General features: G+C 42.1%; 56 protein-coding genes, 1 pseudogene and 1 riboswitch (1 of these 58 running past the window's edge). Of the genes and pseudogenes, 45 read left to right on the forward strand and 12 right to left on the reverse strand.

Annotation, left to right across the window (positions count from 1 at the left end):
- The 12 genes from O3621_RS00005 to O3621_RS00060 all read left to right on the forward strand — a co-directional run.
- Window positions 1-1,583: calcium-binding protein (locus tag O3621_RS00005; protein WP_371513203.1), on the forward strand; the 1,583-nt coding region annotated here is incomplete at its 5' end.
- A gap of 85 nt (window positions 1,584-1,668) precedes the next feature.
- On the forward strand, window positions 1,669-3,804 hold the full coding sequence (locus O3621_RS00010) for a type I secretion system permease/ATPase (RefSeq protein ID WP_314450466.1): 2,136 nt from the start codon (window positions 1,669-1,671) through the stop codon (window positions 3,802-3,804).
- A 1-nt stretch (window position 3,805) separates the two neighbouring features.
- The gene (locus tag O3621_RS00015) at window positions 3,806-4,915 is read left to right on the forward strand and encodes an HlyD family efflux transporter periplasmic adaptor subunit (RefSeq protein ID WP_314450464.1); all 1,110 of its coding nucleotides are present in this window, start codon (window positions 3,806-3,808) and stop codon (window positions 4,913-4,915) included.
- A gap of 343 nt (window positions 4,916-5,258) precedes the next feature.
- On the forward strand, window positions 5,259-5,762 hold the full coding sequence (locus O3621_RS00020) for a tRNA (cytidine(34)-2'-O)-methyltransferase (RefSeq protein WP_125434940.1): 504 nt from the start codon (window positions 5,259-5,261) through the stop codon (window positions 5,760-5,762).
- 116 nt (window positions 5,763-5,878) lie between these two features.
- Window positions 5,879-6,030, forward strand: a riboswitch (FMN riboswitch).
- Between the two features lie 131 nt (window positions 6,031-6,161).
- Complete coding sequence (locus O3621_RS00025) at window positions 6,162-6,719, forward strand: ECF transporter S component (protein ID WP_125434957.1); 558 nt, start codon at window positions 6,162-6,164, stop codon at window positions 6,717-6,719.
- The gene (locus O3621_RS00030) at window positions 6,709-7,359 is read left to right on the forward strand and encodes a phosphatase PAP2 family protein (RefSeq protein WP_125434942.1); all 651 of its coding nucleotides are present in this window, start codon (window positions 6,709-6,711) and stop codon (window positions 7,357-7,359) included. Before O3621_RS00025 ends, O3621_RS00030 begins: the two co-directional genes overlap by 11 nt.
- 95 nt (window positions 7,360-7,454) lie before the next feature.
- Window positions 7,455-7,763, forward strand: coding sequence for an MGMT family protein (locus tag O3621_RS00035; RefSeq protein ID WP_125434944.1), 309 nt, complete (start codon window positions 7,455-7,457; stop codon window positions 7,761-7,763).
- A 59-nt stretch (window positions 7,764-7,822) separates the two neighbouring features.
- Complete coding sequence (locus O3621_RS00040) at window positions 7,823-8,770, forward strand: TIGR01212 family radical SAM protein (protein WP_125434946.1); 948 nt, start codon at window positions 7,823-7,825, stop codon at window positions 8,768-8,770.
- Window positions 8,764-9,315, forward strand: coding sequence for a class I SAM-dependent methyltransferase (locus O3621_RS00045; protein WP_371513206.1), 552 nt, complete (start codon window positions 8,764-8,766; stop codon window positions 9,313-9,315). The genes O3621_RS00040 and O3621_RS00045 overlap by 7 nt, the downstream gene beginning before the upstream one ends.
- A gap of 239 nt (window positions 9,316-9,554) precedes the next feature.
- A complete protein-coding gene (locus O3621_RS00050) occupies window positions 9,555-10,151 on the forward strand; it encodes a TetR/AcrR family transcriptional regulator (protein WP_371513208.1) in 597 nt (198 codons plus the stop codon).
- Window positions 10,151-11,104: an ABC transporter ATP-binding protein gene (locus O3621_RS00055; RefSeq protein ID WP_371513210.1), complete on the forward strand. Its 954-nt coding sequence runs from the start codon at window positions 10,151-10,153 to the stop codon at window positions 11,102-11,104. The genes O3621_RS00050 and O3621_RS00055 overlap by 1 nt, the downstream gene beginning before the upstream one ends.
- The gene (locus O3621_RS00060) at window positions 11,091-11,867 is read left to right on the forward strand and encodes an ABC transporter permease (RefSeq protein WP_371513212.1); all 777 of its coding nucleotides are present in this window, start codon (window positions 11,091-11,093) and stop codon (window positions 11,865-11,867) included. Before O3621_RS00055 ends, O3621_RS00060 begins: the two co-directional genes overlap by 14 nt.
- 481 nt (window positions 11,868-12,348) lie before the next feature.
- Here the strand turns inward: O3621_RS00060 and O3621_RS00065 are convergent, their stop codons facing one another.
- The 5 genes from O3621_RS00065 to O3621_RS00085 form a co-directional block, all read right to left on the reverse strand.
- Window positions 12,349-13,407: a DMT family transporter gene (locus O3621_RS00065; protein ID WP_002931363.1), complete on the reverse strand. Its 1,059-nt coding sequence runs from the start codon at window positions 13,405-13,407 to the stop codon at window positions 12,349-12,351.
- 449 nt (window positions 13,408-13,856) lie between these two features.
- Window positions 13,857-14,621 (reverse strand): class I SAM-dependent methyltransferase, encoded by a 765-nt coding sequence (locus O3621_RS00070; protein WP_371513214.1) that lies wholly within the window; start codon window positions 14,619-14,621, stop codon window positions 13,857-13,859.
- 119 nt (window positions 14,622-14,740) lie between these two features.
- Complete coding sequence (locus O3621_RS00075; RefSeq protein ID WP_314449921.1) at window positions 14,741-15,115, reverse strand: hypothetical protein; 375 nt, start codon at window positions 15,113-15,115, stop codon at window positions 14,741-14,743.
- A 111-nt stretch (window positions 15,116-15,226) separates the two neighbouring features.
- Window positions 15,227-16,789, reverse strand: coding sequence for a beta-carotene 15,15'-monooxygenase (locus O3621_RS00080; RefSeq protein WP_314449923.1), 1,563 nt, complete (start codon window positions 16,787-16,789; stop codon window positions 15,227-15,229).
- Complete coding sequence (locus O3621_RS00085; protein ID WP_011837342.1) at window positions 16,786-17,580, reverse strand: ABC transporter ATP-binding protein; 795 nt, start codon at window positions 17,578-17,580, stop codon at window positions 16,786-16,788. Before O3621_RS00085 ends, O3621_RS00080 begins: the two co-directional genes overlap by 4 nt.
- 74 nt (window positions 17,581-17,654) lie before the next feature.
- Between O3621_RS00085 and O3621_RS00090 the strand changes: the two genes are divergently transcribed.
- From O3621_RS00090 to O3621_RS00125, 8 genes and pseudogenes are all read left to right on the forward strand, one after another.
- Window positions 17,655-18,779, forward strand: a complete 1,125-nt coding sequence (locus O3621_RS00090) for an AI-2E family transporter (RefSeq protein ID WP_002894636.1) — start codon at window positions 17,655-17,657, stop codon at window positions 18,777-18,779.
- Window positions 18,780-18,929: 150 nt separating this feature from the next.
- Window positions 18,930-20,270: a hemolysin family protein gene (locus tag O3621_RS00095; RefSeq protein WP_011837341.1), complete on the forward strand. Its 1,341-nt coding sequence runs from the start codon at window positions 18,930-18,932 to the stop codon at window positions 20,268-20,270.
- Between the two features lie 164 nt (window positions 20,271-20,434).
- A pseudogene (locus O3621_RS00100) lies at window positions 20,435-21,043 on the forward strand (hypothetical protein).
- Window positions 21,044-21,087: 44 nt separating this feature from the next.
- A complete protein-coding gene (locus O3621_RS00105) occupies window positions 21,088-21,696 on the forward strand; it encodes a hypothetical protein (protein WP_011837338.1) in 609 nt (202 codons plus the stop codon).
- A gap of 120 nt (window positions 21,697-21,816) precedes the next feature.
- Complete coding sequence (locus O3621_RS00110; RefSeq protein WP_011837337.1) at window positions 21,817-22,425, forward strand: hypothetical protein; 609 nt, start codon at window positions 21,817-21,819, stop codon at window positions 22,423-22,425.
- Window positions 22,416-23,930: a hypothetical protein gene (locus tag O3621_RS00115; RefSeq protein WP_011837336.1), complete on the forward strand. Its 1,515-nt coding sequence runs from the start codon at window positions 22,416-22,418 to the stop codon at window positions 23,928-23,930. The genes O3621_RS00110 and O3621_RS00115 overlap by 10 nt, the downstream gene beginning before the upstream one ends.
- Before the next feature lie 8 nt (window positions 23,931-23,938).
- Window positions 23,939-24,232: a hypothetical protein gene (locus O3621_RS00120; RefSeq protein ID WP_011837335.1), complete on the forward strand. Its 294-nt coding sequence runs from the start codon at window positions 23,939-23,941 to the stop codon at window positions 24,230-24,232.
- 8 nt (window positions 24,233-24,240) lie between these two features.
- Window positions 24,241-24,582, forward strand: coding sequence for a hypothetical protein (locus O3621_RS00125; RefSeq protein WP_223311173.1), 342 nt, complete (start codon window positions 24,241-24,243; stop codon window positions 24,580-24,582).
- Window positions 24,583-24,996: 414 nt separating this feature from the next.
- Here O3621_RS00125 and treR read toward each other — a convergent pair whose 3' ends face one another.
- A complete protein-coding gene (treR, locus tag O3621_RS00130) occupies window positions 24,997-25,710 on the reverse strand; it encodes a trehalose operon repressor (RefSeq protein ID WP_172454778.1) in 714 nt (237 codons plus the stop codon).
- Between the two features lie 187 nt (window positions 25,711-25,897).
- Between treR and treP the strand changes: the two genes are divergently transcribed.
- From treP to O3621_RS00170, 8 genes are all read left to right on the forward strand, one after another.
- Window positions 25,898-27,943: a PTS system trehalose-specific EIIBC component gene (gene treP, locus O3621_RS00135; RefSeq protein WP_314449930.1), complete on the forward strand. Its 2,046-nt coding sequence runs from the start codon at window positions 25,898-25,900 to the stop codon at window positions 27,941-27,943.
- A 72-nt stretch (window positions 27,944-28,015) separates the two neighbouring features.
- A complete protein-coding gene (treC, locus tag O3621_RS00140; RefSeq protein WP_314449932.1) occupies window positions 28,016-29,647 on the forward strand; it encodes an alpha,alpha-phosphotrehalase in 1,632 nt (543 codons plus the stop codon).
- Window positions 29,648-29,835: 188 nt separating this feature from the next.
- Window positions 29,836-32,085: an endonuclease/exonuclease/phosphatase family protein gene (locus O3621_RS00145; protein ID WP_314449934.1), complete on the forward strand. Its 2,250-nt coding sequence runs from the start codon at window positions 29,836-29,838 to the stop codon at window positions 32,083-32,085.
- 222 nt (window positions 32,086-32,307) lie between these two features.
- Window positions 32,308-33,117 carry a pyruvate formate-lyase-activating protein gene (gene pflA / locus O3621_RS00150; protein WP_002905907.1) on the forward strand — a complete coding sequence of 270 codons (810 nt, stop codon included), beginning with the start codon at window positions 32,308-32,310 and terminating at the stop codon, window positions 33,115-33,117.
- 139 nt (window positions 33,118-33,256) lie between these two features.
- Complete coding sequence (locus O3621_RS00155) at window positions 33,257-34,192, forward strand: manganese-dependent inorganic pyrophosphatase (RefSeq protein WP_314449937.1); 936 nt, start codon at window positions 33,257-33,259, stop codon at window positions 34,190-34,192.
- A gap of 91 nt (window positions 34,193-34,283) precedes the next feature.
- On the forward strand, window positions 34,284-34,799 hold the full coding sequence (locus tag O3621_RS00160; protein ID WP_314449939.1) for a YiiX/YebB-like N1pC/P60 family cysteine hydrolase: 516 nt from the start codon (window positions 34,284-34,286) through the stop codon (window positions 34,797-34,799).
- Window positions 34,792-35,445, forward strand: coding sequence for a DUF1803 domain-containing protein (locus O3621_RS00165; RefSeq protein ID WP_314449941.1), 654 nt, complete (start codon window positions 34,792-34,794; stop codon window positions 35,443-35,445). The genes O3621_RS00160 and O3621_RS00165 overlap by 8 nt, the downstream gene beginning before the upstream one ends.
- A gap of 100 nt (window positions 35,446-35,545) precedes the next feature.
- Window positions 35,546-35,740, forward strand: coding sequence for a CsbD family protein (locus tag O3621_RS00170; protein ID WP_268684583.1), 195 nt, complete (start codon window positions 35,546-35,548; stop codon window positions 35,738-35,740).
- 27 nt (window positions 35,741-35,767) lie between these two features.
- On the opposite strand, the gene O3621_RS00175 is transcribed toward O3621_RS00170, so the two are convergent.
- The 4 genes from O3621_RS00175 to O3621_RS00190 form a co-directional block, all read right to left on the reverse strand.
- Window positions 35,768-36,772, reverse strand: a complete 1,005-nt coding sequence (locus O3621_RS00175) for an iron ABC transporter permease (protein ID WP_314449946.1) — start codon at window positions 36,770-36,772, stop codon at window positions 35,768-35,770.
- Complete coding sequence (locus tag O3621_RS00180; RefSeq protein ID WP_314450531.1) at window positions 36,762-37,781, reverse strand: iron ABC transporter permease; 1,020 nt, start codon at window positions 37,779-37,781, stop codon at window positions 36,762-36,764. The genes O3621_RS00175 and O3621_RS00180 overlap by 11 nt, the downstream gene beginning before the upstream one ends.
- Window positions 37,782-37,880: 99 nt before the next feature.
- Window positions 37,881-38,816 carry an iron-hydroxamate ABC transporter substrate-binding protein gene (locus tag O3621_RS00185; protein ID WP_314450533.1) on the reverse strand — a complete coding sequence of 312 codons (936 nt, stop codon included), beginning with the start codon at window positions 38,814-38,816 and terminating at the stop codon, window positions 37,881-37,883.
- A 79-nt stretch (window positions 38,817-38,895) separates the two neighbouring features.
- On the reverse strand, window positions 38,896-39,681 hold the full coding sequence (locus tag O3621_RS00190) for an ABC transporter ATP-binding protein (RefSeq protein ID WP_314450535.1): 786 nt from the start codon (window positions 39,679-39,681) through the stop codon (window positions 38,896-38,898).
- A 217-nt stretch (window positions 39,682-39,898) separates the two neighbouring features.
- Here O3621_RS00190 and O3621_RS00195 point away from each other — a divergent pair, with 217 nt between their 5' ends.
- Window positions 39,899-40,657: a CPBP family intramembrane glutamic endopeptidase gene (locus O3621_RS00195; protein WP_371513222.1), complete on the forward strand. Its 759-nt coding sequence runs from the start codon at window positions 39,899-39,901 to the stop codon at window positions 40,655-40,657.
- 45 nt (window positions 40,658-40,702) lie between these two features.
- Here the strand turns inward: O3621_RS00195 and O3621_RS00200 are convergent, their stop codons facing one another.
- Entirely contained in the window at window positions 40,703-42,148 is a 1,446-nt protein-coding gene (locus tag O3621_RS00200; protein ID WP_314449307.1) for a UDP-N-acetylmuramoyl-L-alanyl-D-glutamate--L-lysine ligase, read from the reverse strand.
- Between the two features lie 86 nt (window positions 42,149-42,234).
- Between O3621_RS00200 and O3621_RS00205 the strand changes: the two genes are divergently transcribed.
- The 12 genes from O3621_RS00205 (at window position 42,235) to O3621_RS00260 (ending at window position 53,980) form a co-directional block, all read left to right on the forward strand.
- The gene (locus O3621_RS00205; RefSeq protein WP_371513225.1) at window positions 42,235-43,863 is read left to right on the forward strand and encodes an oligosaccharide flippase family protein; all 1,629 of its coding nucleotides are present in this window, start codon (window positions 42,235-42,237) and stop codon (window positions 43,861-43,863) included.
- A gap of 96 nt (window positions 43,864-43,959) precedes the next feature.
- A complete protein-coding gene (locus O3621_RS00210) occupies window positions 43,960-45,117 on the forward strand; it encodes a cystathionine gamma-synthase (protein ID WP_371513226.1) in 1,158 nt (385 codons plus the stop codon).
- Window positions 45,110-46,285 carry a MalY/PatB family protein gene (locus O3621_RS00215; protein WP_371513228.1) on the forward strand — a complete coding sequence of 392 codons (1,176 nt, stop codon included), beginning with the start codon at window positions 45,110-45,112 and terminating at the stop codon, window positions 46,283-46,285. Before O3621_RS00210 ends, O3621_RS00215 begins: the two co-directional genes overlap by 8 nt.
- 163 nt (window positions 46,286-46,448) lie before the next feature.
- Window positions 46,449-47,078: a uracil phosphoribosyltransferase gene (upp, locus tag O3621_RS00220; protein WP_002894672.1), complete on the forward strand. Its 630-nt coding sequence runs from the start codon at window positions 46,449-46,451 to the stop codon at window positions 47,076-47,078.
- Window positions 47,079-47,158: 80 nt separating this feature from the next.
- Window positions 47,159-47,776 (forward strand): ATP-dependent Clp protease proteolytic subunit, encoded by a 618-nt coding sequence (locus O3621_RS00225; RefSeq protein WP_314449401.1) that lies wholly within the window; start codon window positions 47,159-47,161, stop codon window positions 47,774-47,776.
- Window positions 47,777-47,936: 160 nt separating this feature from the next.
- Window positions 47,937-48,206: a YlbG family protein gene (locus O3621_RS00230; RefSeq protein ID WP_002920616.1), complete on the forward strand. Its 270-nt coding sequence runs from the start codon at window positions 47,937-47,939 to the stop codon at window positions 48,204-48,206.
- A gap of 88 nt (window positions 48,207-48,294) precedes the next feature.
- Complete coding sequence (locus tag O3621_RS00235) at window positions 48,295-49,455, forward strand: ABC transporter substrate-binding protein (RefSeq protein WP_223313399.1); 1,161 nt, start codon at window positions 48,295-48,297, stop codon at window positions 49,453-49,455.
- Between the two features lie 245 nt (window positions 49,456-49,700).
- Complete coding sequence (locus O3621_RS00240) at window positions 49,701-50,570, forward strand: branched-chain amino acid ABC transporter permease (protein WP_002897070.1); 870 nt, start codon at window positions 49,701-49,703, stop codon at window positions 50,568-50,570.
- Window positions 50,571-50,573: 3 nt separating this feature from the next.
- Window positions 50,574-51,527, forward strand: a complete 954-nt coding sequence (locus O3621_RS00245) for a branched-chain amino acid ABC transporter permease (protein ID WP_002913099.1) — start codon at window positions 50,574-50,576, stop codon at window positions 51,525-51,527.
- Window positions 51,527-52,291 carry an ABC transporter ATP-binding protein gene (locus tag O3621_RS00250; RefSeq protein WP_314449320.1) on the forward strand — a complete coding sequence of 255 codons (765 nt, stop codon included), beginning with the start codon at window positions 51,527-51,529 and terminating at the stop codon, window positions 52,289-52,291. The genes O3621_RS00245 and O3621_RS00250 overlap by 1 nt, the downstream gene beginning before the upstream one ends.
- Complete coding sequence (locus tag O3621_RS00255; RefSeq protein WP_314449321.1) at window positions 52,291-53,001, forward strand: ABC transporter ATP-binding protein; 711 nt, start codon at window positions 52,291-52,293, stop codon at window positions 52,999-53,001. The genes O3621_RS00250 and O3621_RS00255 overlap by 1 nt, the downstream gene beginning before the upstream one ends.
- 322 nt (window positions 53,002-53,323) lie before the next feature.
- The gene (locus O3621_RS00260; protein ID WP_125342362.1) at window positions 53,324-53,980 is read left to right on the forward strand and encodes a CBS domain-containing protein; all 657 of its coding nucleotides are present in this window, start codon (window positions 53,324-53,326) and stop codon (window positions 53,978-53,980) included.
- A 34-nt stretch (window positions 53,981-54,014) separates the two neighbouring features.
- On the opposite strand, the gene O3621_RS00265 is transcribed toward O3621_RS00260, so the two are convergent.
- Window positions 54,015-54,902, reverse strand: coding sequence for a YitT family protein (locus O3621_RS00265; RefSeq protein ID WP_314449323.1), 888 nt, complete (start codon window positions 54,900-54,902; stop codon window positions 54,015-54,017).
- A gap of 311 nt (window positions 54,903-55,213) precedes the next feature.
- Between O3621_RS00265 and tmk the strand changes: the two genes are divergently transcribed.
- The 4 genes in view from tmk to rsmI are tightly spaced (at most 24 nt apart) and all read left to right on the forward strand, a layout consistent with a single transcriptional unit that may run on beyond the window.
- A complete protein-coding gene (gene tmk, locus O3621_RS00270; protein WP_314449325.1) occupies window positions 55,214-55,852 on the forward strand; it encodes a dTMP kinase in 639 nt (212 codons plus the stop codon).
- On the forward strand, window positions 55,849-56,739 hold the full coding sequence (locus tag O3621_RS00275; protein ID WP_314449327.1) for a DNA polymerase III subunit delta': 891 nt from the start codon (window positions 55,849-55,851) through the stop codon (window positions 56,737-56,739). The genes tmk and O3621_RS00275 overlap by 4 nt, the downstream gene beginning before the upstream one ends.
- Before the next feature lie 24 nt (window positions 56,740-56,763).
- Window positions 56,764-57,081 (forward strand): DNA replication initiation control protein YabA, encoded by a 318-nt coding sequence (gene yabA / locus O3621_RS00280; RefSeq protein WP_002894690.1) that lies wholly within the window; start codon window positions 56,764-56,766, stop codon window positions 57,079-57,081.
- A gap of 2 nt (window positions 57,082-57,083) precedes the next feature.
- Window positions 57,084-57,671 carry the 5' portion of a 16S rRNA (cytidine(1402)-2'-O)-methyltransferase gene (gene rsmI / locus O3621_RS00285; protein WP_371513233.1) on the forward strand. Its footprint extends 282 nt past the window's final position, so only the first 588 of its 870 coding nucleotides appear in the window; the start codon lies at window positions 57,084-57,086; its stop codon lies beyond the right edge, outside the window.

Here is a 57,671-nt window from a genome sequence, read left to right on the forward strand (position 1 = left end):
CGCTGTCTGGTTATGATGGCAATGACCTTCTGGATGGCGGAAATGGTAATGATAAACTTGAAGGCGGCTCTGGTGATGATACCTATATCTTCGATTTAGGTCATGGTCAGGATACCATTAGCGATTCCGAAGGCCTAAGCACCATTCGCTTTGGTGCTGGAATTGCATTGGCAGACTTGCAGGTAAGTCATCCTGCTAATAGTAGCTGGTCGACCGTATTGACCAATACTAAGACTGGTGATAGCATCACATTTAGTAACTTCCGCTACTCAGCATCTTACCGCAATCTGAAACTGGTCTTTTCGGACGGTACAGAGCTAGGTGTGAGTGATGAAGGCAGTCCGTTCCGTACACTCTATGGTACATCTGAGAGCGAGTATTTGAGTTCTCCGATTAGTAATATGACCATTTATGCTGGTACTGGTAATGATACACTCAATGGGTCATCTGGTTCAGATAAACTCTATGGTGGAGATGGCAATGATGAGTTGAATGGTGGAGATGGCAATGATCTACTAGATGGCGGTTCTGGCAATGATAAGCTCTCTGGAGGAGCTGGTGATGATACCTACATCTTCGATTTAGGTCACGGTCAGGATACCATTAGCGATTACGAAGGTCTAAGCACCATTCGCTTCGGGGAAGGGATTGCATTGGCAGACTTGCAGGTAAGTCATCCTGTTAATAGTAGCTGGTCGACCGTATTGACCAATACTAAGACTGGTGATAGCATTACATTTAGTAACTTCCGCTACTCAGCATCTTACCGCAATTTGAAACTGGTCTTTTCAGACGGTACAGAGCTAGGTGTGAGTGATGAAGGCAGTCCGTTCCGTACACTCTATGGTACATCTGAGAGCGAGTATTTGAGTTCTCCGATTAGCAATATGACAATTTATGCTGGTGCTGGTAATGATACACTCAATGGATCATCGGGTTCAGATAAGCTCTATGGTGGAGATGGCAATGATGAGTTGAATGGCGGCTCTGGCAATGATCTATTAGAGGGCGGTGTGGGCAATGATAAGCTCTATGGAGGTGCTGGTGATGATACCTATATCTTCGATTTAGGTCATGGTAAGGATATCATTAGCGATTCTGAAGGCCTAAGCACCATTCGCTTCGGGGAAGGGATTAGTCCAGAGAATCTGAAGCTTTTTAAAAGCGATAACTGGAATTTATCTCTGACACAGGGTGATGACCAGCTGATTTTGAACAATTATTTTTATAGTAGCTCTTATAGAAACGTTCGTTTGGAATTCTCGGATAAACGTACGGCAACCGTTAACGATCAGTTAATGACTCTGGATGTGAAGGGTGCACCAGTTAGTGAATCAGTTGTTACGCCTGCTGTTCAAGCGCAGACACTAGTAACTCTTGTAAACAATGTTGCTTCAAGCAATCCAGTCACGAATACGAGTCCGTTACCCCAAGCAAGCACAACGGAAATACGATCAGTGACTCAATCTCAACTACTAGTTCAGGAAGTATCTGCTCTGCCAAGTGAAAATACTGTATCGGCTGTTAATTCAGCTGTTAATACAAATACGAATCTCTTTACAGAGCAACTAACGGTACAATAGTACAGCAAGAGAAATTAGGGGCGATTTTGTTCCCTAGTTTCTTGTTTTTAGAAGATAGACAATGAGAGAGGATTAAGAAAAAGAAATGAATTATGAACACCTGTCTACTTATTCGGCAGTGGAATGTTTTTTGATTATGTCACAATTTTTAGGAGTGCAGGCAAGCGAGGAAGATTTAAAACAAATCTCTGCCAATAGTTCCTTTAATGAGTCAATTCCTTTTATGTTGGAAGCAGCAAAACACTACCAACTTAAAGGGAAATATGTTGTCTTACCGATGAAAGATTTGGTCAAAAAAGCAGGAAGTATGGTTCCCTTCATAGCTCAAGACAGGGAGGGGAGTTACTTTATTATTGCAAGATTACAGGAAGAGGAAGTTTTGCTTCTCTATCCAGGAGAGTCCAGTCCTCATTTACTATCGCTAGAAAAATTGAAGGAAAAATGGGATGGCTCTGCTATTCTCCTGACTAAAAAAGGATCCTTAAGAGGAGGAGATTCACTTTTTAGCTTTAAGTGGTTTATTCCAACGGTATTGCGTTTTAAGACAGCCTTTATCCAAGTATTGCTGGGAATTTTTGTTATTCAGATTTTGGGGATTTCAACTCCCATTATGGTTCAGGTCATTATTGACAAGGTTCTGTCTCATCATAGTTTGTCCACTTTGACCGTCATCGCCATTGGGATTGGTCTAGTATATATTTTTGAGCTGATTCTGTCTTTGGCTAAGAACTATTTATTTACCCATACGACCAACCGTATTGATGTACTACTAAATGCACGCTTGTTTAAACATTTATTTGCTCTGCCACTGCGCTATTTTGAGGCCAGAAGAGCAGGAGAGACGGTTGCAAGAGTTCAGGAGCTACATCATATTCGGCAATTTTTGACAGGAACACCTCTATCATCTCTGATTGATGCGTTTTTCATCCTAGTCTATGTAGCGGTTCTATTTTTCTATAGCGTTCCTCTGACATGGCTGGTGTTGGCATCTATTCCCTGTTTCGCACTTCTTTCAGCCATTGTGACCCCCCTCTTTAAAAAAAGTTTGGATGAGCAATTCCAAGCAGGTGCAGAGACCAGTTCCTTTTTGGTGGAGTCTATTCAGGGGGTACAGACAGTCAAGTCCTTTGCTTTGGAATCGAAATTTGAGCAGAAGTGGGGAGACCTTCAGGCGGATTATGTCAAGGCCAACTATCGAACAGCCATGATTGCCTCCAATTCAGGAGCGGTTGGACAATTTATTCAGAAAGCGTTTGATCTTTTGATTCTTGTTTTTGGTGCATTAGCTGTAATTGATGGTAAATTTACCATTGGGCAATTAGTTGCTTTTAGAATGTTATCTAGCCATATCAGTGGTCCTGTACTTCGTTTAGTTCAGCTTTGGCAAGAGTATCAACAAGCATCCTTATCAGTAACTCGTATTGGTGATATTTTTAACTCTCCAACTGAACTACGTCCAAATGGCTTGGCAGAATTGCCAACTTTAGAAGGGAAGATCGTTTTTGATCACGTTCGTTTTCGCTACCGTTCAGATGCTTCGGATGTTATTAAAGATATGAGCTTTACTATTCCGGCTGGTAGCATTGTTGGAGTAGTTGGTCGGAGCGGTTCAGGTAAAAGTACCTTATCCAAGCTCATTCAGCGACTTTATATCCCAGAGGCTGGGAAAATCTCTATTGACGGTTTAGACCTGTCTTTGGTTAATCCAGAGCAGTTGAGACGGCAGATTGGCATTGTTTTGCAGGAAAACTTTATGTTTAACGGTACTGTGCGGGAAAATATATCTATTCATTTGCCTCTAGCAACTATGGATGAGGTTGTAGCTGCCGCTAAGACAGCAGGAGCGCATGACTTTATTCTAGCTCTTCCTCAAGGATATGATACCGTTATTGGCGAGAAAGGACTGGGTTTGTCTGGGGGGCAGAAACAACGTGTTGCCATTGCTCGCGCTATTTTAGGTAATCCTAAAATTTTGATTTTTGATGAAGCGACCTCAGCTCTGGATTATGAGTCAGAACGAATTATCCAAGATAATCTAAAGACTATTTGTCAAGGACGTACGGTGCTTATTATTGCTCATAGGCTTTCTACATTGGCTGAAGCTGAAAAAATATTAGTAGTTGATGAAGGAAATGTGGTGTCTTATGATAGCCATGAACGACTTCTTGAAGAAGATGGGCTATACGCACATCTCTATCGTCAACAGGAAAGGGTGGGATAAGATGGATATGAATAAAAATGCTCCCTTAACCAACTATTTACGAAAATATAGGCAGCAAAAAGATAGGACACTAAAATATGACTTTATGCCATCGTTGTTAGAGATTGTTGAGCGACCTGCGCATATTGCGGGGAAATGGATTATAATTTTAATTAGTCTTCTATTGCTCATAGTCTTGCTTTGGGCTTCTTTATCAAGAATTGATGTGGTTGTTGTTGGAACGGGAGAAATAGTGCCTGAGGAACGGGTGCAGTCAGTTTCTAGTTTAACTAATGGCATAGTTAAGTCTATGAACGTCAAGGAGGGTGACCAAGTTGAAAAGGGAACAACCATATTAGAACTAGATGATGCAGTAACCAAACAAAATGTCGGACAATTAGAAAACAGCCTCACCGAAATCAACTCTTCCATCGCAGTAATTCAAAAATATCAGGCTGATAAGAATGTCTCTATTCAATTATCAGATTATGATTCTTCGGCTCAGAATGCTGTTCAGAGCTTGATATCTGAAAACAATCTTTATCGTCAGCAATTATCACAAGCTGATGCTAACTTAGTAACTGCACAGTATGATACTAGTCTTGCTCAAAAAATGGCAACTTTGACGGAAAATAAACGAAAAACCGAGACGGATCTAGCTCAGCAACATTATATTTTAGAACATCTAGCAATTAAAGCTCCTTCAACAGGTCAAATTGCTAGTCTATCTGTTAGTTATATTGGACAGAATGTTAGTTCAGAAAATCCAATAGTAACAATTCTACCTAGTAAATCAGAGTTGATATTTGAAGCACAAGTATCTGATAAGGATCGTGCAGATATTCAAAAAGATATGGAAGCAGTTGTAAAACTACAAGCTTATCCTTATTCTGATTATGGGACGATCCCTGGCAAAGTGACTTATATAAGTCCGACAGCTTTTCAAGTAAAAGGGAAAGGAATGGTATACATAGTCAGAATCTCAGTTGATAAAGAGAAACTGCATAAAGGAGTGAGCTTGATTTCAGGATTATCTGGCACTATTGAAATTAAAACTAGTAGCAGGAGCGTATTGGACTATTTTCTAGACCCTATTCGGGATGGTTTAAATGGTAGTCTGAAAGAAAAATAGTTATATTTTCAGTATGAATAGAGTCATAGTTCGAACAACTAGCTAATATATTTTTAAAGGGATGTAAATTTGCTTTTACTTCCTTTTTCTTTTTTAACTGAATTATTATATTCCTAAAATGGTATCTTCCTGTGATATTTTTAAAAAAAGTACAACTTTTTGAGCATTTTTTATTGACTTGTAGGCTGAAAGTGTTATACTAAATGAGTACCTTCATTGGTTTACCTCAAACCTGTTGTGATGTAAGTTAATGAAGCCTTAACCACGCTGTTTGCTGAGCTTGACTCCGGGCAGTGTGGCTATTTTTTTATCTAAAGAAAAATACTAGGAAAATATTCTTATTATGAAAAATCATATCGTTCTTTTTGAGCCTCAGATTCCGCAGAATACCGGCAATATCGCCCGTACTTGCGCTGCGTCTAATTCACCGCTTCACATCATCAAGCCCATGGGTTTTCCCATTGATGACCGCAAGATGAAACGGGCGGGGCTGGACTATTGGGATAAGCTAGACATCACCTACTATGACAGTTTAGACGATTTTATGGAGCAGATGGATGGCCGACTTTATCTGATTTCTAAGTTTGCAGAGAAGGTCTATTCTGAGGAAAACTTTTCAGCAGAAGGTTCGCACTATTTTATGTTTGGTCGTGAGGACAAGGGACTGCCAGAGGAATTTATGCGTCGTCATCCAGAAAAGGCTTTGCGTATTCCCATGAACGACCAGCATGTCCGCAGCCTCAACGTTTCAAACACAGTCTGTATGATTGTCTATGAAGCCCTGCGTCAGCAAAATTTTGCTGGCTTAGATTTGGTACATGAGTATGAAGCGGACAAGCTGAAGTAGCGGAATGAATGCATCTAAGCAGTAAATTTTCCTAAGAGATAGAATACTATTGTTGAAACATTATTAATTACATCAATCAAATTGCTTGCTCTGGCAGGCTTTTTTTGTTATGATAATGATGTCTTCAGGGCTGGGTGAGATTCCCGACCGGCGGTAACTTTTGGCTTGGAAAATGTTTTTTCCTCAATGCCAAATCAAGTCCGCGAGCGCAAGCTGATGTGGTGAGATTCCACAACCGACAGTATAGTCTGGATGGGAGAAGACGAGAGGCAGTGAAGCAATCTTGCCGTTTAATCTTTATTTAAGGGCGGAGCCTTATACTAAATAATCATTAGCTGACAAGCTTTTTTCAGTGGCCTTTCCGGCTTCTCTAATTTTTATAAATTGGAGGAACCTGTGATGACAAATACTCGTAAGTTGGCGATTGTAGCAGTTTTATCTGCTCTATCATTTCTACTCATGCTTTATGAGATTCCCTTGATAACCGAGTTTCTAAAGTTGGATTTTTCAATTATTCCGATTTTACTGGCTTTGGTGGTCTTGGATTTCAAAAGCTCTCTGGCAGTGCTCTTGATTCGCTCTGTCTTAAAGCTAGCTTTGAATAATCATGGTATAGACACTCTTATCGGTCTCCCCATGAATATATTGGCAGTAGCTGTATTTGTTTCTGCTTTTGCACTCTTATGGAAAAAAAGGAAAAACTTGTCTGACTATGTGAAGGCTTCTCTGGTAGCAACACTTGGTCTAACTGTCACTATGATCGTTTTAAATGTCATTTATGCAGTTCCTCTCTTTGCGAGATTTGCTGGTTTTGATATTTATAAAACATATGGCCTATCCAAGTATCTGCTGACTATGATTGTCCCTTTTAACCTATTAGAAGGAGTGATTTGGGCTATCGTCTTTTGGCTAATTTACACGCTCTTGCAGCCCGTCCTAAAACGCTATGAAAAATAAACAATCTTATCTAACAAAGGGCTCTTTTGCCCTTTTACTTTTCGTCATACTAGGCTACATGGTCAAGTTTTATCCTGAGCAACTGACCAGCTTTGACACCCCGATTCAGACCTGGCTGCGGGGAGACTTGCCTGCAGCTTTGACGACATTTTTCAAACTAGTGACCAGTGTGATTGATCCGATGGGGATTATCATCTGGGTTTCAGCTCTTGTCCTGTTTTTCCTTTATAAAAAATGGAAGCTGGAAGCTGCCTTGCTAGCGGGAAATCTGGTCTTACATGGGATTTTGATTAAGATGATTAAACTCGTTTACCACAGAAGCCGACCGAGTCTTTCGCATTTGGTCGAAGAGGGCGGTTACTCTTTCCCGAGCGGACATTCCATGGCGACAGCCATTGTTCTTGGGACCTTGATTATTATCGCTCAGCAACGGATTCAAAACCAAAAAATCAAGCGCTTGGTACAAGGCCTGCTTCTGGTCTATATCTTCACTGTTATGGCCTCCAGAGTCTATCTGGGCGTGCACTATCCGACAGATGTTATCGGAGGGGCCTTGATGGGCTTTGCCATTCTCAATATCGAATTTCCCTTTTATGACAAGCTGCGTTTTCAGTGGCGTTTCAAGGGAAAGCAGAAATAAATATAGATACGAAAGGTTGGCTTTGCTGGCCTTTTTGTCTTGACAAAGAAAATCCCTTTCTTTAAGATAGGAACAAACAAGATTAGGAGGTCAGAATGTCCAATTTGAATCAAGAACTCATTGATGCTATTTTGGCATTAGTAGATACCATTCCCTCTGGGCGCGTGGCAACCTATGGCCAGATTGCCCGTTTGATTGGTCGGCCTAAAAACGCTCGCTTGGTGGGAAAGGTTCTCAGTCAATCGGAACTTTATGTCGGCAAGCATCCTTGCCATCGGGTGGTCAATGCTGCAGGGCGTCTCGCACCTGGCTGGGAAGACCAGAGGCACTTGCTCTGGGCTGAAGGAGTGGACTTGAAGGCTAATGGTTGTGTGGATTTGAAAGTCTATTTGTGGGAACGGTGATTTCCTTCTTTCCCTGTGAAAGAGGGAATTTTTGTTTCTCAGGTCTTTTTTGTGGTAGAATGAAAGGTATGAAATCTTACAATGCTTTGAATGATTATTATCGAAAACTTTTTGGAGAAAAGACTTTTAAGGTGCCCATCGATGCGGGCTTTGACTGTCCCAATCGGGATGGGACGGTAGCGCATGGAGGCTGCACTTTCTGTACCGTTTCGGGTTCAGGCGATGCCATTGTGGCGCCGGATGCGCCCATTCGGGAGCAATTCTATAAGGAAATTGACTTCATGCACCGTAAGTGGCCAGATGTTCGCAAGTATCTGGTCTATTTCCAGAACTTCACCAATACGCATGAGAAGCTAGAAGTTATCCGTGAGCGCTATGAGCAAGCTATAAATGAGCCTGGTGTTGTGGGACTTAACATCGGTACTCGGCCGGACTGTTTGCCTGATGAGACCATTGCCTACTTGGCTGACCTGTCTGAGCGCATGCATGTGACTGTAGAGCTGGGGCTTCAGACTACCTATGAGGAGACTTCAGATTTGATTAATCGTGCCCATTCTTATGATCTTTATGTAGAGACGGTCCAGCGAGTCCGTAGACTGGCTCCCAAGGCGGAGATTGTCTCTCACTTGATCAATGGCCTGCCGGGTGAGACCCATGACATGATGTTGGAGAATGTCCGCCGCTGTGTGACGGATAATGACATTCAGGGGATTAAGCTCCACTTGCTTCACTTGATGACTAATACCCGTATGCAGCGGGATTATCATGAGGGGCGGCTGCAGCTGCTCAGTCAGGAGGAGTATGTCTCCATCATCTGCGACCAGCTGGAGATTATCCCCGAGCATATCGTCATCCACCGTATCACGGGCGATGCTCCGCGAGACATGCTGATTGGCCCTATGTGGAGCCTTAATAAATGGGAAGTTCTCAATGCCATTGAAGCAGAAATGCGTCGTCGTGGCAGCAAACAAGGCTGTAAAGCAAAGGAGCAGAAATTCGTATGTTAAGACCTTTACAGATGGCCCATTCCTTTTTGGCAGAAGTGGTGACCAAGGAAGATACTGTTGTGGACGCTACCATGGGCAACGGACATGACACTCTCTTTCTGGCTAAGTTGGCCAAGCAAGTCTATGCTTTTGACATTCAGGAGCAGGCTGTGGAAAAGACCCGCCAGCGCTTGGCAGAAGCTGGCTTGGACAATGCCCAGCTAATCTTGGCTGGCCATGAGACCCTGGACCAATACACGGACCATTTCAAGGCAGCTATTTTTAATCTTGGCTACCTGCCTTCGGCGGACAAGTCTGTCATTACTCGACCTGATACGACGCTGGAAGCTTTGGAAAAGGTCTGCCGAGGCTTAGAAAAAGGCGGCCGTGCAGCTATCATGATTTACTATGGGCATGAAGGTGGCGAAGTTGAAAAAGATGCGGTGCTAGACTTCGTTAGTCAACTGCCCCAGCAGGACTTCACTGTTGCTCTCTACAAGACCATCAATCAGATTAACAATCCGCCTTTCCTGGTCATGATTGAGAAATTGAGAGAAGGAACTTGAGATACAATAAGGATACAGAGAGAAAAGCCAGACAATAGGAGCTTTCAGTACTGTATCCTTATTTTTTAAATTGTGACACTCAAATAAATAGGTCTAAAAGAAGAGAATTATGATGTGTGTAAATTTAAAGTCTTATATTTTCTTACAAAGAAGATATAAGACTTTTGACATTTTTTAGTTTATATGATAAGCTATGACTGTAAAATCAAAAAACGTCACAGAGTTTTTAGGAGGAAGTTATGGCTACTGCTTTTACTACTGAAGAAAAGGAAGTAATTAGAAAGAAATTACATAAAGTTGCAAAGGAATGCCTTCAAAGATATGGGGTTAAGAAAACCACAGTTGACCAAATGGCAGCAATGGCAGATATCTCCAAAGGTTCTTTTTATAATTTTTATTCCTCAAAAGAAATGTTATTTTTTACGGTCTTAGAAGAATATCAAATAGATGTTATGAATCGCCTGACAGAACAATTAGATATGGAAGTCAAGATAGATACAAATCGTCTGGTACAGTTACTTTATGATTTTTATCAAGATTTTCGCTATTCATTTATGTATACCATATTTAAAAATCATGAAATGGAATTACTCGTAAGAAAATTGCCGAAAGAGGTGATAATAAATCATCATCTGATAGACGATAGGATGGTTAAAAAAATTGTATCCCGAATCAACATTAGAGAAAATGTATCTGTAGAAATCGTCTCTGCTTTATTTAGAACGATTGCTATGACTATATTACACATCGAGGAAATCGGTGAAGAACAATTTGATACTACATTGAAGTTAGTCATACAAGGAGTTGTGGAACAAATTACTAAGGAGGATAGGTAATGGTGAAAGAAGCAATTAGAACCGCAAATCTTTCTAAAAGATATGGAACAAAAAATGTTGTCAACAACTTGAATCTATCAATAAAAAGTGGTGAAATAGTAGGTTTTTTAGGACTGAATGGTGCAGGGAAAACAACGACGATGAGAATGATGCTAGGATTGATAAAATCTACATCAGGAGAATGTTATATCCAAGGAAAAAAGTTAGATCTGAATAATTTAGAACTTCGAAACGAAATAGGTTATATTATTGAGACGCCTCATTCTTATCCAGACTTAACTGTGAGAGAAAATTTAGAAATCGTTAGTAAATTAAGAGGGGTTAATAAAGATAATATTGACTGGGTAATTGAGAAATTAAAACTAAAGCAATATGAACATAAACAGGAGAAGCATCTTTCTTTAGGAAATGTTGCGCGTTTAGGAATTGCAAAAGCGATTATTCATAAACCTAAAATCCTAATTCTAGATGAGCCGACAAATGGATTAGATCCTTTTGGAGTTATTGAAGTTAGAGAACTATTAAAGGAATTGGCGAATAATCTAGGCACAACTGTTCTTATTTCCAGTCATAATCTGGAAGAAATATCTAAAATTGCTACTAGGATAGTTATTGTACATGAGGGCAGACTTATAAGAGAAGTTGAAAGCAATGAATTAGAGCAGTACTTAGAAAAGAAGTTACTAGTAAGAGGCTCTAATAATAAGGCCATGAAAGAAGTATTATCTAACCATGGCTATCATGCAAACATTCAATCAGACACAGAAAATAATATCGATTTCTTAGAACTAATTGATACAAAATCTGTGGAATGCCCGGAAGATGTTGCTACATTGCTGGTTCATGCAGGTTATCCACCTAAAACACTGATTGTTGAAAAAGAAGATTTAGAGCATTATTTCTTAAGAATACTGAATGACTATAATGGAGGTGTTTCGAATGAAAAAGCTTAGTTCCTGTATTTTAATTGAATGGAGAAAGCTGATAAAATCAAAACTTTCCATCGTAACTGCTTGTTCTATCTGTTTAGTTCCTTTTATTGTTGGATTGTTTGCAACTATGATGAAATATCCAGAGAATTTCAAAAATCTTGGTTTGATTTCTGCAAAAATGGAAATGATGAGGATAACAGACTGGTCGTCGTACTTAATGACCGTATCACAAGTCATTTCTGTTGGGGGATTGCTCATTTTTGGATTTACAGCATCTTGGATTTTTGGCAGAGAATATTCTGATAAAACGATGATAGACCTATTAGTACTCCCGATAAGAAGGGATACAATCGTATTATCCAAGTTTATCGTTGTCGCTCTATGGAGCTATATTCTATCAATTTTTGCTCTTTTATTAGGATTATTAGCTGGCAATCTGATTGGACTTGAGGGTGGAAGCTTAACGGTGATTCTCAAAGGTATACTTACTTTTGGTTATTGCACCACTCTTACGATCGTACTCTCTACTCCAGTGGCCTTTTTTGCTTGTTTAGGCCGGGGATATTTGTCTCCATTGGCATTTATCATTTTTACTATTATTTTTTCTCAGCTTGGTTCTGCTCTTAACTTTGGGAAGTATATTCCATGGGCGATTCCTGCACTCGCAAGTGGTATTGCAGGAAAAGCATTATTGAATTTTGGGAGCATTGTCAGTTTATTTGGGGTAAGTATTCTAGGTCTTATCACAACAATAGCTTGGTGGAGGTATGCTGATTACGATTAAAATGAAGTGATAAGAATGCTAATAACACAAGGCTAAGTCTTATTCATTTCGATTCAAAACAACCCCTCCTGTTCAGATTGAAAAACAAGAGGGGTTATATTATGACAATCGAAAGTTTTGGGGGAGAGGGGACTATGTGAATATCGTTGGCCTAAATGAAAAGATAGTTTCTAAATATATACGCGATTGGGAAAAAATGACCTTGTCTTTGACAAGTTAAGTGTCAAAGCGTTCTCAGATGGCAGTTTTAGAATAAGATAAAAGCCTATTTTTACGGGAATTAGTCAAGTAATCATAGCATTAACCTAAAAGAAGTTCAGCGAACGTCTTTAGACGTCGCTAGAGAGAAACGGCTTATAGCCGGTGTACAAGCCACTCGTTTTCACGGGTGGTTATGATTTCTCAAAATGAGCAAAAAAGCAGTAAACCATTGCGATTTACTGTTTTAAACATTCTTTGATTCAATTAGACAAACTGGGATTTATAATCCATTCGCATGAGCCAATTTATGTTCCTGGCTATTTATATAATCTTCGTGTTTGTGATTATGCCTCTCCTCATTTCCGAAGTGCTTATGCTCATGTTCATGAGTGATTACATGAGTATGTGTCACGCCGTTATGTGTATGAACAATCGTATGCGTATGCTCATGAAGATGCTGCTGTATCATAGTGTCATATACTACGAATACAGTTCCTAGCAACATCAGAGCCAGCCCTATAAAATATTCTAGAGCCAATTTTTCTCCATTTACTGCAAAGGCTAAAAATGATCCCACAAATGGTGCTATAGCATAAAAAGAACTTGTCTTAGCTGCACCTAAGTCTCTTTGCGCTCTTATATAAAGAAAAATACTTAATCCGTATGCTACAAATCCTAATAGCATAACTTCGGCAATGTATTTCATTTCTGGAATCTTTTCGCCAAGTAGCAATGCAATAGTAAATGAACCTCCGCCAGAAAAAATGCCTTTTAGCAAAACAATCTCATATGTGCTTTTATCTGACATCTTTCTTGTACAGTTATTCTCAAGTCCCCAGCAACAGGTTGCCAGTATCACAAAAAAAGAACCTATAGAAAACTGGAAACTATCACTTCCCTCAAATGACAAAACAATACTAGATAGCGTAATAAATCCAATGGCAATCCACAGCTTTCTTGATACCTTCTCCTTGAAAAACAGTAATGCCATTAACGCAGTCGCCACAATTTCAAAATTACCAAGGAGTGACGCATTAGATGCTGTTCCCATTTTTATACCTATCATTAAAAATATAGGGGCGGCTATATCTAATCCAATCATTCCGATTGTATAAGGTAAATCCTGCTTTGTAAGTCTCTCTGATTTTTTCTCTTTTTTTATGTGAAATAAATACATTATTCCAACGCCAAGACCAGCACCAAGATAAAGAAAAGCGGCAATAAAAGTTGGTGTAACATTATTCAAAAGAACTTTTGAAAATGGCGTGTTAATTGCATAAAATCCAGCTGCTAACAGTGCTAATATAACTGCACTCGTCTTTGTTTTCTGCTTCAACATTTGTCATCCCCTTTGCTCTGTATATTCTAATTCGCTTCCCTAAACATTTTTACTATTATATCATATATTTACTTAATGTTAGAGCCCTAGCTCTTGCTTCTTAACCTGTGTTAGTCCTCTATTTTCTTTTACTAGTGTCTCTAAACAATTTCTAACACTTTTAGCTCTTTCCATTTAATATAGAATTTCGGTTTTGACTTTGACTACATCGCATCAATACTCTTGCCTCTTCAAAATGCCTGTTAGGGTTGCTTTATTCCAGTTATTGCGATTTTCTTGATTCAAAAATTACTGACTCTTTTATTTTGGAAAAATGAGCAAAAAACAGTAAAACTTTTTGATTTACTGTTTTAAACATTCTTTGATTCAATTAGACAAACTGGGATTTTTAGATTTTAAGCCTTAAGGAAAATAAAATGGGCTATTCTCCTTAAGCATATTCTATAATATTATAGTTTAATGCAGAGTGTAGCTATATAGTCATTTCCATAGCGTGATAATCTATGTCTTTTGTCACACGATTCATAAAAATCTATCATAGCGAGACCATTTTTGAGTTGTCCTCTAATCTGAGTTTCTAAGGTATGGCTAAATTCATATCCATATTCTGGATTTATGGATATCTTGCCTTCCTCTTCAAGCTCTTTTGAATTAAAAGGTATTGAAAACTTTAAAAGTAATTCCTCATCAGGTTTGTCCCATACAATGTCAGCATCATACATGTATATCCATGGGTTCATAAATCCGACCATTAACAGTCCACCCTTTTTCAATACTCGAGAGGCTTCTTTATACATGTTTTCTAAATCTTCTATATATGCATTTGAAACCGGATTAAAAATAATATCAAAAGTTTCATTTTCAAATGGAAATGCTTTTGTCATATCGCCTTGAACTGTATTGATTTTTAAGCCTTCTCTTTTAGCAACCAACTCATCTCTTTGTAATTGTGATTTAGAAAAATCCATTATGGTTACATCATAACCCTTTATAGCAAAAACTGGTCCCTGCTGTCCACCACCACAAGCTAAACCTAATATCTTTTTTCCGTTGGCTTTTTCAAACCATTCTTTCGGAACTTTTTTCCCAACAGTTAATGCAACAGAAATTGGATTATTTCTAACTTCTTCTAATTCTTCATGTGTCAATGGCTCAGTATAGTCATTTTTTACATTATTCCATCTATCTTCATTTAATTTTATATAATTGTTCATCTTATAATCTCCTCGTAATTTTATACTATTTCGATTTAAGTTGAATGTGTTGCCATTACATTTTTCTCACCTCTACAAATTCCAATTTGACGCACTGTAGATGATTCTCATTTCACATGCTACATCTGAAATGCTGTTATCCAAAAACATATTCCGGCTATAAGTGAAATCGGAGTCATTACATATTTTTCTTTCTTACTTTTTGAAATCATATTCATAATCGTATTCAAAGACAGGTAAGCGGCAAAGAAGAAACAAATATATTTAGTAACCTTAAAAGACAGCCACAAGGGAAGCAAACCTCCGGCTTGCAAAATAATGATCATGGCAAAAACTTGAATAGCCAAAGAAACGACTGCCGCAAGTCTAAATTTCTTAGGTAAGATTTTATGTTGTCCACCCATTGTAAATTCGCCCAAAGGCAGACCGCAAGCAACAAGAACTGTCATAATTGCTATAACTCCAAATAATACTGCACCTAATATTGAAAACATAAATCACTATTCTCCCTTCGTAAAATATAAAAAGTTTCAGTTACAAAATCAACTTTGTGTCACTTAATGTTCCTATAAAATTATAAGAAATTCTTATCAAGTGTTCAAGTTTTATAGGTCTTTCTCAAGCTGGTCTGTTGATTTCCCTTTTCCTTTGTTCTTCCACCAATCGCTCAGGTCGACTAAGGATTGAGCGGCGGAAGGGATGAGAAGGAGGACATAGATATAGACATACTGGCTCTTGGTTTCCCAGAAGAAGTGGAAGAGGCCGCCCCCCAAGAGAAAGATGAAGGGATAGAGGTCAAAAGGCGTCAGTTTTTCCTCGGCGACGAAAAATTTATGCAGGATAAAGAAACAGGAGAGCAGATAGATGCTGGCTAGCAGCGTTAAGAGCAGGAAATTAACAATCTGATAACCTTTTCTTTCCTCATAAATGCTGCGCAGGACAGCTGGCTTCATATATTGCTGGCGCTCAATCTGAGGCCCAGTCCAAATAGATTGAAAAGTCGGCTCAGTCCAAGTCGACTTGACCTTTTCGTAGAAGAATTTGAGCGCATAAGCAGGATGCTTACTGAAGTGAATCAAAATATCCTTCAAATCCCGAGTGGCCATTTCTGTAGCCAAATTTTCATCGTATTTGTTGCGCTTGAGAATCTTGGTATTGTAGGCATCGTACCAGCCTCCCAAGGTCTGCCGATTAGGATCATCCCGCAGGCCCATAGTGATGTAGGCGATTTTTGGGGTGCCGACACCGATCTTGCCCCCAATCAGCTGCTCATAGTAGGCAGTCAGACCCTTGTTTGAAAGGACAATGCCGGCCACAATCAGGATGATGGCTAAGGGTTTCTTCCAAGACCATTTGTAAAAGATGGACAGGAAGCAGACTCCAATCAGCATGATAGCAAAGATGATGTAGTTGTTGCGCAGGAGGCAGGCCAGACTGATGCTGGCAGCTCCCAGTAAGGCATAGAACAGGTTTCCTTTCTGATCCAGCTTGATAAAAGCATAGAGACTGAGCAGACAGAAGAAGAGGCCAGGAATGGTACCGTAGACAAAGAGGATGAAAAAGAGTTGTGGTAGAAAGAGAAAGGTCAGCAGAATCGTGTATTTCTGAATCATTTCTCTGGCATTGAGCAGGGCAGTAATCTTGTAAATCAAGAAATGACTGAGTAAAGTCCAGCCGACATTCATGCTAAAGGCAAATTGAGTCGTCGGAGAAATAAAAGCATAAAGTCGCTCCAGAGTCATCAGTCCTAGCTGATGGGGATTACGATACATGTAGCTTCCGACGGTTGTCAGCGAGCTGTAATCTCCTCGGTTAAAGGCCAACGCTGCATTGAAAACATGCTTGGCGTCAGCTCGGATGCGGCCATCGTAGGCCGTTATCAGAAAAATCGCTGCTGCTATAAAGATGAGGGACAAAATCCAAAAAAGATGCTTGGTCTGAACCTTTTCCAACAGGGGTCGGATTAAAAAGAGGCTGAGGAGAAAGAGCAGGAGGATAGGGTAGAAATACCAAGGATTACTGACGAATTGGACTCCTTCTGCAATCCTCAAAGGGATGTAAGTGTGGGACAGCAGAATCTGCCCAGACAGGAAAAGCAAGGCAATCGCAGTCATGGTCAGAATCAGGAAGTAGCCCAGATTGAAGATGGTATTAGAAAATTGCTTCATGAGGACCTGTCCTCCACCTTGATGAAATAACGGTCTTCTCCCAGCTCAATCAGCTCGACTGGCTGGGGATAAAATCGATCCATGACCTCTTTTTGAAAAATGTCTTCTTTGGGACCTTGGGCTATGATTTCACCTTCTTTCAGGAGCAGGACATGATCCATAGCTTCAGTAATTTCTTCTACATGGTGGGTGACATAGAGGATGGTTGGAGCCTGATCCATCTGTGTAATCTTACCAATCTGATCCAGCAGGCGCTCGCGGGCAAAGAGATCCAGACCGCTGGTCGCTTCGTCTAAGATAAGCAGTTCTGGCTTTTCCATGAGACTGCGTGCAATTAGCAAGAGCTGTTTTTCTCCTTGAGACAGACTGGCGTAGCTTCTGCCAATCAATTCTTGCCCGCCAATGGAAGCCAGCATTTCCCTAGCTTGATCCAGCTCAGTTTGCCCGTAAGGAGCGTAGAGAATACTGCTTTTATACCTGCCTGTCAGGACGATTTCTTCAGATGTGAGGCGGCTTGGCAGGCGTTCAGCAATGAAGGATCCGACTACTCCAATCCTAGTTCTCAGCTGAGGAATATCGCCGGCACCAAATTCCGTACCCAGAACCGTCACCTTGCCCTGGGTCTTCCAATGCTCAGCCATGAGCAAGCGAAGGAGAGTCGACTTTCCTGAGCCGTTTAGGCCGAGAATAGCCCAATGCTCCCCCTTTTTCACCTGCCAGTTGAGATCTTTTAAGATAGTTCGGCCTTGTTTAGCCAAGCTTACATTGTCCAGTTTGATAATCTTTTCCATTTTTACTCTTTCTTTCGTTAAATCTCCTTTATTATAACAAAATTTATGGTAAAATAACTGATAGGAGGAGTCAAATGTTTCATAAAAGTAAGCTGATGTTTTGGACCAGTGAGGTCCTTTTGCTAACGATTATTTTCTTTATCTGGCGCCAGATGGGGGATATGATAACCCCGATTGTTAGCGTTGTGAATACCATCTTGATTCCCTTTCTTGTGGGAGGATTTCTTTACTATATTACGAATCCACTGGTAAAATTTCTCCAGGATAAGCTCAAAATCAACCGAATGATTGGGATTCTGATTACGCTCAGCCTTTTGTTTGGCTTGATTGCTTTGGGTGTTATTTACCTCTTGCCGATTTTGATTAATCAGCTGAGCAGCTTGATTAATTCCACACAAGGCCTTTATTGGGAAATTCAAAGTTTTGTCAATCAATTATCAAAAAATCCGCTCTTTCGAAATCTGAATATCCAGTCCACCATCCAGCAGCTCAACCTGTCTTATGTGGACATTCTGCAAAATATCCTTAACAGTGTAACCAACAGTCTGGGCAGCGTTTTATCAGCAGTCGTCAATACGCTAATGATTTTGATTATGACGCCGATTTTCTTGGTTTACTTCCTCATGGATGGCCATAAGCTTTTGCCCATGCTGGAGCGGACAGTCCTCAAGCGCGATAAGCTCAATATCTCCAGCTTGCTGACCAATCTTAATGCTACTGTTGCCCGCTATATCAGCGGAATCTCAATCGATGCCCTGATTATCGGTGCTCTGGCCTACATTGGCTATAGCGTGATTGGGCTCAAGTACGCTTTGGTCTTTGCTATTTTCTCCAGTCTGGCTAATCTGATTCCTTATGTAGGACCAAGTATCGGCTTGATTCCCATGGTCATTACGTATGCCTTTACCGATCCTCAGAAGATGGTTGCGGCCTTGATTTACATGCTGATTATCCAGCAGGTTGATGGCAATATCCTCTATCCCCGTATCGTTGGTGGTGTGATGAAGGTCCATCCTATTACCATCATGGTGCTCTTGCTCTTATCCAGCAATATCTATGGCGTGCTGGGGATGATTGTGGCAATCCCGACCTATTCTATCCTCAAAGAAATCGCCAAGTTCTTGGCTAACCTCTATGACAATCACAAGGAAGCCCAGCAGCAAAAGAAGAACGAAGAGTTTGGGATTATTAATAAATAAGGATGAGTTTGGTAATTGATTGATTCCAGAATCTCAAGACCAGAAATAAGACGGAAGGAAGGCCTTCCGTCTTATTTTCATTTCCTGTGCACTAAATTTAAAAATATGATATAATCAGATTTACTTATACATTTCGAGGAGAAAGAATCAATGGAAGACCCTGGCAGTCAGAATATGTTATGGCAAGCCTTACTACTGTTTATATTGACTTTGTTAAATGCCTTTTTCTCAGCAGCTGAGATGGCAATGGTATCGCTCAATCGGGCGCGTGTGGAGCAAAAGGCTGAAGAGGGCGACCTCAAATATATCCGGCTCTTAGCTGTCTTAGAAAGCCCTAATAATTTCTTATCAACCATTCAGGTTGGGATTACAGTTATCAATATCCTGTCTGGGGCAAGCTTTGCGGATAATCTGGGGAAACTTTTCTCTTCTTGGATGGGAAATTCCGAGACTGCACGTGCTATCGGAACTTTCTTGGCTTTGGTTCTATTGACATATATTTCTATTGTTTTGGGTGAGCTTTATCCGAAGCGCATTGCCATGAACCTGAAAGACAATCTAGCTGTGCGGGCTGCACCGGTTATTATTTTTCTTGGCAAGATTGTCAGTCCCTTCGTTTGGTTGCTGTCAGCGTCGACTAATCTGCTGAGTCGGATAACCCCGATGAAGTTTGATGATGCAGACGAAAAGATGACTCGGGATGAGATTGAATATATGCTGACCAATAGTGAGGAGACCTTGGATGCAGATGAAATTGAGATGCTGCAGGGGATTTTCTCTCTGGATGAGCTGATGGCGCGTGAACTGATGGTGCCGCGGACGGATGCCTTTATGGTGGACATTCAGGATGACACCAAGGAAATCATCGAGAGCATTCTCAAACAGAGCTTCTCGCGGATTCCTGTCTATGATGGAGACAAGGACAATGTCATTGGACTGATTCATACCAAGCGGCTGCTCAATGAAGGGTTCATCAATGGTTTTGATAATATCGTTCTGCGCAAGATCCTGCAGGAGCCGCTCTTTGTCCCGGAAACCATGTTTGTCGATGATTTGCTCAAGGAGCTGCGCAATACGCAAAATCAAATGGCGATTCTCTTGGATGAGTATGGTGGTATGGCTGGTCTGGTCACACTTGAAGACCTCTTGGAGGAGATTGTCGGTGAGATCGACGATGAAACTGACAAGGCTGAAATCGAAGTCCATGAAATCGGCGAGAATACCTACATCGTATTAGGAACCATGACCCTCAATGACTTTAATGAATATTTTGAAGTTGAAATTGAAAGCGACGATGTGGATACGATAGCTGGTTATTACTTGACTTGTGTAGGGACTATTCCAGATCCGAAAGAACGCATTAGCTACGAAGTCGAAAGTCAGAATAAGCAACTCATTTTAACCAATGACAAGGTAAAAAATGGCCGTGTTACGAAGGTTAAGGTTGAAATTTCAGAACAAGTGGAAATCGATGAGGAAGCTAATAAATAGTTGACTCCTTGTAAAACAAACAGGCTTTCTTATAAAGAAGGTCTGTTTTTGGTTGCCGTAATAAGGCAGTTTGTTTCATTGAGTTAGAGATGATTCAATAGTAAAATTGCGGAAAAGGTTCTAGTTTTATGGTAAACTACATATAGAAAGACATGGTATTTTGTATGATGAAACGCGTGAAATCTATTCTTTTATCACTGATTTGCCTTTCTGTGCTTGTAATAGGAGGTAAATTTTATATGGATCGAATGAAAGTAGATAATCTCTACCGGCATGGTTTTCAGCTCTATGAAGAACAAATCGCGACCTAACTAAAAGAACATTACAGCGGTATCAGTAAAATCGAATTTTCTCCTATTTTTAAAAGTGGTGGAGGAGGAGAAGGTTTTGTAAATGCTCGTATAGTTCCAGTAGTTTATGATAATTATGGTAATAAAGTATATTTGCGCAATGATGGCGTTTTAAAGATGGGTGTGGCAGATTATGAAATGACAGCTGGAATTGATTTGGATTTTAATGTCAATGATGGTTCAGAAATAATTTATTTACATAATAAGAAGAATGAATCTGTTAGTGTGGAAGGTTACCAACATTTGCCAGATGGATTAAAATTGAATAAGGATGAAATTACTGATGAAAAGATGGATGCTTTTTCTCGTGAAGGGTATCTAAAAGGTGTAGAAAAAAATAGCTTAGGTAGTCCCAAAGCTGAGATTGTCTATAATTTAGAAATTAGACGTGTACAGGGGAGGGAGTTTTATGAATGGAAGTAACCCACCAATTTGGTAAGTTGGACTAGAAAGAAAAGGAGGTTTGTATGACTATACGAGTAAAATCTATTCTTTTATCTCTGTTTTGCGTTTTTGTACTTGTAATAGGAGGTAAATTTTATATAGACAGAATGAAAGTGGACAACCTCTACCGGCATGGTTTTCAGCTTTATGAAGAACAAATCGCGACCTACCTAAAAGAGCATTACAGCGGCATCAGTAAAATCGAATTTTCACCGATTTTTAAAAGTGGAGGAAGGGGGGAAGGTTTTGCCCATGCTCGTATCATTCCAGTAGTTTATGATACACATGGTAATAAAGTATATCTTCGAAATGATGGAACTATTGATACTTTAGTTCCTAATTATGTTTTGACTTCTGGAATTGAATTGGATTTTAATGTCAATGATGGTTCAGAAATTATATATTTGTATAATGAAAAAAATGAATCTATTGAAGTAGGACAATATCAACATCTCCCGGAACACTTAAAATTGAAGACGTATAAGAGTACTGATGCTATAATTACTGCCTATTCACAAAAAGGAACGCTAAAAGGAGTAGAAAAAAATAGTCAAGGAAGTCCCAAGGCTGAGATCGTTTATAATTTGGAAATTAGACGAATTGATGAAAGAGAGTTGGATAAATGGCAATAAAACACTAATTTATTTAGGAAAAGATACATACGAAGAATTTTCCATATGATTAATTGAGTTCTTGTTATTTGTTCTTCTCTTTTTATGGTAAAATTAATATATAAAGAAAAGGAGGTTTGTATGTCTAAACGAACAAAATCTATTCTTTTATCTTTGCTTTGTTTTTTTGTACTAGTAATAGGAGGTAAATTTTATATGGATCGAATGAAAGTGGATAATCTCTACCGGCATGGTTTTCAACTTTATGAGGAACAAATCGCCACCTACCTAAAAGAGCATTACAGCGGTGTCAGTAAAATCGAATTTTCTCCGATTTTTATCAGTGGGGGGGGAGGAGAAAGTTTTGTAAACGCTCGTATAGTCCCAGTTGTTTATGATAGTTATGGAAATAAAGTCTATCTACGAAATGATGGAGTGCTAGATATGGCAGTGCCAGATTATGGAACTCTTGCCGGTCTTGACTTAAGCTTTAACGTCAATGACGGGTCAGAGATTGTCTATCTGCGAAATAATGAACGCGAGTCTGTTAGCTCAGAAGTATATCAACACCTTCCAGAGCAGTTAAAATTACAAAAAGAGGAATTTACGGATGAAGTGATGACTGCTTTTTCTCGTGAGGGACATCTAAAAGGTGTAGAAAAAAATAGCCAAGGCAGTCCCCAAGCTGAGATTATCTATAATTTGGAAATTAGACGAGTGCAGGGAAGAGAGGCTTTCGAATGGCAGTAACACACCAAGACATTCAGTACTTACAGAAAAATACTAAAGATTTTTCAACAGATTCATCTCAAAAAAAAATAGTAAATACGGATACAGGTCAAACATTTCAAATCATTGACCGAATGGAGGGAGTCACTCAGGCTATTGCAGTAGCCCCCTTGGATGCTAATGGAGAGCCCATTGTTTCACAGACTATTGTCACAGTAGCTGGAACCCAGCCAGTTCATGTCAATATTCTCAGTTCAGACCATTGGGCTTCAACTTACAATGCCTTTGGAGGAGGTGCCTACGGAGATGGGATGACAGCTCAATATGAGGATATTGAAGCTTTTTATCAGCGTGTCCAGAAGATTACAGAAGTAGGTGACAAGAAGCTAACCCAGCCGGTCAGAATTTATGCCATGAGTGGTTTTAGTCAGTCAGCGACTCCAGTTGTCAAGATAGCAGCGGAACATAACGTCCCTATGGTTGTCAATTTTACAGACTGGGGAGCTCAAGCTGCTCTTGATAAGGGGAATTTTACTGCCAGTGATTTAGCATATATCAATCGACATGTCACCACCTATGATGCTAATACGAAAGATACGACCATAATGGATAGCAATGGTGGGCGGATTCCATATGCTAATATTATTTCCCGTGAAGGAACGCAAGGACTGCATTCGCCTGCAGAAGATCATAACCCAGCAAAATTCTATATTATTGGCAATAAACTGGATACAGAAAAGTATGCTAAGGAAGGAGAGTTTGTATCAGGGATGACCCCAGAGCAGGTGCGTGCAGCTGCTAAAATCAAAGCTGAGCGAACACCTATCTGGGACAAACACGATGAAGCTTACTTCATTCGCGAATACTATGAAAAGTTTCCGCCCAAGATTGGCAATATGCTAGATTTGGACTGGTATGCCAAAAAGGGAGAGTTTTTTGTTGGTATGACGGAGAAGCAGGTACGCAAAGCCGCTAAAATTAAAGCGGAACAGTCACCATTCTGGGATAAGCATGATGAAGAATACTATGTTAAAGAGTATAAAAAGATATATGGTGAATTTATACCTGAGGCTAGATATAAGCGCTTATTGACTATTAATCGTGCGATTGAGACAATTTCTTTGGCTCAGTCTGGTTTTTCAAGCGCTAGTGGGAGCCAGCTGATTTATCTACGAAAAGATCTTGTGACGGCAGTTGCGGATTTAGCTGAACAGCAAGGAGCAGAGTTTGAAGAGCTAATCAAGCAAAAATTGAGCGAATATAAGCAAAATATTGAAAACATGGTGACATCACTCCGATTGATAGCTTATGGTAGCAGAATCTATTTATCGGATGATGAGTTGGAATCGCTCTTGTCCCAATTTACATTGGAGACTTGTTGGGATAGTGGGGTTGAAGAAGCAACGCTAAGTGAGGCGGCTTCTTACAAACAGAAATTGGATATTTTTGGTTCTAATATACGCCAAGCAGCTGATAGACTCGAAGAAGTGGATCGTCAAGGAAGTATACAGTTTAGTAGCAAGTAGGAGGAACTATGGTAAATCTCAGAAGAATAGAATTAACAGCGAATAATAATCTTGTTGAACTAATGAAGGCTCAAGAACGGGAGATGATCGATGCTCTGATTCAATCGGAGAAATCTAAGGTTACAGCGCAGTCTAGTCTTTTAGCTGCTTGGTTGGCTGAGCAAAAGCTACAGATGTCTGATTTTGCTACTGCTACTCTCAATAACAGTCTAAAGGGTGGATTTTCTGGTAATGCTGCGACAGCTGCGACAAATTATCTAACAAATATTCCACAACCAAATCTGCAAACCCCTATTAAATGAGGTCTGCTATGGAACAGATATTCAGACTAGAAGAGAAATATAAGCAAGAATTAAAGAAAATAGAGCAAGTTGAAGAAGCACTGGATTCTATGAGATTAGACGCTCGGAGAAAGACGGATTTATTAAGTGAACAATTGCTTTACTATTCTAGAAATCATTCAACTGATGAGATATATCGAGCAGTTAGTAAGATGAATGACAATATGGAACAATTTGATTTGTCTTTCAGAAAATTTTTTGATGCACTTAGTGAAGAGAGGGAAGAAATAACCGCTAAATATCGGAAAGACTTAGACCGATTGGAGGATGAATATTATAAAAGAAGGAAAGCTGAGAATTCTCAAGTATAGACTGTAAAAATATCATATATCAATGCAGTATGAAAAAGTGATATTTAATGTCAGCCTTTTAAGTTTCCTTCAAGTTTTTTATAAGTCTGTCTTAAGTTTCTGGGATTATACTAATACCATCAAAATAGAAATGAGGACAGTCCAATGAAATCTAAAGTTAGCCTATATGATAAGCAAGTATTGACATTCTCTCAGGCGCAAAAGTAAGAAAGGAAGTAATAAGAATCAGTAACGTTTAAAAAGCAGCAGAAGCCCTTAACTAATTTTTTCATATAAATCTCCTAAAACAAGTAAAAAGAAATTTTGAGGCTCTTTGTCGCTCCAAAACAAAGCAGCCTTAGACTACTCATAAAAGAAATCACCTCTGCCAGCTGGAAGGCAGAGGTGGTTTTGTGGTCTGGATGGAAATCAAGGTTATTCTTTCTGACGCTTAGCAAAATCCACAAAGCGAAATTTGTCTAGCTTGTGCCGGCTCTCAGTATATTGAAACTGGCGGCCGTCTGCCAGATAGACCTGAGACTTGACAGAGACGACTTGCTGGTCCTTGCCTAGGTCCATGAGAATCTTGTCTTGGTCATTGGCGTGGTCAATGGTAAATTCCTTTTTGGCATAGGCAATGTTAAGTTTTAAGTCATTTTCCAAATAGGCATAAATGGACTGCTCAGCGATTTCCCTTGTCAAGTCAGGGACGATTCCCTTGTCTAAATAGTCAATATCTAAGACAGAGGCGACTTGGTCTACAACGCGCTGACGGACGATTCGCCAAACCAGTCGGTAGGGAGGGAAACCAGTGATGTCGGACAGTTTCTGATCTACGGTAATCTTTTCCAAGCTGACAACATTGGTTTTGGACTGCATATTATTCTGCTTGACTACTTCTTGATAGCTGGTCAGCTTAGACACAGGAAAGTCAAACTGTTCATGCTTGATGACTTTGGAACCCTGTCCGCGGACTTTTTCAATCAATCCTTCTTCTTGCAGCAGCGCCAGAGCCTTGCGAACAGTGTCGCGGCTGACCTGGTAGTCTTCTGTCAGCTGGTGTTCGCTGGGCAAGAAGTCTCCGACTGCATAACGTTCCTCTAAAATATCTTTCTCAATTTGTTTGAATAATTGTTTATATTTCTTCATCATAAACTCCACTTGTTTTCTTTTTTACATACAACCCAGAAAATTTTATCAAAAACGAGGGCTTTTTTCAACAAACAACTTGCATACATCTTTGAAATCGATTACAATAATTTGTAGAGATGTGTTGAAAAACCGACTCGTAAAAAATATAAGGAGAGTGCTGGATTCTCATTCAGCCATTAGTCAAATGGGAAAATTTGAGAAGGAAGCTAAAGATCTGCTAGATGCAATCGGCGGCAAAGAGAATGTCACAGCAGTTAGCCATTGTGCAACGCGGATGCGCTTTGTACTTGGCGACGATAAAAAGGCCAATGTCAAGGCCATTGAGACAATCCCAGTGGTCAAGGGAACTTTTACAAATGCTGGGCAATTCCAAGTCATCATTGGAAATGATGTGCCAATCTTTTACAATGACTTCACTGCTGTATCAGGTATTGAGGGAGTATCAAAAGAAGCAGCCAAGTCTGCTGCTAAGAGCAAGCAAAATCCCCTTCAGCGGGTTATGGCCACTCTGGCAGAAATTTTCACCCCTATCATTCCAGCTTTGATTGTCGGAGGGTTAATCCTTGGCTTCCGCAATGTCCTTGAAGGCGTTCAAATTGAAGCTTTGGGTAGAAAGATTGTTGACGGAGTTGCACAAGTAAAAAATGGGCAGCCCGTTTATAATACAATTGTTGATGTATCTAAATTCTGGAGCAATGTCAACGACTTTCTTTGGCTGCCGGCACAAGCAGTCTTCCACTTTTTGCCGGTGGGAATTACTTGGTCTATCTCCCGTAAGATGGGAACCAGTCAGATTCTTGGGATTGTCTTGGGAATTTGTTTGGTTTCTCCACATTTGTTGAATGCTTATGATGTAGCCAATACCTCTAAAGCTGTGATTGCTAAAGACTTCACTTGGTATTTTGGAATACTTAAGTTTCACAAATATGGTTACCAAGGTCAGGTCATTCCGGCTCTCTTGTCTGGCCTATCTCTCTCTTACTTAGAAATTTTCTGGCGTAAACGGATTCCAGAAGTGATTTCTATGATTTTTGTTCCTTTGCTTTCTCTGCTTCCAGCTCTGATTTTGGCTCACACGGTTTTAGGACCTTTTGGCTGGTGGGTTGGACAAGGCATGTCTAAGTTCGTATTTCTTGGTTTGACAGGTTCATTCAAATGGTTGTTTGGTGCAGTATTTGGTGCTCTTTATGCTCCGTTTGTGATTACAGGTCTTCACCATATGACCAATGCCATTGATACACAGTTAGCCAATGATTATGGTGGAACAGCTCTTTGGCCCATGATTGCTCTGTCTAATATTGCTCAAGGTTCAGCTGTATTTGCCTACTATCTCATGCATCGTCGTGATGAAAGAGAGGCACAAATTTCGCTTCCAGCAACCATTTCTGCTTACCTTGGAGTTACTGAGCCAGCTCTCTTCGGGGTCAATGTCAAGTACGTTTATCCATTTGTGGCGGGGATGATTGGTTCGTCTATTGCCGGAGTCTTGTCCCTTAGCTTTAATGTTACAGCAACTGGTATTGGTGTCGGAGGCTTACCAGCTATCCTTTCTATTCAAGCAAACTATTGGCTTCCTTTCCTTCTAGTTATGCTTGTAGCAATCCTTGTACCAATGTTCCTGACTTTCTTTTTCCACAAGACAAGCTTCTTGACGAAGACAGAGGAAGATCCAGAATTGCAGGCAGAGTTTGCAGCCCAGGAAGAGGCTGAATTTGCCGGGCCATCCAAAACCGAGTCATCTCCAGAGGTGAAAACAGCTGATTCATCAACTCCTGTAACGATTACTAGTCCGCTGGCAGGAGAAGTCAAAGAATTGAGTCAGGCAACAGATCCTGTCTTTGCACAAGGTTTGATGGGGCGTGGAGTTGTCATTGTTCCTAGCCAAGGTGAGTTGGTTTCACCAGTCAATGGTAGAGTAACAGTCTTCTTCCCAACCAAGCATGCCATCGGTATCCTGTCAGATGAAGGTGTTGAAATCCTGATGCATATCGGAATGGATACTGTTAATCTGGAAGGCAAAGGCTTTGAGGGCTATGTGTCTCAAGGAGATAAGGTCAAGGCAGGTGACAAGCTCATTTCCTTTGATATAGACATGATCAAGAAAGCAGGCTATGTAACAGAAACACCAGTCATCATTACGAACTCAGACAAGTACGAGGTGGAGGTGCTTGAACAACTTCCTCAGGCAGTTGAGCGAGGAAGTCAGTTGATGGCAGCTAATCCACTTTAAAGAAAAATGAAATGACTTATAGAAAGGGACGGTGCTTTAAAATCTGTCCCTTTTCTCAAAAAAGGAGAAAATATGACACTTGATAAAACAAAGGTTGTCTACCAAATTTATCCAAAATCTTTTAAAGACACAACTGGCAACGGTTTGGGAGATTTTCGCGGGATTATTGAAAAACTTCCTTACCTGAAAGAGCTGGGAGTGGATATGATCTGGCTCAATCCTTTCTATCCGAGTCCGCAACGGGACAATGGTTATGATATTTCTGACTATACTGCGGTTGATCCTATCTTTGGAGATATGGCGGATTTTGAAGAGATGGTCAAGGTCGGCCAGCAGCATGGTATTGACTTTATGCTGGATATGGTTCTCAATCATTGCTCGATTGAGCATGATTGGTTCCAAAAGGCGCTGGCTGGGGATTCCTACTATCAGGACTTCTTTATCCTGCGAGATGAGCCAACGGACTGGCTGTCCAAGTTTGGCGGCAGTGCCTGGGCGCCATTTGGCGATACGGGCAAATATTATCTGCATCTCTATGATGTGACTCAAGCTGATCTTAACTGGCGCAATCCCAATGTTCGTGAAGAGCTCTTTAAAGTGGTGAATTTTTGGCGGGACAAAGGAGTCAAGGGCTTCCGCTTTGATGTCATAAATGTCATTGGAAAAGATGAGGTGCTGACGGACTGTCCAGAGCAGGAGGGCAAGCCAGCCTATACCGATAAGCCAATTGTGCATGACTATCTGCGTATGATGAACGAAGCAACCTTTGGTCAGGATGATTCCGTTATGACGGTTGGCGAAATGAGTGCTACGACGATTGAAAATTGTATTCTTTACACGGCTCCCGACCGGCAGGAGCTGTCCATGGCTTTTAATTTCCATCATCTCAAGGTGGACTATGAAGCTGGACAGAAATGGACTCTTAAGGCTTTTGATTTTGAAGAGTTAAAACGCCTCTTCCATACTTGGGGTAAGGAAATGAGCGATCATGATGGCTGGTCAGCTCTTTTCTGGAACAACCATGATCAGCCGCGAGCTCTCAACCGCTTTGTCGATGTAGAGAATTTTCGTAATGAAGGGGCAACCATGTTGGCAGCCAGTATTCACCTGTCACGCGGGACGCCTTATATCTACATGGGTGAGGAGATTGGCATGGTGGATCCTGACTATGAATCCATGGAAGATTATGTGGATGTTGAGTCTCTCAATGCTTACCAGAGTTTGCTTGCTGAAGGTCAATCGCCAGAGGCAGCCTTCAGGATTATCAAGGCTAAATCTCGTGATAATTCTCGGACGCCTATGCAGTGGGATGATTCAGTCAATGCAGGTTTTACAACAGGAACTCCATGGCTGAAGGCGGGCAAATCCTATCCTCTTATCAATGTGGAAAATGAAATCAAGGGACCGATTTTTACCTTTTATCAGAAATTGATTGCCCTGCGTAAGGAACTACCTATCATCGCAGAGGGCAGCTATCAGCCAGCCTATGAGGACAGTCCTCAGGTCTATGCCTTTGAGCGGGAGTGGCAAGGACAAAAGCTTTTAGTCCTTAACAACTTCTATGCTGATCCGATTACGCTGGACATCCTGCCGGATTATCAAAATGGTCAGGTTCTCCTATCCAACTATGGCAAGGCTCAGATTGACCATGTGATGACCTTTCAGCCATATGAAACCTTGGCAATCTTAGTAGGTGAAAACTAAAGTCTCGAAAGAATCTGGAAAAAATTCCAGATTCTTTTTTATGTGTTGGGCCAGACTAGACAAGTATTTTTTTTGAAGAGAGAGAAACTAATACAGAATTTTGAGAAAGCCTTTGCAAAATTTGATTCTTTTCTTTATAATAAAAATTAAATAGGATAATATACATTTATACAGAAAAGGAGAAGTTCATGAAAAAACAAGTTTCTTACAAGCGGCTCTTTCCCACAGTGGTCTTGCTAGCTGCTTTTCTGTCCCTGCTTTTTTCTGTCCGACCGGTCGGAGCAGAAGAAGCAGTAAGTTCGTCGACTTCAGATGCGGCAGCTCTTACAGAGAATCCGGCCGTCAGCGATGCGTCGGTTGCCAGTCAAGCTGAGAGTCCATCTGCAGAATCGGGAGAGTCAAGGCCAGCTTCTACAGAGACAGTGGAAAAGGCAGACCAAGCCCCTGCTGCAGCACAGGCTGTGGCTAGTGGACCTGAAATTGTGCCCAATGTGGGAACCATTCAGGGAGAATCACAAGCCTCTCCCTATGAGGACAAGGAAGTTCAAGTTTCCAATGTAGTTGTGACGAAAACAGACCGTTATGGTTTTTATGTTCAAGACGTGACTACTGATGGAAACAGTAGGACTTCTGATGCTCTTTATGTTGTTTCTAAAGAAAAAGTCGATGTCGGAGACAAACTTAGTCTTGAAGGTCGCGTTAAAGAAGGCTATATGGAAGAGCTCAGCGTTCGTCAGGGGCAAACTTTCAACAAGCCCAGTGATAGTTTGACAGTTACCATGCTTGTCGCTTCCAAGGTGACCAAGGAAGGGAAAGCTGATTTGCCTGCTCCAGTAGACATCGTGGCTAATATGCCTCAGGATACGGTCGATAACGATATTAATAATTATCAGCCTCAAAGTGAAGCTTTGGACTACTGGGAAAGTTTGGAAGGAATGTTGACGACGGTGAAGAGGCCCCGCGTTTTAGGCCCGCAGTACCGTGGAGACATTTATCTCTTACCTGAAGGCTACCAAGCCTTGCCATTAAACAATATCGGAGGTCTCAATCTTCGTCCAAACGCTCAAAATACCGCAACCATTCCAGTCTATGTTGGCAATAAATTCATTGCCAAGGCCAAGGATTATTTCAATGGTGATCTGGTCGGAGTCGTGACCTATCGTGGGAAGATTTACAAGTTGGAGCCGACTCAGCTGCCTGATTTGGTGGACGGTGGCTTGCAGAGACAGGTCTCTCCTATCTATCCAAGCGAGGACAAGCTGACCATTGCTTCCTACAATATCGAGAATTTTTCTGCTAATGCTAAAAAAGGTGAAACGCCTGAGGAAAAAGTGACTAGAATCGCCAATTCCTTTATCAATGAAATTCATAGTCCAGATATCATCACGCTCATTGAAGTTCAAGATGAGAATGGCAGTGTTAATGACGGAACGACCAGCGGTGTCAAAAGCGGTGAGAAACTAGCGGCCCGCATCAAAGAACTGGGCGGAAAAACTTACAAGTACACTGAAGTTGCACCATTTGACGGTCAAGATGGAGGCAAGCCTGGCTCTAATATCCGTGTGGCCTTTCTCTACGATCCAAACCGGGTGAAGTTAGTCGAAAAAGAAGCTGGTACGAGTGACGAAGCAGCTAGCTTCTCCGGTGGCCATTTGGTTAAGAATCCTGCCCGGATTGCTCCAACAAATCCGGCTTTTACCAAGGTTCGTAAATCCTTGGCAGCTGAGTTTGAATTCAAGGGACAGCATATCGTTGTTATCGCCAATCATTTGAAGTCCAAGATTGGGGATGATGCTGTTTATGGCTCCGCTCAACCAGCAGTTCAGCATACGCAGGCTGCCCGGATAGAACAGGCTAAAATTTTAAATAGCTTTGTTCAAGAAGGGCTGAGACAAAATCCTAACCTTAAGTTTGTGCTGACTGGTGATTTTAATGATTTTGAATTTTCCGAAACGGCTAAAGCACTGGCGGGTAATGAACTGATTAATCTCATGCAGGAGCATGATGCCGCTGACCGTTATTCCTACTTCTACCGGGGCAGCAACCAAAGCTTGGATAACATTTTCATTTCGAAGAACCTGGCAGGCAAGGCAGTCTTTGCGCCTGTCCATATCAATGCCTCTTTCATGGAGGAACATGGCAGAGCTTCAGACCATGATCCAGTAGTGGTGCAGCTGGACTTTTCTAAGGATGTTGCAGCTTCAACATCTGACAGTTCCCAGTCGTCTCAATCAACTGGACAATCTTCTGTAGCAGCAGATCAAGGAGCTCCGTCTCAGACCAATCCTCCATCGTCCAATCAAACTGGAAAAGGTCAGACAGCTGGCAGCAAGAAGAAGGGACTCCCGAAGACCGGTCAAAATACCAGCGGCTGGGCAGTCTTGGGATTGACCTTGCTGATGTTTGCTTTTACTCTCAAAAAGAGAAATAGAAATTAACTAAAATTAGTTTAAAATTGAAATCAGGGTGGAATAAAGATTCTGCCCTGATTTTTTTTGCTTACTGCTTTCGCCCTAAAGTTTTATCTGTTGTAAAACACTGAAAATGAAACTGAAAAACAGTTTGTTTTCTAAAAAATAGGCAAATTAAGTCTATTTTTGCTTTAATCATGTTATAATGTAGTTAGTTATAAAACGCTTTCAGAGTTAAGAGGTTGCGCTATGGTTGAAGAGAAAATTGAAGAAGCAGTTGATTATGGAAAGGTAACGGGCATGGTCCACTCCACCGAAAGCTTTGGAGCAGTTGATGGACCGGGTATCCGTTTTATTGTTTTTTTGCAGGGCTGCCATATGCGTTGCCAGTATTGCCATAATCCGGATACTTGGGAGATGGAGACCAACAAATCTCAGTTGCGAACGGTGGATGATGTTTTACAAGAAGCTCTCCGTTATAAGGGTTTCTGGGGCAATAAAGGCGGCATCACCGTCAGTGGAGGAGAAGCCTTGCTGCAGATTGATTTTCTGATTGCCTTGTTTACCAAGGCTAAGGAACTGGGTATCCACTGTACTTTGGATACCTGTGCCCTGCCTTTTAGAAATACGCCTCGCTATCTGAAAAAATTTGACAAACTCATGGCAGTTACCGACCTTGTCCTGCTTGATATCAAAGAGATTAATGAAGAACAGCACAAAATTGTGACCAGCCAGACCAACAAGAATATCTTGGCTTGTGCCAAGTACCTGTCTGACATTGGAAAGCCAGTCTGGATACGCCATGTCTTGGTTCCGGGATTGACCGACCGTGATGATGACCTGATTGAGCTAGGTAAGTTTGTAAAGACGCTGAAGAATGTTGATAAGTTTGAAATTCTACCTTACCATACTATGGGAGAATTCAAATGGCGGGAGCTGGGTATCCCTTACAAGCTGGAAGGGGTTAAGCCTCCGACAGCTGATCGGGTCAAGAATGCTAAGGAACTCATGCAGACGGAGTCCTATACAGAGTATATGAATCGGGTGCATAATAGCTAATCTACTTTGAGTATGAATAAATGGGCTGGTGGGCTAACCAGTCCATTTTTCTTAAGAAAATGTCCTTCTGCTTTTGTGAAATGCCTGTAATTATGGTAAAATAAATGCAATAAACATTATATAAAAGAAGAGGTTTATCATGTCTAAAATTTTAGTTTTCGGTCACCAAAATCCTGATTCAGATGCCATTGGTTCATCTTACGCTTTTGCTTACTTGGCTCGCGAAGCTTATGGCTTGGATACAGAAGTTGTTGCTCTGGGGGAGCCTAATGAAGAAACAGCCTTTGTTTTGGATTACTTTGGCGTGGCTGCACCGCGCGTGATTACATCTGCAAAGGCAGAGGGAGCTGAGCAAGTTATCCTGACAGACCACAATGAATTCCAGCAGTCTGTGGCAGATATTGCAGAAGTTGAAGTTTATGGCGTGGTGGACCACCACCGTGTAGGCAACTTTGAAACAGCTAGCCCCCTTTACATGCGCTTGGAGCCAGTGGGATCTGCTTCCTCTATTGTTTACCGCATGTTCAAGGAGCACGGCGTAGCAGTTCCAAAAGAGATTGCAGGACTGCTGCTGTCAGGTTTGATCTCTGACACTCTCTTGCTCAAGTCACCAACTACCCACCCGACTGACAAGGCCATTGCTCCAGAATTGGCTGAGTTGGCTGGTGTCAACTTGGAAGAGTATGGTTTGGCAATGCTTAAGGCAGGCACAAACTTGGCTAGCAAGTCTGCTGAAGAATTGATTGACATTGATGCTAAAACCTTTGAGCTGAACGGAAACAATGTCCGTGTGGCACAGGTCAACACAGTTGATATTGCTGAAGTTTTGGAGCGTCAGGCAGAAATCGAAGCGGCTATTGAAAAAGCAATTGCTGACAATGGCTATTCTGACTTCGTCTTGATGATTACAGACATTATCAACTCAGACTCAGAGATTCTGGCTATCGGAAACAATATGGACAAGGTCGAAGCAGCCTTTAACTTTGCTCTTGAGAATAACCATGCTTTCCTAGCAGGCGCTGTTTCTCGTAAGAAGCAAGTGGTGCCTCAACTGACAGCAAGTTTTAATGCTTAAAGAGCTCATTTGACGAAATAGGTTACTAGGTGGGGGCTATTCCCCTCATACTAAAAAGGAGTTTCGGCTCCTTTTTTGATAGGCGAGAGAAATGAAGATTCAAGATTTACAAGACGGAGATTTGATTTTTACAGTCGGAGCTTCAGAAATTGCTGCAGCCATTCGAGCAGCAACGGGTTCATATAGCCACGTGGCTATCTTTTTTAATGGTGAGATTTTTCATGCAACTCATGAGAAGGGTGTTGTCAATCAAGACTTGTCTGATTTTTTGCAGGATGAGGATGTTGGGTATGACGTGTATCGCTATCCAGCTATTGAAGCAGAAGCTGTCTTTAAAAGAGCCAAATTACATCTAGGAATGCCTTACAATTTCAGCTTTTATCCTCAGTCCAATGGTTTTTACTGTTCGGAGTATATTGCGGAAATTTTGCCGATTTTTGATACGATTCCCATGCAGTTTGGTGATGAGGAAAATCAGATTTCTGGTTTTTGGCAGGAGTATTATCGAGAATTGGGCTTAGATGTGCCCTTAAATCAGCCTGGGACGAATCCTAGCCAGTTGGCTCAGTCAAGAAAACTCATCTACAAAGGAGAACTTCATGATTAAAATCATCAACCCCAGCCGTTTGACGCGTAAATCTTTTTTTCAGGAGCTGATTGATTATTTGGATCAGCATGAGACGGTGATTCTACGTGAGATTAAGCGAGAGTTTGAGGACGTGGCTAATATTGACCGCTCGATAGAGGACTATATCAAGGCAGGCTATATCCGGCGGGAAAACAAGCGATATTATCTGACGCTGCCTTTTGTGGAAAGTTTGGAGGACTTACGTTTGGACCAGGAGGTCTTTATCCGTGATAATAGCCCTCTCTATCAGGAATTGTTGGAGCTGCGCTTTGAGACCCAGCTTTCCAATCAGACCAATGCGGCGGTCTTGCTGGAAGAGACAGATTTTCAGCGGGATAAGCTGACCTTGGCTAATTATTTTTACAAGATGCAGCACCAATATCCGCTGTCTGAGGCACAAAAGCCCCTCTATGCTGTCTTGGGCGATGTCAATCCTGAGTATGCACTAAAGTATATGACGACCTTTCTTCTCAAGTATGTCCGCAAGGATGAGCTCATGCAGAAGCGGCGGGACATTTTTGTCGATAGCCTAGTAATCTTGGGCTATATCCGGCAAAACGAAGCAGGCAAGTATGAGTTGCAGGTCAGCTTTGATAAGGAGAGATTGACTTTCCAGCTGGACTGATTTTCTCATAGAATGAGCAGAATATTTGACCTTTGAAAAGAAAAAACTTATACTACTGTAAACGGTATCAGAAACCGTAAAAAAGAATGGAGGCAAAATTATGTCACTAGAAAATAAATTCGATGAAGCTAAAGGCGCTGTTAAAGAAGGCGTGGGCAAAGTTACAGGCGATAACAAGACTGAAGCAGAAGGCTTTGTAGAAAAAACAGTTGCTAAAGCCAAAGAAGTTGCTGAAGATGCTAAAGGAGCTGTAGAAGGTGCCGTTGAAGGTATCAAAAACAGCTTGGATAAATAAAAAACAATCAGTCGATTATTCGGCTGATTATTTTTTATGTTGATACATAAGGTAGAGGAAGTAGGGGGCTCCAATAATGGAAATCAAAATGCCTGTCGGGACAGAGCTTCCGATGAGGAAGGTTCTTGTAATCATATCTGCCCCTGTCATGATAAAGGCACCTAGCAGCATGGCGGCTGGAAAGAGCAAGCGATGATCGCTAGGCAGGAATCGTTTGCTGATATGGCTAGCCAACATACCGATGAAGACTATATTTCCAGCTAGAGATAGGCTAAAGGCGACGAGATCACTGGCTAATAACAGGGTTATCTGCCGCTCTCTTTTTAGATGAAGCCCCAGGCCTAGAGCTGTTTCTTCATTTAGACTGAGGATATTGAGCTTGTGGGAGCGCAGATAGGTCAGCAGCCAGAATAAAAGCAAGAAGGGGCCAGCAATAGCTAGACTTTCCCAGTTATTACCCGTAATCTTACCAGCTAGCCAGCTAACTACATAAGTCAGTTTATTCTGATTGACACGGCCAGTGATGGCAATCATACTAGAAGACAGGATGGTTGACAAGGTCACACCAGCGATAATGAGCTTGACGGGGCTTATAGCTTGGCCTTTTTGATGTGAGATCAGGTAAATAAGGGCTACAGTCAGCATACCGCCAAAGGTTGCGATAAAGGGAAGATAGCGAATATAGAAAGGATCGGTCACTTCTAACTTGCTGATAGCAAGAGTAATGATAACACCAGCTCCGGCATTGATTCCCAAGGTTCCCGAATCAGCAAGTGGGTTTCGGGTAAAGGTCTGCAGCAGTACACCGCTCATCCCTAGCGAAGCTCCTGCTAGAAGGCAGACTAGAATTCGAGGCAAGCGGATCTGCTCCATGATAAAGGTGCTGCCATCATCTCCCTGCCCCAGCAGATATCGAAAAGCTTCACCGACGTTAAATTCCTGATCGCCTGATGATAGAGATAGTAGGAAAATTAGGAAAGTCAGGAGGCTGAGGCTTACTAGAACCAAAAGAATCCGTTTTTTATCTCTCATAGAAGGCCCCCTTTCTCATCAGCCACAGGAAGACTGGTAGCGTAACGAGACTGATAATAGAGCTAAGAGGCAGACCGACCATATGACTCGCAGCAAAATCACAAATTAGTAGAAAGAGCGCTCCTGTTAGCATCGTCAGTGGCAGGATTTTTTGGTAGTTCTTTCCACTGATGGTTTTGACAAAGTGTGGAATAATCAGTCCGACGAGGGCTAGGCTTCCTACTAGGGCAACGGCTGTCGCTGATAACAGTAGAACAAGATTTAGAAAGAGCAGGGTCATATGAGTCGTTCGCTGGCCTAAGCCCTTGGCTACTGTTTCATTGAGGCTGAGAATGGTTAGTTGGTGTGAAAATAGCTGAGCCAGTAAGAGGCCTAATAAGATAAAGGGAGCAATGATTTGCAGCATTTTCCAATTGGTTCCTAGAAGCCCTCCAGCCTGCCAACCGATGACAGCATTGGTCAGGTTGAGGTAAATGGTCAAGCCTTGTCCGATGGCAGTCAGGAGTGTTGTTACCATGGCACCGGACAAGACGAGTCGTAGTTGCTCAAAACCTTTTCTAGGATGGTAGGAGAGGCTAAAAACCAGAATACTGGCTAGACAGGCTCCTGCAAGTGAGAGCAGGAGGATGCTACTGTAGTGTATACTCTTAGAAAAGGCATAACCGCAGATGAGCGCTAGGCCAGCTCCAGAGTTGATCCCCAAAAGTCCCGGATCAGCAATGGCATTGCGGGTAATCCCCTGCATGATGGCTCCTGAAACGGCCAAGCTAGCTCCGACTAGCAGAGCTGCAATTCCTCTAGGTAAGCGCAGATCTATGATGATGTTCTGGGCTGGACTTTCCTTGAAAGGATGGATCAGCGTTTCTATCAGTTGCCTATGGGAGTAGCTGGGAATGCCAAAGCGCAGGTAGAGATAGAGTCCGCTAATTAGCAGGAGAATGAGGGCGAAAAAAACAAGCCAAAAGATGTTTGGCCTATTTTTTTGAGTGAAGAGTGAATGAAGCGTCATCTGGAATCCTTTATATAGTCGAAAATCAAATAGCTGTCATGAGATATATCGCTTACTAGCAATGTTTTTTACTAGTCTAAGTTTTCTGCAAGGAATGGCCTAGTTCATTTTTTCAAGGCCATCTTGAATGGTTTTGAGTTCGTATTCAAGTGTCAATGGATCGTTGAAATAAAAGGCGTTGGCATCCACTTTTAAAATATGGTTCTGTTGGACAGCGGGAATGGATTTCCAAACATCGCTTTCGTAAAGAGCACTGCCTGTTTTATCATCTTCAGCTGCAACCAAGACATAATCGCCAATGTACTCACTCACCGTTTCTTGGCTGACTTGCAAGTAGCCACTTGGGAATACTTCATCCTTCACCTTTTGCGGGGCATCAAATCCCAGAGATTTGTAGATAACTTCTCCGCCTCGTCCCCAGTTGTTACCGAAGAGGTAGATTTCCTTTTCATATAGCCCGACAACTGTGAAAGTGACATTTTGTCCCAGCTTTTCTTTTAACTGCTTGCCGATATCAGCTGTTTTGCTCTTCCAATCGGCAATCCATTGATCAGCTTCTTTTTCCTTACCAAAGATTTGGCCAAAGCGATTCAGGATTTCTAAATAGTCATTTTTTCCATAATCAATGGCAATAGTTGGAGCAATTTTCTTTAGTTCATCGATATTTTTGTCACTAGCATCTACCACGATAAGGTCTGGCTTTTGCTTGGCGATAGACTCTAAATCTTCCGGCATCAGAACCTTGGCATTTTTGACTTTTTCCTTGAGGACAGGATTTTTAGCATCATAGGATGTTACAGTGACAGGGTCGAAACCTAGTTGCAGCAAATAGCCGGTGTAGGTTGAGGAGAGGCTGGCGATTCGTTTTGGATTTTTGGGAATATCGCCGTAGTAGTGGAATCCGTCAATTTTGGGCTTGCTGGATAGCTCGACCTTTTCTGAAGAGGCAGAGTTTTCAGATTTAGATGAGCTGCCGCATGCAACTAAAAGGAAGATGGTGAAAGTAAGGGTAGCAAATGATAAAAACTTTTTCATTTTTCCCTCCAATTTTATAAAAAGTTTAGAAGCTGTATCCACGAAGAAGATATGGGAAACTTATCTATGAAGACATTGCTTATTTAAGGAGTTGATAGCTGAGGCAGAGCGGCTTATCCTGAATAGGATCCCGAATAATCTGGGCTTCAATCTGAAAAATGTCTCTCAGAATATCCGAGGTCATGACCTGCTCAACACTTCCTTGATACCGGATATGCCCATTTTTCATAGCGATCAGCTGATGGGAGAAGCGGGCAGCTAAGTTGATGTCATGCAGAACCATGATAATGGTTTTTCCGCTGAGTTGGTTGAGGTCATTCAGCAACTCCAAGATTTCCAGCTGGTGATTCATATCCAGATAGGTGGTCGGCTCGTCCAGAAAAATAGTCTCTGTATCTTGAGCTAAAGCCATAGCAATCCAGACGCGCTGGCGCTGACCTCCAGACAAATCATCCACCTGCCAGTCCGAAAACTCGCTGACCTGAGTTGCTTCCATAGCCCAGCAGATTTTTTCCCGGTCTTCTGTACTGAGCCGGCCCAAGCCAGTTTGATGCGGAAAGCGGCCATAAGAGACCAGGTCATAAACAGTGATGCCATCGGTTGCCTCCATGGTTTGGGGCAGCAAGGCAATCTTTTGGGCTACCTCCTTGGTCGGCAGTAGGGCGATGGACTGTCCATCCAGGGTTATGCTGCCGACTTTTGTCGGTAAAATACGGGTAAAAGCCTTGAGAAGAGTGGATTTACCGCAGCCATTGCTACCGATAATAGTTGTAATCTTTCCCTCGGCTAGTTGGCAGTCCAGTCCGTCAATAATAACCTTTTGATCGTAGGCGACCTGGATACTTGCTGCAGAGATAGTGGACATAGACTTCCTTTCTGGCTGATTCTTCTATCAGAATCACTCTTTTTATTATACCATAAAAATTTTTCTAAAAAAAGAGTTTTCTGACAATTTAATAAAAATAAAATAAAAAAGTTTTATAAATTTGTAAATAATAAAAATTTAAGCTTTTCATGCTAAGATAGAAATATAAAAAAGAACCTGAAATGATGACATAAATTTACAGGTGGTGAAAGGAAATATGATGAAATTATTGACAAACCTACGCCCCTCTAAGCCTTTGAAAGAGCTGAGGTGGTTTGATATTGCAGTGATTACCCTGCTCATGTTTGGGCAGTTTATTTATCGCTCAACGGAGCTTTATTTAGCTAGCTTTGCACCAGCCGCCAGCACAGGAGCGACTGAAACGGTGACTAATACATCCACTGAGGGAGCGGCTTTTTCTAGCAATTTCAATTTTCAGCTGCTGATGCTGGGCTTGACCATTCTTTATCTGTTGCTTCGGCGCTTTGACTTTAAGCAGTTTCCTATCCGTCTGAGCTGGTCAGTTCTCCTCTGGACTCCCCTTATTTTTGTAGCGGTAGGGTTCTTTGGTGATATTGTGACGACACTGAGCGGCGAGTATAATTACTTTGATTCAACCCTCTGGTCTTATGTGGACCTGTTAGAAATCTTCCGGAAATTTGCTGAACTGACACCTATGGCCATCCTCTACGGACTTCTCAATGGCTTCTATGAAGAATTCTTCTTTCTGGGGCTTATGACCTCTGTTAAGGATAAGTATAAGTGGTGGGCTCTGGCCTACTCTACTATCATTCGGATTTCTTTCCATACCTATCAGGGCATGCTGTGGGCCTTGGTTATCGGAGTGGTGTACGGTCTCTTTTACTATTTCCTTTACAAGTACAAGGTCAAGAACCTCCTGCCTTTCTTTCTCATGCACGCCTTGGCGGATATGTTTGGCTCTAGCTTGATGTATGTGCTGATTAAATGGCGGTAATTTTTACCAAACGACAATAAAAAGGCGATATCCACGCCTTTTTTCTTATAAATACTTTTCTGCAAGAGCATAGTCTCCTGGATAGGCTACTTTTTCTCCTTCTACGATCTGGTAAGCATCTGCTCCTTTACCGGCTAGAATGACGGCATCTCCCTCTCGCTCAGTCAGACTGAGAGCTTTTTTGATGGCTTCTTCACGGTTTGCTATTTTTTCCACTGGATGGGAGATGTAGGATGCGATTTCCTCCGCAATGGCTAGAGGATCTTCATAGTTAGGGTCGTCCGCAGTTAAGATAACAGTCAGCTCAGGATGCTGATTAAGTAGGAGACCGAAGTCTTTGCGGCGGCTTTCACCCTTGTTTCCGGTAGCCCCCAAGAGGAGGATAATCTTGCCTTTCTGATGCTCCTCTACCACAGACAGCAGGTTGCTTAGGCTAACACCATTGTGAGCGTAGTCAACGAAGACCTTGGCGCCGTTTTTCTGAGTCAGAACTTCCATACGGCCTGGGACTCGGGTTGCGGCAATTCCTTTTTTGATGTCTTCGAGGCTAGCACCCAGACGCAGACAGGCAAGACCAGCCGCTACTGCATTTTCTTGATTGAAGTGGCCAATAAGCTGGATATCGTAATCGCCAGCTAACTTACCAGTCGCTTCAAAGCTGAAAGCCTGAGAATCCGTGATAGTATTGCTTGAGCCTGCTCCATAGAAATCATGTTCCATAGAAGCGACTTGCTCTTTCACGATTTGGAAATGATCCATGTCGCTATTTACGATAACTGCTCGACTATTCTCCATCAAGAGCCGCTTATTGTAGAAGTAATCTTCAAAGGTTGGATGCTCAATGGGGCCGATATGATCGGGGCTGATATTGAGAAAGACACCGACATCAAAGGTTAGGCCGTAGACCCGTTTCTTGAGATAAGCCTGACTGGAGACTTCCATGATGAGATGAGTCCGATCATTTGCAAGGGCTTGGGCCATCATTTTAATAAGATCCAGACTCTCTGGTGTGGTCAGAGTTGACTTGAAGAAAGTCTCGCCATCCAAAGTGGTGTTCATGGTCGAGAGCAGGGCAGGCCGATGACTTTGGGAAAGGATTTGATAGGCAAAATAAGCTGTAGTTGTCTTTCCCTTGGTGCCAGTAAAGGCCAGCAGTTTGAGCTTTTTCTCAGGATGGCCGTAAAATTCCATGGCTAAGAGACTCATGGCCTGCTTGACATCGTTGACCAAGAGGACCGGAATGCCCACTTGAAAGTCTGTCTCGCTAATATAAAAGCGCAGGCCAGCTGTGACGGCTTTTTCTAGAAATTCTCTCTTAAAAGCCTCACCCTTGACAAAAAAGAGGGTAGAGGCATCCGCTTCCCTGCTGTCATAGCTGATACTATCGAAAGTCAAGCCACTATAAGAGAAGAAGTATTCTCCGTCTTTAACAATATCACGAAAATTATGGTCTTTTTTTAAAATATCTAATACGGTTTCAATTTTAATCATAAATCTATTGTAAACCTTATGGCTGGGTTTTACAAGAGGCAAGGAAAAGTTTATAATAAAAGAAGAATAAATAGAAGAGGTTTTCTATGAGCCAAGAAACAACAAGCCAGCAGCAGCAGATGCTGCGGGGAACTGCCTGGCTAACTGCCAGCAATTTTATCAGTCGTCTTCTGGGTGCCATCTATATCATTCCTTGGTATATCTGGATGGGCAAGCACGGCGCTGAGGCCAACGGCCTTTTTACTATGGGCTACAATATCTATGCCTGGTTTTTACTGATTTCGACAGCCGGCGTGCCAGTGGCAGTAGCCAAGCAGGTAGCTAAGTACAATACCATTGACAAGGAAGAGCACAGCTTTACTCTCATCCGAGAGTTTCTAAAGTTTATGTTGCTTTTGGGAGCTGTCTTTGCAGTGATTATGTACCTGCTCTCACCAGTTTTTGCTTCTATGTCAGGCGGCGGAGCGGACTTGGTTCCTGTTATGCAGAGCCTCTCTTTGGCTGTTTTGATATTCCCATCCATGAGTGTCATCCGCGGCTTTTTCCAGGGCTTTAACAATCTCAAGCCTTATGCCATCAGTCAGATTGCGGAGCAGGTCATTCGGGTTATTTGGATGCTGCTGACAGCCTTTTTCATCATGAAAATCGGTTCTGGCAACTATGTAGAAGCAGTTACCCAGTCAACATTTGCAGCTTTTATTGGTATGCTGGCCAGCATGGCTGTCTTAGCCTTCTATCTCTGGAAGACAGGGATGCTGACTTCCATCCTTCATAAACCTGTTAATGCTACAGAGATTAATGGCCGTGCCCTCCTCTGGGATACCATTCGGGAGGCCATTCCTTTCATTATAACAGGATCTGCCATTCAGCTTTTTCAGATTATTGACCAATCTACCTTTATCCATGTCATGGGCTGGATTAGCAAGTACAGCAAGTCCGAGCTATTGGTTCAGTTTGCCTATTTCTCAGCTAATCCTAATAAAATTACCATGATTTTAATTGCAGTGGCTACCTCTATCGGCGGTGTCGGGATTCCTCTCTTGACCGAGAACTATGTCAAAGGTGATTTTCGCTCGGCTGCCCGCTTGGTGCAGGATAATCTTAGTATGCTGATTTTCTTTATCCTGCCAGCAACTATTGGTGCTGTTTTGGTTGCGGAGCCTCTGTATACTGTCTTCTATGGCAAGCCAGATGGCTTAGCATTAGGCCTTTTCATCTTTGCTATGCTGCAGACCATTATCCTCAGTCTATATACGGTGTTAGCTCCGATGATTCAGGCCCTTTTCCAAAATCGAAAAGCTATTATTTACTTCCTCTATGGAGTGGGAGTCAAGTTGGTGCTGCAAGTACCCTTGATTTATATTTTTAAAGCTTATGGTCCTCTTCTTGCGACGACAGTTGGCTTGATTATCCCAATCCTGCTCATGTATCAGGAAATTCGCAAGGTAACAGGTCTGAATCCTAAGAATCTCTTTAAGCGGAGCCTTCTGTCAGTGATTCTGACAGTTCTGATGTGCATCTTTGTCTTGGTGGCAGAGCTTCTTATCGGTCTCTTCCTTCATCCAAGCGGTCGGATTTCCAGCTTTATCTATATCGCTCTGATTGGCGGTATCGGTCTCGCTGTCTATGGCGGACTGGCGCTCAAAGTTCGCCTTATGGATCGCTTTATCGGTTCAAAAGCGGCTAGTCTGCGCCGACGCTTTCATATCTATTAAAAAGCCATATGGCTTTTTAATTTTTAGCTTTGTTTTTCTAAAACTTTAACATTATAGTTTCAAACTATAGCTAGCTCTTGAAAAGAAAAAAGATAAATGTTTTCAAAAGATGTTACAATAGAGGGTGAAATATTAGCGAAGGATTGGAAGGTTAATATGAGTAAGGACGTAAAATTAAATACACTACTGGCTCAGGCTGGGGTAAAAAAAGATGAAACAACTGGTGCTTTAACAACACCCCTGCATTTTTCAACGACCTACCAGCACCCTGAGTTTGGCCAGTCAACAGGTTATGACTATACTCGGACGAAGAATCCAACGAGGGTTAGCTTGGAAGAGACTCTGGCTGCTATCGAAAGCGCAGACTATGCACTAGCAACTAGCTCTGGTATGTCGGCTATTGTGCTGGCATTTAGTGCCTTTCCAGTCGGCAGTAAGGTTTTGGCTGTTCGGGATCTCTATGGCGGATCTTTCCGTTGGTTTGCCCAAGCTGAAGCAGAAGGGCGTTTTGCCTTTAGTTATGCCAATACAGAAGAAGAACTACTCAATAATCTGACAGAGGATATAGATATTGTCTATATCGAGACACCGACCAATCCTCTTATGGTAGAGTTTGACATTGCCCGCATTTCGCAAGCAGCTCATGAGCGAGGAACAGCTGTCATTGTGGACAATACCTTCTACAGTCCTATTTACCAAAGACCACTGGAGGATGGAGCTGATATTGTTCTGCACTCTGCGACCAAGTATCTAGGCGGGCACAATGATGTCTTGGCTGGAGCTATCATGACCAATGATGCTGCTATTTATGATAAGCTATTCTATAACCTCAACACAACTGGGCCAGTCCTGTCTCCTTTTGACAGCTATCTGCTTTTGCGTGGTCTCAAGACATTAGCTCTCCGCATGGAGCGTTCTACTCAGAATGCGCAAGAAGTAGTCGCTTTTCTGAAGCAATCTCCTGCGGTAAAAGAGGTTCTCTATCCAGGCAAGGGCGGTATGATTTCCTTTAAAGTTGTGGACGAAGGGAAGATTCCTCATCTCTTAAATAGCCTGAAAGTCTTTACCTTTGCGGAAAGTTTGGGCGGAGTAGAGAGTCTGATTACCTATCCGACGACCCAGACTCACGCAGACATTCCGGTGGAGGTGCGTCATTCTTATGGCTTGACTGATGATTTGCTGCGCTTGTCGATTGGAATTGAGGATAGTCGTGATTTGGTAGACGATTTACGAGCAGCCTTGGAGAATGAATAATATGGGAAGATATAATTTTGAAAAAGCCCCCTGTCGTGTGGGGCATCATACTTATAAATGGAAAGAAGTGGAGAAGGACAAAGAAGTCCTGCCAGCCTGGATTGCAGATATGGATTTTGAAGTCCTGCCTGAAATCCAGCAAGCTGTTCATGACTATGCTAATCAGTTAGTCTATGGCTATACCTATGCTAGTGAAGAGCTAATCAATGCTGTTCTTGATTGGGAGCGGGATGAGCACGACTATACCTTTGATCGGGATGCTTTGGTATTTATCGAGGGGGTTGTTCCTGCTATTTCGACGGCTATCCAAGCCTTTACCAAGGAAGGTGATGCTGTTCTAATCAACACTCCTGTTTACCCACCTTTTGCCCGCAGTGTCAAGCTCAATAATCGGCGGCTTATTACCAATTCTCTGATAGAGCAGGACGGTCTCTTTCAGATTGACTTTGAGCAGCTAGAGCGGGACATTGCAGACAATGAAGTCAAGATTTATGTTCTATGTAATCCTCATAATCCCGGAGGCCGAGTTTGGGAACGGGAAGTATTAGAGAAAATTGGCCGCCTCTGCCAAAAGTACGGCGTCCTCGTGGTCTCAGACGAAATCCACCAAGACTTGACGCTGTTTGGCCATGAACACCAGTCTTTTAATACTGTCTCGCCTGAATTTAAGGACTTTAGCCTGATTTTAGCCAGTGCGACGAAGACTTTTAATATTGCTGGGACTAAAAATTCCTATGCTGTGATTGAAAATCCTAGCTTGCGGCAACGATTTAAAAAACGCCAGCTGGCCAACAACCAGCATGAAATTCCTGGTCTTGGATTTTTAGCAACAGAAGCAGCCTATCGTTACGGTTGGTCTTGGTTGATGGAACTCAAGGAAGTTCTGGAGAAAAATGTGAATTTTGTGGTTGATTATTTTGCCAAGGAAGCGCCGCGCCTTCGAGTCATGAAGCCTCAAGGGACTTATCTGATTTGGCTGGACTTTTCAGATTATGGCCTGACAGATGACCAGCTCTTCCAGATGCTGCGAGAAGAGGCTAAGGTTGTCCTGAATCGGGGAAGTGATTTTGGCCAAGAAGGTAAAGGTCATGCCCGCCTAAATGTTGCTGCTCCAGAGACGATGGTTGAAGAAATCTGCTCCCGTATTGCAGAGGTATTGCCAAAATAAATCAAAAACTGTTTTGATTTATTTCTCAAATACCTTTATATTATGTGTTATAGTCTACGGAAGTAAAGTACAGAAAATCCTTGAAAAGGCTTGCTTATGGCAAGCCTTTTCACTCTTTTTTTGATATAATAAGAGGAATAAATTGAAAGAAGGAAATCCAATCATGGGAAAACTTGAAGTTATCGCTCATCCGCTTATTCAGCATAAATTGTCTATCTTGCGTCGTACAGATACCTCTACCAAGGCATTTCGTGAATTAGTTGATGAAATCGCAATGCTCATGGGATATGAGGTCTTGCGCGATTTACCACTTGAAGATGTAGAAATTGAAACACCAATTACTAAAACAGTCCAAAAACAGATTGCAGGGAAGAAATTAGCTATTGTACCAATCTTGCGAGCTGGTATTGGCATGGTGGATGGACTTCTGAGCTTGGTTCCAGCAGCTAAGGTCGGCCATATCGGAATGTACCGTGATGAGGAAACCTTGAAGCCGGTTGAATACCTGGTCAAGCTGCCAGAAGATATTGACCAACGTCAGATTTTTGTTGTGGATCCAATGCTAGCTACTGGTGGTTCTGCGATCTTGGCGGTGGATTCTTTGAAGAAACGTGGTGCTAGCCACATTACATTTGTGTGTTTAGTTTCTGCGCCTGAAGGAGTAAAAGCTTTGCAGGAAGCTCATCCAGATGTTGATATTTTCACAGCTGCTCTAGATGACCATCTCAATGACCATGGTTATATCGTACCAGGACTGGGAGATGCAGGAGATCGTCTTTTCGGAACCAAGTAGAAGTTTCTATTTGACCTTTTTTGACTAAAAGGATATAATAGTCTCGTAATTTGAAATTCTATTCCCTAGTTTGATAGAAAATTTTAAAAAGAGAAAGAGAGAAAACTATGATTCCTGTAGTTATTGAACAAACCAGCCGAGGGGAGCGCTCCTATGACATTTATTCTCGGCTATTAAAAGATCGGATTATCATGCTGACTGGTCCAGTAGAGGATAATATGGCTAATTCAGTCATTGCCCAACTCCTTTTCTTGGATGCACAGGACAATACTAAAGATATTTATCTCTATGTAAATACGCCGGGTGGATCCGTTTCAGCAGGTCTGGCTATTGTGGACACTATGAACTTCATCAAGTCTGATGTTCAGACCATTGTTATGGGTGTAGCTGCCAGCATGGGAACGGTCATTGCTTCCAGTGGTGCCAAAGGCAAACGCTTCATGCTTCCAAATGCAGAATATCTGATTCACCAGCCAATGGGCGGAGCTGGAAGTGGCACTCAGCAAACGGATATGGCCATTGTAGCTGAGCACTTGCTTAGAACTCGGAATACCTTGGAAAAAATCTTGGCTGCGAACTCTGGCAAGTCCGTTGAGCAAATCCATAAGGATGCGGAACGCGATTACTGGATGAGTGCTCAGGAAACCTTGGAATACGGCTTTATTGATGAAATCATGGAAAATAGCAATCTGAACTAACATAGGAGGAGCCAAAAACGGCTCCTTTTTTGCTGTTTTGAATCTGACAAGCTACCAAGTTCCGGTGTTTTAAGCTGACTATAAAGCTTTTCAGGGCTAGTTTTTTTGACCTATCTTTGCTATAATCATCTAAGAACTACATGGACCGGAAAGGAGTTTTATGATAGAGAGAGAAGAAAGAGTGGGCTTGATTGTCTATCTTTACTATAATCGAGATGCCAAAAAGCTGGCAAACTTTGGGGATATTATTTATCATTCTAAGAAGCATCGCTATCTGCATCTCTATGTCAAGCAAGAAGAAGCCCAGAACTTACAGGAGAATCTGCCCAAGGAGCGCTATGTTAAGCAAGTTCGGATTTCTCACATAAAAGAACTAGATCAAAACTTTGTTGGAAGCCTGTATAGAGAGCAAGAAAACGTTATCATTTGATAAAATTTCTATAAAGGGTTGACAATTGTCAGATAATTCGATATATTCTTACTATATCATCAATCAAATCACTTAAGGAGATTTCCGAATGAAGAAAAAATTTGCACTATCCCTAGTAGCTTTTGCTAGTGCGGCCCTTCTCGCAGCTTGTGGAGAAGTATCCAATAACAACTCAACGGCAACTGGTACAGAAATTGGCGATACGATTAAATTTGGTTTTAACTTTGAAGAATCAGGTGAAGTAGCAGCCTACGGTACAGCTGAACAACATGGTGCTCAGTTGGCAGTTGATGAGATCAACGCTGCTGGCGGCGTAGATGGTAAGAAGATTGAAGTTACTGATAAGGATAACAAATCAGAAACAGCTGAAGCATCTACCATCACTACTAGCTTGGTTACCCAAAGCAAGGTAAATGCAATCATTGGCCCTGCGACTTCTGGAGCTACAGCTTCAGCTACTGCAAATGCTGCTAAAGCAGGTGTGCCAATCATTACACCAAGTGCGACACAGGATGACCTGACCAACAAGCAAGATTATCTTTTCCGTGCTACCTTTATTGATAGCTACCAAGGTAAAATCATTTCTAAGTATGTCACTGACAACTTGAAAGCTAAGAAAGTCGTTCTTTACTATGATCAATCCAGTGACTACGCTAAAGGAATGGCGGATGCCTTCAAGAAGGAATTCAAAGGTGAGATTGTAGCAACAGAAACTTTCCAATCCAAGGATACAGACTTCCAGGCTGCTTTGACAAAGATTAAGGGCAAAGAATTTGACGCTCTGGTTGTTCCAGGTTACTATACAGAAGCTGGTAAAATTGTCAATCAAGCGCGTGGTTTGGGTATTGACCAAACAATCGTTGGTCCTGATGGCTTTGGTGATGCTAAGTTCGTTGAGCAAGCAACTCCAGCTGCAGCTACAAATGTTTACTATGTATCTGGCTTTACAACTTCTGGTGAAATGTCAGAAAAAGCTAAGAAGTTTGTTGAAGCATACAAAGCTAAGTACAAAGAAGAGCCATCTATGTTTGCAGCTCTGGCATATGACTCTGTTTATATGGCAGCAGAAGCAGCCAAAGGTGCTAAAACTTCTGTAGATATCAAAGACAACTTGGCTAAGCTTAAAGATTTCGATGGAGTGACCGGTTCAATCACTATTGATAAAGATCACAATCCAGTGAAAACAGCTTTGATGATTGGCTTGAAAGACGGTCAAGTAGATACTGTAGAAACAGTTAAAGCGGAATAAGAATTACGAGGCTGGGGCTATCCCAGTCTTTGACTTGTTTTCTATTTTTAGTTGCTTGAGCAAGTTAGTAGATGATTTCTTTCTTTCTGAATCTGCGGATTTGAGAGAGTATCGTTTTATAATCTATTCTTCTTCGTTTCTCAATCAACTATTATTCGTATTTTGGGAGTGGGATGATAAAATCACGACCTAGTCTGCTGATTTTTCTCCCATTCCTTATTTTATTATAGAAAGAGTGGTGTCTAATGCTCCAACAATTAGTCAACGGTCTAATCCTGGGTAGTGTTTATGCGCTTCTGGCTTTGGGTTATACCATGGTTTATGGGATTATTAAGCTGATTAACTTTGCCCATGGCGATATCTATATGATTGGTGCCTTTATGGGTTATTACTTGATTAATATCCTGAAGTTTAATTTCTTCCTTTCTCTTATTTTAGCGATGATTGGGACAGCGATTCTCGGTGTGGTTATTGAGTTTTTAGCCTATCGTCCTCTACGAAATTCGACTCGGATTGCGGCTTTGATTACAGCCATTGGGGTCTCTTTTCTTCTTGAGTATGGCATGATTTTCTTTGTCGGTGCCAATACCCGTTCCTTCCCGCAGGTTATTAAAACAGTACGCTTTAACTTAGGGCCGATTTCTATCTCAAATATTCAGTTGCTGATTTTGGGAATTTCGATTTTCCTCATGGTGGCTCTGCAGTTCATCGTGCAGAAGACAAAGATGGGTAAGGCTATGCGGGCCGTATCCGTAGACAGTGATGCTGCTCAGCTGATGGGAATCAATGTCAATCGCACGATCAGCTTCACCTTTGCTTTGGGGTCAGCTCTTGCAGGGGCTGCTGGTGTTCTAATTGCCCTTTATTATAATTCATTGGAGCCTTTGATGGGGATGACTCCAGGTATTAAGTCCTTTGTAGCGGCCGTTCTCGGTGGTATTGGAATCATTCCTGGTGCTGCGCTTGGTGGCTTTGTTATCGGTCTTTTGGAAACTTTTGCGACAGCACTTGGACTTTCTGATTTCCGCGATGCCATTGTCTATGCGATTTTGATTGTCATTCTTCTGATCCGTCCAGCTGGTATCCTCGGCAAAAATGTGAAAGAGAAGGTGTAAGGTATGAAAAAGAATTTAAAGGTAAATATTTTCTGGCTTGGCCTTGTCTTAATCGGCTACCTGCTGATGACAGTATTGGTTAGTGCTGGTGTTCTTAATGCTTTTTACATTCAAATCTTAGAGCAGATCGGGATTAATATTATTTTGGCTGTGGGGCTCAACCTCATCGTCGGATTCTCAGGTCAATTCTCTCTTGGGCACGCTGGCTTTATGGCTATCGGTGCCTACGCAGTAGCAATTATTGGCTCTAAATCGCCAACTTATGGAGCCTTCTTCATTGCCATGCTGGCTGGAGCTATCATTGCTGGTATTGTGGCTTTGGCAGTTGGTTTGCCAACCCTGCGTCTTAAAGGGGACTATCTTGCGATTGCGACTCTTGGTGTCTCTGAGATTATCCGGATTCTGATTATTAATGGCGGTACTTTGACGAATGGCGCAGCTGGTATCCTATCCATTCCGCCTTTTACGTCTTGGCAGATGGTCTATGTCTTTGTTGTTATCACAACTATTTTGACCTTGAATTTCCTGCGCAGTCCTATTGGCCGCAGTACTCTGTCTGTCCGTGAGGATGAGATTGCTGCCGAGTCTGTTGGGGTTAATACTACTAGAATCAAGGTGACAGCCTTTGTCTTGGGAGCTATCACGGCTTCTATTGCTGGCTCTCTTCAAGCTGGCTTCGTTGGTTCAGTTGTTCCTAAGGACTATTCCTTTACTAACACTATCAATATCTTGATTATTGTAGTTTTTGGTGGCCTAGGCTCTATGACTGGAACCATTGTAGCTGCAGTGGTCTTGGGAGTTCTCAATATGTTGCTGCAGGATGTATCCAGCATTCGGATGATTGTCTATTCTTTGGCTTTGATCTTGGTCATGATTTTCCGTCCAGGTGGGCTTTTAGGAACTTGGGAGCTCAGTCTGTCTAAGCTCTTCAAAAAGAATAAGGAGGTCAAAGAATAATGGCACTTCTTGATGTAAAAAATCTAACTAAAAACTTTGGCGGTCTGACTGCTGTCAGCGATGTGACCTTGGAACTCAACGAGGGCGAGCTGGTTGGTCTGATTGGGCCTAATGGTGCAGGAAAAACGACTCTTTTCAACCTCTTGACTGGTGTTTATGAGCCGAGTGAAGGAACAGTGACACTGGATGGTCATTTGCTAAATGGTAAGGTTCCTTACAAGATTGCTGCTTTAGGTCTCGGGCGGACCTTCCAGAACATCCGGCTCTTTAAGGATCTTAGTGTTTTGGATAATGTTTTGATTGCCTTTGGTAATCATCATAAGGCTCATGTGTTGGCTTCCTTCTTCCGCCTGCCAGCCTACTACAAAAACGAAGAAGAACTCAAAGACAAGGCTTTGGAGTTACTGAAAATTTTTGACTTGGACAAGGAAGCAGAAACCTTGGCTAAGAACCTAGCTTATGGTCAGCAGCGTCGCTTGGAAATCGTTCGGGCCTTGGCAACAGAGCCTAAGATTCTTTTCTTGGATGAGCCGGCTGCAGGGATGAACCCTCAGGAGACAGCAGAGCTGACTGCATTGATTCGACGGATTAAAAACGAATTTAACATTACTATCATGCTGATTGAGCATGACATGAGTCTGGTAATGGAAGTCACTGAGCGAATATATGTTTTGGAGTACGGCCGCTTGATTGCGCACGGAACACCTGATGAAATTAAGAATGACAAATGCGTTATTGAAGCTTATCTAGGAGGTGAAGCCTAATGTCCATGCTTAAAGTTGGGAATCTCTCTGTCCATTATGGCATGATTCAGGCTGTCCGTGATGTCAGCTTTGAAGTAAACGAAGGAGAAGTCGTTTCCCTGATTGGTGCCAATGGCGCTGGGAAAACGACCATTCTCCGGACTATTTCAGGCTTGGTTCGTCCAAGTGCTGGTAAAATTGAATTTGTAGGCAATGAAATTCAAAAAGTTCCTGCTCAAAAAATCGTAGCAGCCGGACTTTCGCAAGTACCAGAAGGTCGACATGTCTTTCCAGGACTGACAGTTTTGGAGAATTTGGAAATGGGTGCCTTTCTCAAAACAAACCGCGAAGAAAATCAAGCCAATCTCAAAAAGGTCTTCTCTCGTTTCCCACGCTTGGAAGAGCGTAAAAATCAAGATGCTGCAACCCTTTCAGGTGGTGAGCAGCAGATGCTGGCTATGGGACGGGCGCTGATGTCTACTCCTAAACTTTTGCTTTTGGATGAACCTTCTATGGGCTTGGCGCCGATCTTTATCCAGGAAATCTTTGATATTATCCAAGATATTCAGCGACAAGGAACAACTGTGCTTTTGATTGAGCAGAATGCCAACAAGGCTCTCTCTATCGCCGACCGCGGCTATGTTCTTGAAACAGGCAAAATCGTTCTGTCCGGAACTGGCCAAGAGCTCCTCGCTTCTGACGAAGTCCGCAAAGCATATCTAGGTGGCTGAAACAATCCAGTGGATTGTTTCAGGTTGCAGATGGAAACTCACGGCAGCGAGTTTTCTTCAAAATGTCTGGGAGACATTTTTAGGTTTTTGATAGAAAGTTATGGTAGTAACTTAACATTTTGAAAAGGTCCATTGGACCTTTTTTCTTCTCTTAGATGCTTAAAATAGTATATCTAGCCATTGTCCATCTTCAATTTTTCCAATCGCGGGATTTTTCTAAATTTTGAAAACTTAGGCAAAGGCCTTGGAAGCGTTTGAAATCAGCTGCAAAATAAAGTATAATAAGTATAAGAATTATGGATAGGAAAAAGGGGGAACTCTTATGGCAGTTAAAGATTTTATGACGCGTAAGGTGGTTTATATCAGCCCAAATACAACGATTGCTCATGCGGCAGATATGATGCGTGAGCAGAAACTCCACCGTCTGCCGGTGATTGAGAATGACCAACTAGTGGGACTGGTGACAGAAGGAACGATTGCAGAAGCTAGTCCATCTAAGGCAACGAGTCTGTCCATTTATGAGATGAACTATCTTCTCAACAAAACAAAAGTTGGTGATGTTATGATTCGTGATGTGGTCACGATTTCTCAGTTTGCCAGTCTGGAAGATGCGACCTATCTGATGCTGAAAAATAAGATTGGCATCCTGCCTGTTGTGGACAATGAGCAGCTTTACGGAGTTATCACTGATCGTGATATTTTCAAGGCCTTCTTAGAAGTATCTGGCTATGGTGAAGAGGGAGTTCGGCTACGCTTTGTCACTGAGAATAAGGTGGGGGTTCTTGAGCAGATTATCCGTCTTTTGGTGGAAGAAAATCTCAACATCTCCAATACAGTCAATATCCCACGCAAGGATGGCAAAGTTGTCATTGAAGTACAATTAGCTGGTAATATAGATACGGCGCTTCTCAAGAAAAAATTTGAAGAGAATGCGATTGAGCTGGCTGAGATTACACATACTTCAGCAAAAGCTTTATAAGCGATAAAAAAAGCCTCATCGTTAGATGAGGTTTTTAACGTACAATAGGTTGTTTGTTGGCATCTAAAGTGAAGCCTTCGCCCAAAATCTCATGAGCTTCGGTAATAGTAGTAAAGGCAAATGGATCGACTTGGTTAATGAGTTTTTTCATTTGCTGCATTTCATTACGGGAAACAACACAGTAGACAATTTGCAGATCCTGCTTGCTATAGAAGCCTTGCCCCTTGAGGTAGGTCACTCCACGATCCAGCTTGTCATTGATAGCTTCAGCTAGCTCAGTGGGCTTACTGGTAACAATAAGGAATCCCTTACCAGCAAAACCTCCTTCTGCAATTAGGTCAATGACGCGGGAGGTGATAAAGACAAACATGAGGGTGTAAGATACCATGCGTAAGTCTTTGAAGACTAGGAGAACCAAGGTAATGACTACAAAGTCAACCGTCAGCATGAGTCTGCCCATGGAAATGCTGGTGTATTTATTGAAGATGCGGGCCACAATGTCCGTACCGCCAGTTGTTCCGCCAGCATTAAAGATGGTGCCCAGTCCAATCCCCATAATAATCCCCGTTCCAAGACAGGCTAGTAAGACATCGCCGTCCAGAGCTGAGATAAAATAGTCTTGCAGGTGTTTGGAGGCAGGTAAGATTTCAAAAATCTTGAGCCAAGCAGACACGGAGAAGGTCCCTAGAATGCTGAGATAGAGGGTTCTTGAGCCCAGTAGCTTCCAAGCAATAATAAAGAGAGGAATGTTAATAATCAGGTTGGTCGTCGAGACAGGGATTTTAAATAGATAGTAGGCAATCAAGGTCAAACCCGTCGCGCCACCTTCATATAAATGAAAGGGAATGACCAAATAATGAATCCCAAAAGAAAAAATTCCAGCCCCCAAAATGATGGCCAGTACGTTTTTTAATTTAAACATAAGATCCTCCTAAATCTATTTCCAGAAATTTCTTCTGAATATATTTTACCAAAAATTTAGCCTTTATGAAAGACTTTGAAAAAATTTTTAAAGTCTTTTCTTATGATGGGCTTTTAGCTTTTTTTTTGGTAAAATAAACAATAGATAAAAAAGAGTGGGATGAAAATAATGAGCTGACGAATTCGGCTCTTATCAGGCTGCTCAGCCGTTTGGACATGCTGTAAAAGTAGCTTATATCAAGCTTTAGGGCAAGTCTTATCTACATTTTCTTATAAAGAACGAAAAATAGAAGTTAGAGATTCAAGGTAAAGATGAAAAATGGTATTTTGATTTCGCTGGAAGGTCCAGAAGGGGCTGGAAAGTCAAGTGTGTTGGAAGCCTTGCTTCCTTTTTTGAAAAATTATGGTACTGGCCTGATTACGACGCGGGAGCCGGGTGGCGTCCAGATTGCTGAGGCTATCCGCGAAGTGATTTTGGAACCTAGTCATACTGCGATGGATGCTAAGACTGAGCTTTTGCTGTACATTGCCAGCCGCCGTCAGCACTTGGCTGAACGGGTTTTGCCAGCTTTAACGCAAGGGAAGCTTGTCTTGATGGATCGTTTTATTGATAGTTCAGTGGCCTATCAGGGATACGGACGGGGTCTGGATGTAGCAGACATTGAATGGCTCAATCAGTTTGCGACGGATGGACTCAAGCCTGATTTGACCCTCTATTTTGATATTGATGTGGAAGAAGGGCTGGCGCGGATTGCTAGGAGCGAGAGTCGAGAGGTGAATCGGCTTGATCTGGAAGGTTTGGACTTGCATCAGCGGGTTCGGCAGGGCTATTTGGCGATTCTTGACAAGGAGCCTGAGCGCTTTGTCAAGGTGGATGCCAGTCAACCTCTGGATAAGGTGGTGGCCGATAGTTTGGCCATCATTCAGGAACGATTTGGGAATCCGTCATGAAGATAAAAGATTTACAGCAAAGCCAGCCCAGCTTGTTTGAGCAGTTTCAGCATATTTTGGAACAGGAACGGCTTAGTCATGCCTATTTGTTTACCGGAGCTTTTGGTAGTTTTGAAATGGCTCAAATCCTGTCCCAGAGTCTCTTTTGCGAGAATAAGCAAGGCGTCTGGCCTTGTCAGTCCTGTCGTTCTTGCCGTTTGATTGCTGAAGAAGATTTTTCTGATGTAACTGTGGTGCGACCGTTTAATAACATTATCAAAACAGACCGAGTTCGGGAGCTGGTCCGAAACTTCTCTCAAAGTGGCTTAGAAGGCAGTCGGCAGGTTTTCATTATCTGCGATGCGGATCGGATGCACGTCAATGCAGCCAATTCCTTGCTCAAAGTCATTGAGGAGCCGCAGAGCGAGATTTATATCTTTCTCCTGACCGCTGATGAACAGCTGATTCTGCCGACGATTCGAAGTCGGACTCAGGTTTATCATTTCTTGAAAAATACAGCTGCTCTGCAGCACAGTTTGGAACAGGATGGCTTGATTAAAAGTCGAGCGGAGCTACTAGCTGCCTATAGTCAGACTCAGTCAGAAGCGGAAAGCTTGGCTCATAATAACGCCTTTTTTGAATTAGTCAGCGAATGCGAGCGCTTTGTCAAGGATTTTCAGACTCGCTCCAGTCAGGCATTTCTGCAGGTTTCGCGTCTGGCAAAGCTGGCTGATGATAAGGAGAAGCAGGAACAGGTCTTCAAGCTCTTGGAAGTGTTATTTTATAAAGAGATAGCAACAGAAAGCGGTCGACAGGCCTTGGAGCAGCTTTTGCTGGCTCGGAAGATGTGGCGGGCCAATGTATCTTTTCAAAACGCCTTAGAATATATGACCTTGAAGGGAAAGTAAAATGAGGCAGCACAGGAGTATAAAATGGATAAAAAAGATTTATTTGATGCCTTAGATGATTTTTCACAGACGCTTTTAGTGACCCTTGCTGAGGTGGAGGCTGTCAAGAAAAATCTCAAGAGTGTGGTAGAGGAAAATATTGCTCTGCATCTGGAAAATGACAAGCTGAGGGAGCGCTTGGGAGAGGTGGAGAAGGAAGCTCCGACCAAGACCAAGAAAAACCGGGATAATCTGCGCAAGCTTTACTATGACGGCTTTCATGTCTGTACGGATTTCTATGGCCAGCGCCGGGAGAATGACGCAGAGTGTATGTTCTGCGATGAATTGTTATTTAGGGAGTAGTGATGCAGGTTCAAAAAAGTTTTAAGGGCGAAACTGCCTACGGCAAGCTTTATCTGGTCGCAACTCCTATCGGCAATCTGGATGATATGAGTATCCGTATGGTCAATACCCTGAAAGAGGTTGACAGGATTGCGGCTGAAGATACGAGAAATACAGGCCTGCTGCTCAAGCATTTTGGGATTGAGACCAAGCAGATCAGCTTTCATGAGCACAATGCCAAGGAGAAAATCCCAGTTCTCTTGGACATGCTTCAAAGCGGAAATGATATAGCTCAGGTTTCAGATGCTGGTCTGCCCAGTATTTCTGATCCTGGACATGATTTGGTTCAGGCAGCGCTAGAAGCCGGAATTACTGTAGTACCGATTCCTGGTCCTAGCGCTGGAATAACAGCCTTGATTGCTAGCGGCTTGGCTCCCCAACCGCATATTTTTTATGGATTTCTGCCTAGAAAAGCTGGACAGCAGAAGGAATTTTTTACTAGCAAAAAATCCTATCCTGAGACCCAGATTTTCTACGAATCCCCTCATCGGGTTCGGGCGACGCTGGAAAATATGCTGGCGGTTTATGGTGACCGCCAAGTCGTCTTGGTA

The organism is Streptococcus sp. 20925_1_22, from assembly GCF_041431685.1.
Classification (GTDB): Bacteria; Bacillota; Bacilli; order Lactobacillales; family Streptococcaceae; genus Streptococcus.

Excerpts from the sequence above, each read along its gene's own strand:
- O3621_RS00010 (WP_314450466.1), top strand. The coding sequence starts at position 1,669 with ATGAATTATGAACACCTGTCTACTTATTCGGCAGTGGAATGTTTTTTG.
- O3621_RS00015 (WP_314450464.1), top strand. The coding sequence starts at position 3,806 with ATGGATATGAATAAAAATGCTCCCTTAACCAACTATTTACGAAAATAT.
- O3621_RS00020 (WP_125434940.1), top strand. The coding sequence starts at position 5,259 with ATGAAAAATCATATCGTTCTTTTTGAGCCTCAGATTCCGCAGAATACC.
- O3621_RS00025 (WP_125434957.1), top strand. The coding sequence starts at position 6,162 with ATGACAAATACTCGTAAGTTGGCGATTGTAGCAGTTTTATCTGCTCTA.
- O3621_RS00030 (WP_125434942.1), top strand. The coding sequence starts at position 6,709 with ATGAAAAATAAACAATCTTATCTAACAAAGGGCTCTTTTGCCCTTTTA.
- O3621_RS00035 (WP_125434944.1), top strand. The coding sequence starts at position 7,455 with ATGTCCAATTTGAATCAAGAACTCATTGATGCTATTTTGGCATTAGTA.
- O3621_RS00040 (WP_125434946.1), top strand. The coding sequence starts at position 7,823 with ATGAAAGGTATGAAATCTTACAATGCTTTGAATGATTATTATCGAAAA.
- O3621_RS00045 (WP_371513206.1), top strand. The coding sequence starts at position 8,764 with ATGTTAAGACCTTTACAGATGGCCCATTCCTTTTTGGCAGAAGTGGTG.
- O3621_RS00050 (WP_371513208.1), top strand. The coding sequence starts at position 9,555 with ATGGCTACTGCTTTTACTACTGAAGAAAAGGAAGTAATTAGAAAGAAA.
- O3621_RS00055 (WP_371513210.1), top strand. The coding sequence starts at position 10,151 with ATGGTGAAAGAAGCAATTAGAACCGCAAATCTTTCTAAAAGATATGGA.
- O3621_RS00060 (WP_371513212.1), top strand. The coding sequence starts at position 11,091 with ATGAAAAAGCTTAGTTCCTGTATTTTAATTGAATGGAGAAAGCTGATA.
- O3621_RS00065 (WP_002931363.1), bottom strand. The coding sequence starts at position 13,407 with ATGTTGAAGCAGAAAACAAAGACGAGTGCAGTTATATTAGCACTGTTA.
- O3621_RS00070 (WP_371513214.1), bottom strand. The coding sequence starts at position 14,621 with ATGAACAATTATATAAAATTAAATGAAGATAGATGGAATAATGTAAAA.
- O3621_RS00075 (WP_314449921.1), bottom strand. The coding sequence starts at position 15,115 with ATGTTTTCAATATTAGGTGCAGTATTATTTGGAGTTATAGCAATTATG.
- O3621_RS00080 (WP_314449923.1), bottom strand. The coding sequence starts at position 16,789 with ATGAAGCAATTTTCTAATACCATCTTCAATCTGGGCTACTTCCTGATT.
- O3621_RS00085 (WP_011837342.1), bottom strand. The coding sequence starts at position 17,580 with ATGGAAAAGATTATCAAACTGGACAATGTAAGCTTGGCTAAACAAGGC.
- O3621_RS00090 (WP_002894636.1), top strand. The coding sequence starts at position 17,655 with ATGTTTCATAAAAGTAAGCTGATGTTTTGGACCAGTGAGGTCCTTTTG.
- O3621_RS00095 (WP_011837341.1), top strand. The coding sequence starts at position 18,930 with ATGGAAGACCCTGGCAGTCAGAATATGTTATGGCAAGCCTTACTACTG.
- O3621_RS00105 (WP_011837338.1), top strand. The coding sequence starts at position 21,088 with ATGACTATACGAGTAAAATCTATTCTTTTATCTCTGTTTTGCGTTTTT.
- O3621_RS00110 (WP_011837337.1), top strand. The coding sequence starts at position 21,817 with ATGTCTAAACGAACAAAATCTATTCTTTTATCTTTGCTTTGTTTTTTT.
- O3621_RS00115 (WP_011837336.1), top strand. The coding sequence starts at position 22,416 with ATGGCAGTAACACACCAAGACATTCAGTACTTACAGAAAAATACTAAA.
- O3621_RS00120 (WP_011837335.1), top strand. The coding sequence starts at position 23,939 with ATGGTAAATCTCAGAAGAATAGAATTAACAGCGAATAATAATCTTGTT.
- O3621_RS00125 (WP_223311173.1), top strand. The coding sequence starts at position 24,241 with ATGGAACAGATATTCAGACTAGAAGAGAAATATAAGCAAGAATTAAAG.
- treR (WP_172454778.1), bottom strand. The coding sequence starts at position 25,710 with ATGAAGAAATATAAACAATTATTCAAACAAATTGAGAAAGATATTTTA.
- treP (WP_314449930.1), top strand. The coding sequence starts at position 25,898 with ATGGGAAAATTTGAGAAGGAAGCTAAAGATCTGCTAGATGCAATCGGC.
- treC (WP_314449932.1), top strand. The coding sequence starts at position 28,016 with ATGACACTTGATAAAACAAAGGTTGTCTACCAAATTTATCCAAAATCT.
- O3621_RS00145 (WP_314449934.1), top strand. The coding sequence starts at position 29,836 with ATGAAAAAACAAGTTTCTTACAAGCGGCTCTTTCCCACAGTGGTCTTG.
- pflA (WP_002905907.1), top strand. The coding sequence starts at position 32,308 with ATGGTTGAAGAGAAAATTGAAGAAGCAGTTGATTATGGAAAGGTAACG.
- O3621_RS00155 (WP_314449937.1), top strand. The coding sequence starts at position 33,257 with ATGTCTAAAATTTTAGTTTTCGGTCACCAAAATCCTGATTCAGATGCC.
- O3621_RS00160 (WP_314449939.1), top strand. The coding sequence starts at position 34,284 with ATGAAGATTCAAGATTTACAAGACGGAGATTTGATTTTTACAGTCGGA.
- O3621_RS00165 (WP_314449941.1), top strand. The coding sequence starts at position 34,792 with ATGATTAAAATCATCAACCCCAGCCGTTTGACGCGTAAATCTTTTTTT.
- O3621_RS00170 (WP_268684583.1), top strand. The coding sequence starts at position 35,546 with ATGTCACTAGAAAATAAATTCGATGAAGCTAAAGGCGCTGTTAAAGAA.
- O3621_RS00175 (WP_314449946.1), bottom strand. The coding sequence starts at position 36,772 with ATGAGAGATAAAAAACGGATTCTTTTGGTTCTAGTAAGCCTCAGCCTC.
- O3621_RS00180 (WP_314450531.1), bottom strand. The coding sequence starts at position 37,781 with ATGACGCTTCATTCACTCTTCACTCAAAAAAATAGGCCAAACATCTTT.
- O3621_RS00185 (WP_314450533.1), bottom strand. The coding sequence starts at position 38,816 with ATGAAAAAGTTTTTATCATTTGCTACCCTTACTTTCACCATCTTCCTT.
- O3621_RS00190 (WP_314450535.1), bottom strand. The coding sequence starts at position 39,681 with ATGTCCACTATCTCTGCAGCAAGTATCCAGGTCGCCTACGATCAAAAG.
- O3621_RS00195 (WP_371513222.1), top strand. The coding sequence starts at position 39,899 with ATGATGAAATTATTGACAAACCTACGCCCCTCTAAGCCTTTGAAAGAG.
- O3621_RS00200 (WP_314449307.1), bottom strand. The coding sequence starts at position 42,148 with ATGATTAAAATTGAAACCGTATTAGATATTTTAAAAAAAGACCATAAT.
- O3621_RS00205 (WP_371513225.1), top strand. The coding sequence starts at position 42,235 with ATGAGCCAAGAAACAACAAGCCAGCAGCAGCAGATGCTGCGGGGAACT.
- O3621_RS00210 (WP_371513226.1), top strand. The coding sequence starts at position 43,960 with ATGTTTTCAAAAGATGTTACAATAGAGGGTGAAATATTAGCGAAGGAT.
- O3621_RS00215 (WP_371513228.1), top strand. The coding sequence starts at position 45,110 with ATGAATAATATGGGAAGATATAATTTTGAAAAAGCCCCCTGTCGTGTG.
- upp (WP_002894672.1), top strand. The coding sequence starts at position 46,449 with ATGGGAAAACTTGAAGTTATCGCTCATCCGCTTATTCAGCATAAATTG.
- O3621_RS00230 (WP_002920616.1), top strand. The coding sequence starts at position 47,937 with ATGATAGAGAGAGAAGAAAGAGTGGGCTTGATTGTCTATCTTTACTAT.
- O3621_RS00235 (WP_223313399.1), top strand. The coding sequence starts at position 48,295 with ATGAAGAAAAAATTTGCACTATCCCTAGTAGCTTTTGCTAGTGCGGCC.
- O3621_RS00240 (WP_002897070.1), top strand. The coding sequence starts at position 49,701 with ATGCTCCAACAATTAGTCAACGGTCTAATCCTGGGTAGTGTTTATGCG.
- O3621_RS00245 (WP_002913099.1), top strand. The coding sequence starts at position 50,574 with ATGAAAAAGAATTTAAAGGTAAATATTTTCTGGCTTGGCCTTGTCTTA.
- O3621_RS00250 (WP_314449320.1), top strand. The coding sequence starts at position 51,527 with ATGGCACTTCTTGATGTAAAAAATCTAACTAAAAACTTTGGCGGTCTG.
- O3621_RS00255 (WP_314449321.1), top strand. The coding sequence starts at position 52,291 with ATGTCCATGCTTAAAGTTGGGAATCTCTCTGTCCATTATGGCATGATT.
- O3621_RS00260 (WP_125342362.1), top strand. The coding sequence starts at position 53,324 with ATGGCAGTTAAAGATTTTATGACGCGTAAGGTGGTTTATATCAGCCCA.
- O3621_RS00265 (WP_314449323.1), bottom strand. The coding sequence starts at position 54,902 with ATGTTTAAATTAAAAAACGTACTGGCCATCATTTTGGGGGCTGGAATT.
- tmk (WP_314449325.1), top strand. The coding sequence starts at position 55,214 with ATGAAAAATGGTATTTTGATTTCGCTGGAAGGTCCAGAAGGGGCTGGA.
- O3621_RS00275 (WP_314449327.1), top strand. The coding sequence starts at position 55,849 with ATGAAGATAAAAGATTTACAGCAAAGCCAGCCCAGCTTGTTTGAGCAG.
- yabA (WP_002894690.1), top strand. The coding sequence starts at position 56,764 with ATGGATAAAAAAGATTTATTTGATGCCTTAGATGATTTTTCACAGACG.